This window comes from Shinella fusca (genome assembly GCF_014203155.1).
GTDB lineage: Bacteria > Pseudomonadota > Alphaproteobacteria > Rhizobiales > Rhizobiaceae > Shinella > Shinella fusca.
The window spans coordinates 334,216-387,467 of the sequence record NZ_JACHIK010000003.1; the positions used below are offsets into that span (position 1 = coordinate 334,216).

A 53,252-nucleotide genomic window follows, 5' to 3' on the forward strand; every position below is an offset into this window, starting at 1 on the left:
GATGACGGCGCCGCGCACCGGCCAGCGATACTTGCCGATGCCGGTCGATTCGGGAGCGTCCTCCGTCACGTCGGATTTCGCGGCCGCTTCCGTCACGGACACGGTCTTGACCGGGGCCTTGTAGGCTTCCGGCTTCTTCTCCGCCGTCTCGACCTTCTTGGCGACCGGCAGCGAGGCGGTCACGGTCTTGTCGGTCACGGCTTCCGCGCCGGCCGGGATCACCAGCGTCTGGCCGATGCGGATGGACGCCGTATCGAGACCGTTCGCCTTCTTCAGCGCCTCTACCGAAACGCCGTTTGTGCGCGCGATCTTGGCGAGCGAATCGCCCGGCTGAACCTGGTAGCCGCCCTTGCCCTTGCCTTCGCCGGCATCGGCGAGGTTGGAGCTCGTCTGCCCGCCTTCGGCCTTCACCTTCTCGCGGGTCGACGTGCCGGGCAGGATGGCGACGTTCTGCTCGCCCTTGCGCTCGGGCGCCGGCAGCTTGCCGTCGACCTTCAGCGTGTGGTCCGTCGAGGCCTTGGCGGCGCTCGCGGTGGTGCTGAAGGTGGGGATGACGATCTTCTGGCCGGGCTCGGCATCGGACGAGCGCTTTAGCCCGTTGGCGGCGAGGATTTCCTTCTCCGGCACGCCGTAGCGCTTGGAGAGCGTCTTCACGCTCTCGCCCTGGCGCAGCATGACGACCGGTGCGTTCTGCGTCGACCAGCCCGCCTTGCTGCGGACGGTGGCGGTGGTGAGCGAATCGGTATCGGCCGGAACGGTCTTCGCTTTGCGCGGAAGCTCCTGCTCGAGCGCGGCGGTGCGCTCGGCCGAACGGCTTGCGCCGGCGGTCGGGTCGGCAAGCTCGCCGCGCTGGACGCTCATCGGCGTCGTTGCGAAGCGCGTGCCGGAACCGGCGGTGGTCGAGGTGTCGATCGGGTCGTAGGATACCGAGCCCTGATCGGGGAACGGCTGGTTCATCGCCTGCTCGCGCGAGCCCATCATCTGGCCGGTGGCGGCGTATTGCCCGCCGTTGCCGACGGTGCTGCGCGGAACCGGCTCCCGCCCGAAGAGCGTGCGGCGCGGAACCGAACTGGTCGTGATGTTATCCTGATCGGAGCTGGAGAAGAGGCCGCCGAATCGGGAGACATCCGAGCTGCACCCCGTCGCGACGCTTGCCAGCAGGGCGGCCGCTACAAGGCGGGTCGCGGTCCTACCAAAACTCGGCGAAACACTCTTACGCATGAGACTCTACCCAATCGGTACGCTACTTGATGAGGACCGATTAAAGCGCGTTAGAGTTACTGCCCGGTTAAAACCGGACATTCGCCGTGGTTTTTTGATGAATTGATAACCATGGTGCGCCCGCACCGTGGCGAAAATCGGGGTGTCGCGGCTCAGAAGCTCGCCGTGTACATGCTGTCGGCGCGCGAGATGCGGCCGCTGACGCGGGCGGCATTTTCGAAGTCGCCCTGGCTCGGCCGGAAGATCGCCGAGATGGGCGTTGCGCGCCGCACCGTGGCCGCCGCACCGTCGGCGGCATTCTCCAGCGAGGCGTCGGGCGCCGTCATGTCGAGGGCGCTTTCGTTGTAGGCGATGGCGCGCAGGGCCGAGACCGCACGCTCGCGCGTGCCGGCATAGCGGGCGCTGCGCTGGTCCTGCGCCGGCATGCTGTCGTAATATTCGACATAGGCGCGCAGATAGGCTTTCCGGTCGCCCTCGTCGAGGAAATGGCCGTAGGCGGCGTATTCGCGCTTTTCGAGGTCGTCCGTGTCAAGATTGTTCCGCTCGGCTTCCGTCAGCGCCGGCTGACCGCTCGCCGTCTCTTCCCTGGCGACGCTGAGGACCAGAAGCGCATCGACCGACAGGCCGACATGGGCGGACGGATCGTAGCTGCCGCCGGCAAGCTGCGCGCCGGAAACGGCTTCGGTGCTCTCCTCGGCAGCCTTCCCCGCAGCCTTCGTCGCCAGGTAGGCGAGGCTGTCGCTGGTGGAACTGCTGGGGATGCGGTTCGAGACGTACATTTCCTTCTCCGTCGGAACGGCCGCATCCATTGGAAATGCGGCGTCCTCAGTGGAAATTCCTGCTTCGCTACCGGCCTACGCCCCGAAACTTGCGCGAAGCTTACGCTGGTTAACAAATGGTTAACGCGCTGTATTTGCATTGCTAATTCACGCGCCGCGTGCAGCGGGGCGCCTGGAGGCGCAGCATTTTCCGGACAAAACGCAAGAAAGACTCAGCCCGCGGATGCCCGCTTCGGCGCAAAGCAACCGGAAGAGGAAGGATCAGAGCGCCTGCGCGACCTGCGGGACGATGGGAAGGTAAGGCACCGCGAACAGGTCCTCGCGGTCGAAGCGGCTGCCGGTCTTCGTGAGCTTCAGCATGCGGCATTCCGTTTCGCCGACCATGACGGGAGCAATCAGCATACCGCCGGAAACGAGCTGTTCGGCGAAGAAGCGCGGCAGGGCGGGAAAGGCGGCGGTGACGAGGATGCGGTCGAAGGTCCCCTCGCCCGGCATGCCGTTGCTGCCATCGGCCTGCCGCACGATAACATTGCGGATGCCGGCCTTCTCGATCGACTGCTGCGCGTTGGAAACGAGCGTGCGGTAGCGGTCGACGGTCAAAACGCGCTCCGTCATGCGCCCCATCACGGCGGCGGTGAAGCCGCTGCCGGTGCCGACCTCCAGCACGCGCTGGCCGGTCTTGAGGTTCAGCATGTTGAGGAGCCGCACGGCAAGGTCGATGCCTTCGATGAAGGAGCCGCAATCGAGCGGCAGCAGGCGGCTGGAATAGGCGTCGCCCGCGAACTGCGGCGGCACGAAGAGCGTGCGCGGCGTCTGCTCCACGGCGGTGAGGAGGTCGAGATTGTTGATGCCTTCGCCGCGAAGGCGCAACGCCAGCGCGGCAAAGCCTTCCTTCTCGATCACCCGACCCGTGCTCAATCGCTGCCCTCGCCGGCAAGGGCGCGCTGCACGCGGTCGAGCACCGTATAGTCGGTGAGGTCGAGCTTCAGCGGCGTCACGGAGATCTTGTGGTTCTTCAGCGCATGGATATCCGTGCCGGCGCGGAAGTCGCCCTTCCGCTCGCCGAAGCGCAGCCAGTAATAGGGGAAGCCGCGGCCGTCGGTGCGCTCGTCGACCGTCAGGCCGAAATCGAGCTTGCCCTGCGCGGTCACCTCGACGCCCTTGAGGTCGGAAGGCGCGCAGTTGGGGAAATTGAGGTTGAAGAAGGTCCAGTCCGGCAGCTCGACATCCATCAACTGGCGGATGAGCTTCGGCGCGAAGGCCTCGGCCACCTCCCACGGCACGACGCGGCCGCCGGCATGGTTGTAGGCCTGGCTCAGCGCCATGGACTTGATGCCCTGCAGCGTGCCCTCGATGGCGCCGGCAATAGTTCCCGAATAGGTGACGTCGTCGGCCATGTTGGCACCGGCATTGACGCCGGAGAGGACGAGATCGGGCTTTTCGTCGAGCACTTCGCGCACGCCCATGATCACGCAGTCGGTCGGCGTGCCGCGCAGCGCATAGCGCTTGTCGTCGATCTTCCTGAGGCGCAGCGGCTCGGAAAGCGTCAGCGAATGGGCAAGGCCGCTCTGGTCCGTTTCCGGCGCCACGACCCAGACGTCGTCCGTCAGTTCGCGGGCGATGCGCTCGAGGGCCGCAAGGCCCTCGGCGTGGATGCCGTCGTCATTGGTGAGCAGGATGCGCATACCGTCGTCCTCCTCAGGCCGCTTTCTCGATCTTCTTCAGGCCGCCCATATAGGGCAGCAGCGCGTCCGGCACGGTGATCGAGCCGTCCTCGTTGAGGTAGTTCTCCATGACGGCGATCAGCGCGCGGCCGACGGCGGTGCCCGAGCCGTTCAGCGTGTGCACGAAGCGCGTCGCCTTGTCGTCCTTGCCGCGGTAGCGCGCGTTCATGCGGCGCCCCTGGAAATCGCCGCAGACCGAGCAGGAGGAGATCTCGCGATAAGTGTCCTGCCCCGGCAGCCAGACCTCGATATCATAAGTCTTGCGCGCGCCAAAACCCATGTCGCCGGTGCACAGCGTCATGACGCGGTAATGCAGGCCGAGGCGCTTCAGCACCTCTTCCGCGCAGGCCGTCATGCGCTCCAGCTCGTCGATGGAGCTGTCGGCATCGGTGATCGAGACGAGCTCGCATTTGAGGAACTGGTGCTGGCGCAGCATGCCGCGCGTGTCGCGACCGGCCGAGCCCGCTTCCGAGCGGAAGCACGGCGTCAGCGCGGTAAAGCGCAGCGGCAGCTTCTCCTGGTCGAGGATTTCCTCGCGCACGAGGTTGGTGAGCGAGACTTCCGCCGTCGGGATCAGCCAGCGGCCGTCCGTGGTGCGGAAGAGGTCTTCGGCGAATTTCGGCAATTGCCCGGTGCCGAACATGGCGTCGTCGCGCACGAGAAGCGGCGCATGGACTTCCGTATAGCCGTGGCTTTCCGTGTGCGTATCGATCATGAACTGGCCGATGGCGCGCTCAAGACGGGCAAGCTGGCCCTTGAGCACGGTGAAGCGCGAGCCGGCGATCTTGGCGGCGGCCTCGAAATCCATCCAGCCGAGCGCTTCGCCGATCTCGTAGTGCTCCAGCGCCTTGTGGTTCCAGCCGGGCTTCGTACCCCAGGCGTGCTTGACCACGTTGCCCGTCTCGTCGCTGCCGACCGGCACGTCGTCGAGCGGGATGTTCGGGATGCGCGAAAGGGCGTCGTTGAGCTCGGCCGTGACCTGGCGCTCCTCCTCCTCGGCGGCGGGGAGCTGGTCCTTGATGGCGGAGACTTCCGCCTTCAGTTTCTCGGCAAGCTCGGCGTTCCTGGCGGCCATCGCCGCGCCGATCTCCTTGGAGGCGGCGTTGCGGCGCGACTGCATGTCCTGCGCCGTCTGGATGACGGCGCGACGCTTCTCGTCGAGGTCGATCAGCGTTCTTGCAAGGGGGCTTGCGCCGCGTTTTGCCAGTGCGGCGTCAAGGGCGTCGGCGTTTTCGCGGATCCATTTGATATCAAGCATCGTCGTTCCAGGCGTTCCGTGGATGGAGCCCATCCCGCCCGGCAGCGACCCGCCGGCAAGGCCTCAATCGGCCTCGCCCTGCGTTGCAACCACCTCGTTTTCCACGTCCTGCGCGTCCGAGGGGTTCGCCCGCTGCCGTTCGATGAGTCGGGCCGTATAGATGGAAATCTCGTAGAGAAGGATGGCCGGCAGTGCAAGACCGATCTGGGAAACCGGATCGGGCGGCGTCAGAACGGCGGCCACCACGAAGGAGATGACGATCGCGTATTTGCGTTTTTTGGCCAGCGCCTTGGCATCGATGAAGCCGGCCCGCACGAGAAGCGAGGAGATGACCGGAAGCTGGAAGACGAGGCCGAAGGCGAAGATCAGCGACATGATGAGGCTGAGATATTCGGAGACCTTCGGCAGGAGCTGGATGGAGACCTGCCCCTCGCCGCCGCCCTGCTCCATGGCCAGGAAGAACCACATGACCATGGGCGTGAAGAAGAAATAGACGAGCGCCGCGCCGATCAGGAACAGGATGGGCGAGGCGATGAGGAACGGCAGGAAGGCCGCGCGCTCGTTCTTGTAAAGGCCGGGCGCGACGAACTTGTAGATCTGCTGGGCGATGACCGGAAAGGCGATGACCAGCGCGCCGAACATGGCGACCTTGATCTGCGTGAAGAAGAATTCCTGCGGCGCCGTGTAGATGAGCTCGACATTGCGGTGCGAAAGCCCCGCCCACTCGACGGCCCACTTGAACGGCAGGACGAGCAGGTTGAAGAGCTGCTTGGCGAAATAGAAGCAGACGAGGAAGGCGACGAAGAACGCGCCCACCGCCCACAGGAGCCGCTGGCGCAGCTCGATCAGGTGCTCGATGAGCGGCTGGGGCTTGTCTTCGATATCGCCGCTCATGCGTCGCCTTTCCTGGTCTTCGTCGTCGCGGCCTTGGTGGAGGCGGCCTTCCTGGCGGCCGGCTTGGCAGCGGCCTTCTTGCCCGTCTCCGCCTTCGTTGCCGCCGCCTTCGTCGCCTTGCCGGCCTTGGCGGCCGTTTCAGCGGGCTTCTTCGCCGCGGCCTTGCGGGTCGGGCCCTTCTTCAGCGGTGCGGCGGCGACCGGCTCGGTGGAGGCCGGCACCTGCGCTTCGGACGGAACGGCGGCGGGCGCCGCAGAAACGCTTTCCGGGGACGCGGATGCGGGCGTCGTCGTGGTCGAGCCCGGCTTGCGCTCCAGGTCGGCCTTGATCTCGTTGCCCATCTGGCGCAGCGGATTGACCGCGTCGCGGATCGAGTTCAGCGGATTGAGCTTCTGGGCCTCGCCGAGCGTCTTGCGCACGTCTTCGAGATCGGCCTCGCGCAGCGCCTCGTCGAACTGCTGGCGGAAATCGCTCGCCATGCCGCGCATCTTGGACACCATGCGGCCGAAGGTACGCAGCATCTGCGGCAGGTCCTTCGGACCCACCACGATGATCAATACGATGGCGATGACGAGTATTTCGGTCCAGCCGACATCAAGCATTGGGTATCGTCCTCATAGACCGTGAAGCGCCGCCGACGACGGCGCGTCCTTGCGCGTCACGGATGACGCGCGGCGCCGTGCTGCCGGTCACTTGACCTCGTCGGCCTTGTGGTCGACGGTCTTGGCCTGCTCGGCGGCAGCGTCCTCGTCGGACATGCCCTTCTTGAAATTCTTGATGCCCTTGGCGACATCGCCCATCAGTTCCGGAATCTTGCCGCGGCCGAACAGCAGCAGCACCACCACCAGAACGATCAGCCAATGCCAGATGCTGAAAGAACCCATTGTCTTGACTCCCTTTCGGACTAACCCCGATGTAAGACGTTCAGCCGTCTTTTTCAAACACTAGTATGCCGCGCTGGTTAGCCGAAAGCGTGACGTAGCGCAATCAGAAGGATGATTGTCGCGGCCGCCTCCGGCCCTATTCCTCGTCATGGCCGCCCGGCGCAAGAAGGCCGAGCTCCTCCAGGTCCATCTGCGTGATGGGATCCTCGTCCTCGGCAAGCTCGTCCTCGCCGAGCGGCAGCGGCACCTGGAAATTGGCCGGAATCCGGCCCGAAAGCAGGCCCGCGCCCTTCAATTCGTCCAATCCGGGCAGGTCGCGCAGCTCTTCCAGGCCGAAATGGTCGAGAAAATCGCGCGTGGTGCCGAACGTGACGGGCCGGCCCGGCGAACGCCGGCGGCCGCGAAACCGCACCCAGCCCGCCTCCATCAGCACGTCGAGCGTGCCCTTGGAGGTCTGCACGCCGCGGATATCCTCGATCTCGGCGCGGGTCACGGGTTGGTGATAGGCGATGATCGACAGCACCTCGAGCGCGGCACGCGACAATTTGCGCACCTCGGTCTCGTCCGTGCGGATGACGAAGGACATGTCCGGCGCCGTGCGGAAAGCCCAGGAATCATCCACCTGCACGAGGTTGACCCCGCGACCGGCATAAAACCCCTTGAGCGCGCGCATGACGTGCTGCACGTCCACCCCGCGCGGCAGACGCTCGGCGATATAGGCTTCTGAGACCGGGCCGGCGGAGGCGAAGACCAGCGCCTCGGCGATGCGTCCCGCCTCGTGCAGCCGGCGCGGATCGACGACGGTGCCCTCCTCCGCCAGGACCTCGGCCCGCTCCTCCTCTTCAGTCACGCGGAGCGCTCCCTTCCTCGCCGCCCTCGCCGGCCTTCGGGCCGCGGCGCAGGTAGATCGGCTGGAAAACGCCGTCCTGCCGCAGCTCCAGCCGCCCTTCGCGGACGAGTTCGAGCGTCGCCGCGAAGGCGCTGGCAATCGCCGTGGTGCGCTCCGTCGGGTCGCTGAGATAGCGCAGCATGAAATGGTCGAGCGCCGTCCAGTCGTCCTCCACGGTGCCGACGAGCAATTGCAGGAGTTCGCGCGCATCGGCGAGCGACCAGACATTGCGCTTCTCGATGGTGACCTGGGTGATGGCGTGGCGCTGGCGCAGGGAAGCGTAGGCGCTGAGAAGATCGTACAGCGAGGCCTCGAAGGCCGAGCGGCGCTCGGTGACGATGTGTTCCGGCATGCCGCGGGCGAAGACGTCGCGGCCGAGGCGGTTGCGGTTGATGAGGCGCGTCGCGGCATCGCGCATCGCCTCCAGCCGCTTGAGGCGGAAGGCGAGGCTCGCGGCCATCTCCTCGCCGGACGGGCCGTCGTCCTTCGCCTGCTTCGGGATGAGCAGGCGCGATTTCAGGTAGGCGAGCCAGGCCGCCATGACGAGGTAGTCGGCGGCAAGCTCGATGCGGATCTTTCGCGCACGGTCGATGAAGGCGAGATATTGCTCGGCAAGCGCCAGCACGGAGATGCGGGTGAGGTCCACCTTCTGCGTGCGGGCGAGATGGAGGAGAAGGTCGAGCGGGCCTTCGAAGCCGGCAAGGTCGACGACGAGGCTCTCCTCGGAAAGGCCCCGCCCCTCGGCGCCCTCCTGCCACAGGTCCTCCATCGGCGCATCCGCGCCGCGGGCCTTCTTCTGTGGCTTGCCTTCCGTCGCCTGCACGTTTCTCCCTCTGCCTGCCCGTCAGGCCACCGCGATCATCGCGTTGAACTCCTCGCGCAGCGCATGCTCGTCCGCCCCGTCCGGCGCGCGGAAGCCCGCGCGCACCGCATTGGCGCGCCTGAGGCTCTCGCCGGCAAGCGGCGGAACGTTTTCCGTCACCGCGATCATTTCGTCCATGATGCCATGGCAATGCAACACCATGTCGAGCCCCGCGGCAACGATTCCCCGGGTTCTTTCGGCAATATCGCCCTTGAGGGCGTTCATCGACACGTCGTCGGACATCAGGAGGCCGTCAAAGCCCATATGGCCGCGGATGATCTCGCGCACCACCGTCGGCGAGGTGGTCGCCGGATTGTCGGGGTCGATGGCGGTGTAGACGATATGGGCGGACATCGCCATCAGTTCGTCCTTCATGCGCCGGAAGGGCACGAAGTCGCAGGCCTCCAGCTCTTCCCGGCCGGCATGGACGACCGGCAGGTCATGGTGGGAATCGACCATGGTGCGGCCGTGGCCGGGCATGTGCTTCATGACGGGCAGCAGGCCGCCGGCCTTCAGCCCCTCCGCCGCAGCCTTGCCCATCGCCGAGACGATTTCCGGCTCCTGACCGTAAGCGCGGTTGCCGATGACGTCGTGCACGCCCGGCACGGCGACGTCGAGCACCGGCAGGCAATCGACGTTGATGCCGAGGCGGAGGAGATCGAAGGCGTGCAGGCGCGACATCAGCCAGGCGGCGCGCAGGCCCTTCTCCTCATCCGCACGATAGATGGCGCCGAGCGCGGCGGCATTCGGATATTGCTGGACATAGGGCGGCTTGATGCGCTGGACGCGGCCGCCCTCCTGGTCGATCAGCACCGGGATGTCGGCGCCGCCGCCGATGCACTCGCGCATCTCGGCGGTGAGGTCGGCGACCTGCGCCGGCTCGCCGATATTGCGGCCGAAGAGGATGAAGCCCCATGGCCGCTCGCTGCGGAAGAAGGCTTTTTCGTCGGCGGTGAGGCTCAGGCCCTTGCAGCCCGAAATGAAGGATTTCGATTCGCTCATGTCCGCAATCTTAGAGGTTCGGAGGAAAAAGATGAACGCTATGCCCGGAATCGAAGAGGCGCGGACCGGCCGCGCCTCTTTCCTGTTCCAGCCCGGTTCTCAGCGGGTGACGAGGCAGCTTCCGCCCGCGCCCCTGTAGCGCTCGCAAAGGGCGATGGCCTCTTCGCGCGAGCCCGCGGGAATGCGGACGCGGAAGTAGGTGCCCTTGTTGGCGATCTCCGCCTTCTGGATATCGACGCCATGGCCGCCCAGCACGGAGGAGAACTTCCTGGAAAGCGCGGCATAGGACTTCTGCGCTTCGGCTTCCGAGGGAAGCGAGGCGATCTGCATCACGTAGCCGCCCGGCGCGACGGCCGCGACCTGCGTCTGCCCGGCCTGCGTTTCCGTGGCCTTCTGGCGGCCCGTTTCCGTCACGGTGCCGACGACGTTGACCGGCTGATCGATCGGCCGGGTTTCCGGAACCGGCGCGCTGTCGTCCGTCCTGGTCGTGCCGTTGGCGCCGATGGTCGTCGTCTTGACGGTGCGCACGGGCGCGGTGTCTTCCACCTTGGCTTCGGCAGCCTCGGCGAGCGCCGAGCGCGGACGGGCCTCCGCCGATGCCTGCTCGGTGCGCAGCGACGCATCGGCATCGACCGTCGTGGCGGCTTCGCCCGAGGCCTGGCCGGTCGTCGCGGTGGCCTTGGCGTCGAGGCTGGCGGTTTCCGTTTCCGGCTCGGTGACGGTATCCTCGCGGGCGACGAGCGTGCCGTCCGGCTTGACGATCATCGTCTTGACCTTGCGCGGTGAGATGAGCGGCTTGTTGCCGGCCTCGGCATTTGCCGTCTCCGGCTCGTCGACGCCGGGAAGCAGGCGGCTGTCGTCGTCGGCAAGCCCGGTATCGGCGCTATCGTCGGGCAGCGCTTCCGGCGTCAGCGTGCGCTGCACGACGTCGACCGGCTCTTCCCGCGTGGTGACGAGCTGTTCCTGCTGGGGCCGCGTGACCTTGTCGCCGGCGACGCGGTCATAGACGGCCTTGTCCTGGTTGGGGACGGTCTTGCCGCCCTTTTCCTCGGGCACGACCTTGACCGGGTCCTTGTCGGCGAGGATGACGCGCGGTTCGCCTGAACCCTCCGCACCGCCCGTCAGCGCGGACCAGGCATAGACCGCACCGCCGCCGACGAGAAGGAGGCCGGCGACCGAGGCTGCGATCAGCATGCCGCGGCGCGGGCGTGCCTGCGCGTCGTCATAGCCGTCGCCGCCATAAAGGCCGTTCGCCTGGCCCGGATCGACCGGAATGGCCATGCGCTCCGGCTGGTTCAGCGAGCGGCGGAAATCCTCTTCCAGCGCGCGCTCGAAATCGTCGACGTCGTTGATCTGCGTGACCGGCTGGCTGGCGGCGGCAACGCCTGCCGAAGGGTCCTCGCCATGCACCGGCTTGGCGGCGGGCTCGTTGAAGAGCTGCGCCATTTCGGCGTCGATGTCGAAATCGTAGTCCTGCTGGTAGACCGGCGGCTTTTCCTTCTCGACGACGGGAAGCTGCGGCACGTCCAGTTCGGTGACGGGGGTCACGCCCTCGTCGGTCTCGGCGATCAGCGAGGGATCGAAGGGCAGCGCGCCGTCGGCATCGACGCCAGCCGGCTGCGGGGCCCTATAGGCCGCGACCGGCACGGCGACGGCCGGCTCCCGGCGGACGGGCGTCTCGACCTGGACCGGCTGGACGGGCCTTGCGATCTCGGGCGTTGCGATCTCGGCCTTCACCGGCGCGGGCTTTGCCTCTTCCTTCACCGGCTCGTCGTCCAGCGAGAAATCGGAAAGGTCGAGCTCGATGTCGGAAAGGTCGAATTCCATCGTGTCGAAATCGAGATCCGGCTCGCGAACGGCGGGCGTCGGAAGCACGAAGGGCTCGCTGCGCGTCTCGGCGACGGGCGGCTCCACCGCGCGAACCGTCTCCTCGACGGGCGCGACGACCGTCGCCGGCGCCGGCTCGCGGTGGACGACGGGCGTCGCACGGCCGAACAGGGCCGGGATATTGGCCGGCGTATGACGCGGGGTCACCGCGGCAGCGGCCGTAACGGTCTCGGAGAACGGCGAACGGCTTTCCGGCACGGGATAGCGCTCGACCTCGGCAAGCAGATCGTCGTGATCGTAGCTGCCGCCCTTCTCGACCGACTGGACCTGATAGTCCGGCGTGGCCTCGAAGATGGGATCGAGGGCTTCGGCCTGCCATTGCGTCTCGGCCTCGGCGACCGCATGGGCGCGCTCCTCGCGCGTCTCGAACGGCATTTCCGAAACGAATTTCGGCTCCTCGCCGGCATAGGCCGGCTCCACCGCGAAGGCGGCGGCATCCGGCTCAGGGGTCTCCGACCAGCTGCCGAATTCGGGCTCGGCACGGACGTCCGCGACGACGGGAAGCGGCTCGGCGAAGGTCGCCTCCGCGGCGGCCTCCTCGGCAAAGCCGTCGCCGATGGACAGTTCCAGCTCGCGCTCCAGGTCGAGGCTCATGTCCTCCTCGTAGAGCGGCTCTTCCGTCACCGGCTGGAGACCGAGGAAGGCCGGCTGCGGCGCATTCTCCTCGACGTGCTCCTCGGCGCGGAAATCGGCCGCCGGCTCCTGGCGCGGCGTCTCCTCGAAGCGCGGCTCGAAACGGTCGGCGAACTGCAGGCCGGCATGGGCGACCGGCTCGGCATCGACCGCCGGCACCTCATGGACGGAGGCCTCCAGCTCGTCCGCAAGGAACAGCGACGGATCCTCCGCTTCCACCGGCTCGGAAAGCTCGGTGAAGGACGGTTCTGCGAAAGCCGGCTCGGGGTGCTGGTAGGCGCTTGCGGGGATATCGCGCGTCGGCGTCTCGTCGATGAAGGCGGCCCGGTCTTCGGCGGCCGGCAGCGGCTCCTCGAAAACGGGCTCGACATGACGCGGCATGGCCTCGGCGACGACCGGCTCGGCAACGACGCGCGCCGGCGCATCGTACTGCTCGAAGGCGCGCATCAGCTCGTCTTCGAGGGCGAGAACGGGATTTTCCTGGCGGGACGGCGCCGGGCGTGCGGCAGAAAAGGCCGCATCCGCGCCCTGAACGGGGCGCGGGTCGAAGTTGACGAGACGGGCAAGCTCGCTCAACGGATCATCGTCTGCCAAGAGGTCCGTGTCAGCGGTTCCGCTTCGCGCGAAGTTCTTGTCTGCCATACTGCTTCCCACTCACAAGCTACAAAAACGCGTCTGCCAGCTTATTGTGGGCAAATGGTGACGTCAGCGCATTTCGTCCGGTGCTGCCGTGCCTGTAATGGACAGGCCCGACTTGAGAACAGATGCGACCGCGTGCACCAGCCCAAGTCTGGCGATGCTCAATTCTCTATTTTTATCGTTAACAAACCGTAATTCCGGCTGTTCCTTACCTTTGTTCCAGTGCGCGTGGAAGGCGCTGGCAAGATCATAGAGGTAAAACGCGATACGATGAGGCTCATGCGCCAGTGCAGCGCCTTCGACGACACGGGGATATTCTGCCAGTTTCGCAAGAAGGTGCAACTCGCTCGGATCGGCGATATTGCCGGCAATCGCGCCCGCAAGGTCGAGCGAGGCGATGTCGAGGCCCGGGAAGGCCTCGCCCGCCTGGCGGAACACCGACATGCAGCGCGCGTGGGCATACTGCACGTAGAAGACCGGGTTGTCCTTGGACTGCTCCGTCACCTTGGCGAAGTCGAAGTCGAGCGGCTCGCTGTTCTTGCGGTAGAGCATCATGAAGCGCACCGGGTCGCGGCCGACTTCCTCGACCACGTCGCGCAGCGTGACGAAGTCGCCGGAGCGCTTCGACATCTTGACCGGCTCGCCGTCGCGGTAGAGCTTGACGAGCTGGCAGAGCAGCACCGTCAGCTTGGCCTTGCCTTCCGAAACCGCGCGCGCAACGGCCTCCAGGCGCTTGACGTAGCCGCCGTGGTCGGCGCCGAGCACGTAGATCATCTCGTCGAAGCCGCGGTCGAACTTGTCCTTGAAGTAGGCGACGTCGGCGGCGAAATAGGTGTAGGAGCCGTCCGACTTGATCAGCGGGCGGTCGATGTCGTCGCCCACTTCCGTCGAGCGGAACAGCGTCTGCTCGCGGTCTTCCCAGTCTTCCGGGAGCTGTCCCTTCGGCGGCGGCAGCACGCCCTTGTAGACATGGCCCTTGAAGGTCAGGTCGTTGATGGCGGTGCGGATCGGCGCGCCGTTGCCGGCATGCAGCGAGCGTTCGGAATAGAACACCTCATGCGTGACGTTGAGCGCGGCCAGATCTTCGCGGATCATCGCCATCATCATCTCGATGGCCTTTTCCTTGACGATCGGCATCCACTGATGCTCGGGCATGGCGCGCAGCGTCGTGCCGTGCTCGGCCGCCAGCGCCTCGCCGACGGGAACGAGGTAGTCGCCCGGATAGAGGCCGGCCGGGATATCGCCGATGGTCTCGCCCAGCGCCTCGCGGTAGCGCAGGAAGGCGGAACGGGCGAGCACGTCGATCTGCGCGCCCGCATCGTTGATGTAGTATTCCTTGACGACGTCATAGCCGGCGAAGGCGAGCAGGTTGGCGAGCGCATCGCCCACCACCGCGCCGCGGCAATGGCCGACATGCATCGGCCCGGTCGGGTTGGCCGAGACATATTCGACGTTCACCTTGCGGCCGGCGCCGAGCGTGCCGCGGCCGTAATCCGTGCCGGCCTCGACAATCGCCGCCAGCAGCTTCTGCCAATAGGCGACGGAGAGGCGCACGTTGATGAAGCCCGGGCCGGCGACGCCGACCTCGGCCACTTCCGGGTCCTTCTTCAGTTCGGCGACGATCAGGTCGGCGAGCGCGCGCGGGTTGAGGCCGAGCGGCTTGGCGAGAACCATCGCCGCGTTGGTCGCGACGTCGCCGTGGCTCGCATCGCGCGGCGGCTCGACGCTGACGCGGGCGAAATCCACCTCGGATCGCTTCTCACGGACGATTTCAAGTCCTTCGAGTACGTTTTTGATTCTGTTGTCGAAGTCTGTAAAAAGGTTCATCTCATCCATCCGCGCGCAGTAGCCATCGGGGCCGTTCCTGCGAAGAAGTTCAGGTGGGCGGCTGACTATCGCAATTCCGGGGTATGGTCAAACAGCCGGCGGTGCGTGTCGATCGCGTAATTGTCGGTCATTCCGGCCAGATAGTCGGCGACATGGCGGGCGCGGGCCGATTCCGGCATGGTGGAAATGCGGTCCACCCAGTAGTGGCCGCGCATGAGCTGCGGATCGTCCATATAGGCGTGGTAGAGATCCGTCAGGATCGAGGCGGCGTTGGCGCGCACGCGCATGACCTCCGGATGCCGATAGATACGCGAGAAGAGCATCTTCTTGATCTGCCGGTCCGTCACGGCCATTTCCTCGGAGAAGGTGGCGAGGCACCGGCGCGCCTTGCGCACGTCGTCGGCGCTTTCCGGCCGCTCCTCGCGGATCGCCTGCTGGGCATAGCCGATCACGTCCTCCACCATGGCGGTGATCTGCCGGCGCATGATCTCGTGCGTGAAGCGCGGCTCTTCGAGGCCCGGATAGCGGTCGTGCACCTGCCGCATCAGCCCGGCGAGGAAGGGAACCTCCTCCAGCATCGCGAAATCGAGATAGCCCGAGCGCAGGCCGTCGTCGATGTCATGGGTGTTGTAGGCGATATCGTCGGCAATCGCCGCCACCTGCGCCTCCAGGCTCGCGAAGCTCGACAGCTCCAGGTCGTGCACGGCGCAATAGTCGAGGATCGGCCGCGGCACCTCGCCGTGCGTGCCCTCGCCCGTCGGGCCGATCAGCGGACCGTTGTGCTTGACGAGGCCTTCGAGGCTCTCCCAGGTGAGGTTCAGCCCGTCGAACTCGGCATAGCGCCGCTCCAGCTTGGTGACGATGCGCAGCGACTGGGCATTGTGGTCGAAGCCGCCGAAGGGCTCCAGCACCTCGTGCAGCGCATCCTCGCCGGTATGGCCGAAGGGCGTATGGCCGAAATCGTGCACCAGCGCCACGCCCTCGGCGAGGTCCTCGTCGAGCTTCAGGGCGCGGGCGAGCGCGCGGGCGATCTGCGCCACCTCGATCGTGTGGGTGAGGCGGGTGCGGTAATGGTCGCCGTCGGCGGCGATGAAGACCTGCGTCTTGTGTTTCAGGCGCCGGAAGGCGGTCGTGTGGACGATGCGGTCGCGGTCGCGCTGGAAATCCGAGCGCGTCGGGCTCTCCGGCTCCGGGAAGAGCCGCCCGCGGGTCGCCCAGGGATCGGAAGCGTAGATGGCGCGCTGCCCGGCGCCGAAACCCAGCGCATGTCTGTCGAATGTCATTCGTCACCTGCATTCACGCCGCCCGTATTGACGCGGCCGCGATGCCTTCATACCTATAGTGTGCATAGCGGCAAGGCCGGCCGCAAGGCGCACCTGAAAAACAAGCCTTCTCAAGGGCTTGATATAAACGGCGCGCAGGAGCCGGCTCGATGGAACACCGTTTTCCGGCCGCATGCGGCAAAGCGATTCTCTCCGGATCTTGACCCCGGCAGGAGGCAGACATGACCGACAAGTCCGTAACCATCTCCGACGCCGCCGCACGGCGCATCGCGTCGATCCTCGGCGCAGCGCCCGAAAAGCAGGCGCTGCGCGTCTCCGTCGAGGGCGGGGGCTGCTCCGGCTTTTCCTACAAGTTCGACCTCGTCGAGGACCAGCAGGACGACGACCTGGTGCTCGAGAAGGACAAGGCCCGCGTGCTGATCGACCAGCTTTCCCTCGTCTACATGGACGGATCGGAAATCGATTTCGTCGACAACCTGCTCGGCCAGTCCTTCCAGATCAACAACCCGAATGCGGTGGCAAGCTGCGGCTGCGGCACCAGCTTCTCGATCTGACCATCCTCAACCGAAAACGGAACCCGCATGCCGATCAAGATTGCCACCTGGAACATCAACGGCGTGCGGGCGCGCATCGACAATCTTCTCGCCTGGCTGAAGGAGTCCAACCCGGACATCGTGGCCCTGCAGGAAATCAAGACGGTCGACGAGGGCTTTCCGCGCGGCGAGATCGAGGCGCTCGGCTACCATGTCGAAACGCATGGCCAGAAGGGTTTCAACGGCGTCGCGCTCCTCTCCAGGATCCGACCCGACGAGGTGAACCGCGGCCTGCCGGGCGGCGACGGCGACGAGCAGGCCCGTTTCATCGAAGGCGTCTACTCCGTGGAAGGCGGCGCGATCCGTGTTTGCTCGCTCTACCTGCCCAACGGCAACCCGGCGGACGATCCCGTCAAGTACCCCTACAAGCTCGCCTGGATGGAGCGGCTTTCCGCCTTCGCCGAAAGCCGCCTCGCGCTCGAGGAGCCGCTGATCCTTGCCGGCGACTACAACGTCATCCCCGAGCCGCACGACTGCTGGGACCCGAAGGTCTGGGCACGGGACGCCCTCTTCCTGCCGGCGACACGGCAGGCTTTCCGCCGGCTCGAAAACCTCGGCCTCACCGATGCGGTGCGCGCGACGACGGACACGGTGCCGCTCTATACGTTCTGGGATTACCAGGGGGGCTGCTGGCCGAAGAACTTCGGCATCCGCATCGACCATCTGCTGCTGTCGGCGGAAGCGGCCGACCGCCTCCTCTCGACGGCGGTGGAAAAGCACGTCCGCGCGTGGGAGAAGCCATCGGACCACGTGCCTGTAACGGCGGTGCTGGATTACGCGGCACGGTAGCAGGGATTGCCCCTCACCTGTCTGCCGGCATCCTCTCCCCGTAAACGGGGCGAGGAACGATGGGCGCGCCGTCTTCCTCCTTCTCCCGGTTTACGGAGAGAAGGTCCTGGGGATGGGGGGCGGTTCTTCAACGCGGCATCAGGCTGCCGGCATCACTCGCCCGAATTGAAGCGGATGTTGTGCGCGAGCTCGACGCCCTTGCGGCGGTCTTCCTCGCTTGCGACGGAGAAGGCCTCCTCCTGCGTCGACTGCAGCCAGCCGCAGTCCTTCGGCTGACAATGCTCGAGCGCGGCGGTCATGAAGGCGAGGCCACGGGCCGTATCGCCTTCCTGGAAGAGGATATTGCCGAAGAGGCCCATGGCGCCGGCATGGCCGTTGTTGCGGGCGCGGTTCAGCCACTTCTTGGCTTGGTGGACGGAGACCGAGCCGCCCTCGCCCGTCAGCATCATGCGGCCGAGCTGGAATTGCGCCTCGGGAATGCCGAAGGCGGAGGCCGCCTGGAAATAGAGCTGGCGGGCCTGCGTGAGGTCGATCTTGACGGGGCTGTTGGGAATACCGCGGCGGTAGTAGCTGGCAAGCGCGATCAGCGCATTGGCGAAATAGCCGGTATCTTCCGAGCCCGGCTCGACGCCGGCCTGGGCGATCTCGCTGTACATCTTGAAGGCTTCGAGATCGTTTTCCGGCACGCCGTCGCCGTCGGCATACATGTTGGCAAGGGCCCAGCGCGAGCCGGTATGGCCCTTTTCCGCGGCGTAGCGATAGGCCTCGACGGCATCGCTCTTGCGCCCTTCCTTGTAGGAGAAGAAGCCGAACTTGAAGAGGTCGAAGGGCCCGCTCTCCTTGCTGACGCCTGCCTGGGGATCGAATGCGAGGGCCTCGGACGCCGCCCCGCAGGACAGGGAAAGGCATAGGCCCATTACCAGTACTTTCATCGGCAACAACTCGGACTTGGGCATCAGTTCTTCAGTTCCGCGCCTGGCTTTCGTCGCTGCACCGAACCGGAAACGCACGGGTCTCGTGCGGGCTTCCGGCAGTTCCGGCGGCAATGACATCGGCTGGCTCATCGTTTCCCTGGCGCGGTTCCACGCGTCTACATGTCCTCATCGCTGCGCTCCGTTTGTGGCGGGAAATGGACATTTGGACGCTTCCCGGCTGGTGTAGCAAACTCTGGAAAAAAATGTGTTGCGATTCCGTCACATTTTTTCAGACATCGCTGTGACTCCCGCAGCGGGAGCCGAATACAGCAAGAAAACGTTAACCAAACAAAAGGGCCCGACGATGACGCCGGGCCCTTTTAATTAACCAGATTGTCAATGATCAGAATTTGACGAGGTAGGAAACGTTGGCGCCATAGGCGAAGTCATTTCCGACTGTGGCATTGTAGTCGGCAAAGTCACCACTTGCGTCGTATTTCTGCGAACCGGAGGTCAAGTAGCTGACAGCACCACCCAAGCGCAACTCGCCCGGCCCAGTCTTAATTGCCGTGCCAACACCAACGGTCCAACTGTCCGTCATAATATCCGCCCCCGTGCCGACACCCCGATCCCAGGTCAGACTCACAGCGCCAGAAACATCATCGGTGAAACTGTGGCCAATGCCGCCCGTAATGGTCCATCCATCACGGAAGCGGAAATTCTTTTTCAGGTCGCCGATATTAGTTATGTTATAATTAAGTGACGGCAGAACACTCCAATCCGTCCATTTTACCGAACCAAACGCCAACCAGCCGGGCGCGATACCCGTCTGCAGGCTGAATTCAAGTGACTGCGGCAAGCTTCCAGCACCTGAGGCGTCAAACGGAGTACCTGCCGGCATAAGTCCACCGGTCAAGACAGTCGAACCGTCTTGCGAAAGCGTAAAGCTACCATCACCTTTGTGGTCAACCTGTGAGCGATACATAAGCTCTGCACGCAGGGCGATTTCAGGAATTTCGTATGCGGCACCCAGACGGTAACCTAGCTCGCTTTCATCCTCAAGCTGCAACGTGCCCAGCCGCGTCTTCTCGGTGTACTCGAAGCTCTGTAGAAATAAGCCTCCGATGAAATATGCGCGCCCCTTCTCAAGAGCGAAGTTGACCGCGCAGGTCAGGCCGTACTCATTCGTCTTGAATTCAGCTTCCGTCGTGTAGTTGCCAATCATCGACGTTGCGGCGTCTGCCGCTTGCGCGTCTGCCCCATATCTCGATGATGCGCCGAATGGCTGGGTATAAGTACCTGCGCACGAAAAACTATCCGAAAAGCGGACCTTCCCAGCCAAGCTAGGAACAAAGAAGTTGTCCGTATAATCGCCGTCCGACGTTGCGCTCCCTTCGATCGTGTCGTAGCCGCGCTGGGGAGCAACAAACGTCGTTTTGGCGCGGAAGGCAGTGGTTCCGTCTTCATAAAGGATGTCCGTGTCCGCCTCGCCGCGGCTGAAACCGCCGGCCTGTGCCGCGCCGGCAAGGGCCGCCAGAGCCGCCGCCGCCAGAAGTCCGTTCTTGAAGAGCGTATTGATCATTCCTATTCCCCCGAAGTCCTGAGGCGGCCTCTCCACCGCCCGATCCGACATGACTATCGGAGAGGAGAGTCGGCTTGGCAAACCCCACTTTTCGCGGATGATTTTCAACTACGCTTCAAAAAATTACGTAAGTTTTTAGTGAAGCCCCTCATCAATCGAAGCGCCTGAAATGGAATTCTCTCCGCCGCGAATTCTACCCGATACAGAGGAATTTTATTTCAGCGCCGGGAGGCCATGTCACATTTCAGACACAGCAGCGATTTTGCAATCGCCGCCCCGAATAGAAAGCCGCGCCGGGGTTGCCGGCGCGGCTTTTAAGGTTCCCGAAGGGGCCTTGGGCCTGAATCAACCCGCTTCGCTGACGCGGGCGAGTGCCACGGCAAGGCTGGCCAGTTGCTGCTCCAGTTCGGCGAAACGCTCGCGCTCGGCTTCGACGACCTCCGGCTTGGCGTTGGCGACGAACTTCTCGTTCGACAGCTTGCCCTGAATGCGGGCGGCCTCGGCCTTGGCCTTTTCGATCGCCTTTTCGAGGCGGGCCTTCTCGGCCGAAAGGTCGATCAGGCTGCCGAGCGGCAGGCAGGCGGTCGCCTCGCCGACGACGATCTGCGCGGCGCCCTTGGGTGCCGACGCTTCCAGGTGGATTTCCGAGACGCGGGCAAGGCGGCGGATGGCCTGGTCGTGCGTGGCAAGACGCGCGCGCGTCAACGGGCTTGCATCCACCATGACGAGCGGGGCCGTCGCGCCCGGCGGCACGTTCATTTCCGCGCGGACCGAGCGGATGCCGGAAACGAGATCGACCAGCCAGTTGATCTCGTCGGCGGCCGCGTCGTCCGCATAGGCCGGCGAGGGCCATTCGGCATGGCAGACGAGGCTGTCGCGGCTCTTGCCCTCGCCGGCCGTGTGCGCCCAGAGCTCTTCCGTCATGAAGGGCATGAACGGATGCAGGAGCTTGTAGGTCTCCTCCAGCACATAGGCGGCGCAGGCCTGGGACTCGGCCTTGGCGGCCTCGTCCTCGCCGCCGAAGACCGGCTTCAGCAGCTCCAGATACCAGTCGCAGAACTGGTTCCAGATGAAGCGGTAGAGCGTGCCGGCCGCATCGTTGAAGCGATAGGTCTCGATCGCCTCGGTGACGTCGCGAGCCGTGCGGGCAAGCTCCGTGAGGATCCAGCGGTTGATCGTCAGCGAGGCGGTTTCCGGCACGAATTTCGGATCGCTCTTCACGCCGTTCATCTCGGCAAAGCGCGTGGCGTTCCACAGCTTGGTGCCGAAGTTGCGGTAGCCGGCGATGCGGGCCGGATCGAGCTTCACGTCGCGCCCCTGCGCGGCCATGATGGCCAGCGTGAAGCGCAGCGCGTCCGCGCCGTATTCGTCGATCAGCTCGAGCGGGTCGATGACGTTGCCCTTCGACTTCGACATCTTCTGCCCGTTCTTGTCGCGCACCAGCGCGTGGACATAGACGGTCTCGAAGGGCTCGACCGGATTGCCGTCCTCGTCCTTCATGAAGTGCAGGCCCATCATCATCATGCGGGCGACCCAGAAAAAGATGATGTCGAAGCCGGTGACGAGAACGTTCGTCGGATAGTAGCGCGCAAGCTCCGGCGTCTCTTCCGGCCAGCCGAGTGTCGAGAACGGCCAGAGCGCGGAGGAAAACCAGGTGTCGAGCACGTCTTCGTCGCGCGTCAGGATCTCGCCCGGCGCGAAATTCTCCAGCTTCTCCTCGACCCAGGCCTTCCACGGGCCTTCATGGGCGATGTAGTGCTGGATGGCGGCGTGCAGCGCCTCTTCCTCGGTCTTTTCCACGAAGACCTGCCCGTCCGGCCCGTACCAGGCCGGAATCTGGTGGCCCCACCAGAGCTGGCGCGAGATGCACCACGGCTCGATGTTCTCCATCCATTCGAAATAGGTCTTTTCCCAGTTCTTCGGAACGAAGTTGGTGCGCCCCTCGCGGACCGAGCGGATCGCCGGCTCGGCCAGCGTCTTGGCGTCGGCGAACCACTGGTCGGTCAGCATCGGCTCGATGACGACGCCGGAGCGGTCGCCGAAGGGCTGCATGACCTTCTTGCTCTCGACATAGGGAATGGCGTTGCCCTCGTCATCCTTGACGGTGACCGCAAGGCCCTCGGCGTTGATCGCCTCGACGATGCGCTTGCGGGCCTCATAGCGGTCGAGGCCGCGATATTCGTCGGGAACGAGGTTGATGTCGTCGACCTCGGCCTCGCTCGGCACCTCGCCGGATTTGGCGATCTCCAGCGCCTGCGCCGCATAGACGGCGTAGGGCTCGCCGTCGGCGCGCATGGCGGCCTGCGTGTCCATCAGCCGGTAGAGCGGGATGTTGTTGCGGCGGGCAACCTGATAGTCGTTGAAGTCGTGCGCGCCGGTGATCTTGACCGCGCCCGAGCCGAAATCCTTCTCCGGATATTCATCCGTGATGATCGGGATGAGGCGGCGATGCTCCTTCGGGCCGACCGGGATCTCGCAGAGCTTGCCGACGATCGGCGCATAGCGCTCGTCGGTCGGATGGACGGCGACCGCGCCGTCGCCCAGCATCGTCTCGGGACGGGTGGTGGCGATCGAGATGTAGTCGCGCTCTTCCTGGAAGACGACGTTGCCGTCGGCGTCCTTCTCGACATAGGTATAGGTGGCCCCGTCGGCGAGCGGGTACTTGAAGTGCCACATATGGCCGTCGACTTCGCGGTTCTCGACCTCGAGGTCGGAAATCGCCGTCTCGAATTTCGGGTCCCAGTTGACGAGCCGCTTGCCGCGATAGATCAGGCCTTCCTTGTAGAGCGAGACGAAGACCTCGAGGACAGCCTCGGACAGGCCCTCGTCCATGGTGAAGCGCTCGCGCGACCAGTCGCAGGAAGCACCGAGGCGCTTCAACTGGTTGAAGATGAGGCCGCCCGATTCCGCCTTCCATTCCCAGACCTTCTCGACGAAGGCCTCGCGGCCCATCTCGCGCCGGCCGGGCTGCTTTTCGGCGGCGAGCTTGCGCTCGACGACCATCTGCGTGGCGATGCCGGCATGGTCCATGCCGGGCTGCCACAGCACGTCCTTGCCGCGCATGCGCTCGAAGCGGACCATGATGTCCTGCAGCGTGTTGTTGAGCGCATGGCCCATGTGCAGCGAGCCCGTCACGTTCGGCGGCGGGATGACGATGGTGAAGGTCTCGGCGCCGGGCTTTGCGCCCTCGCCCGCGCGGAACGCGTCTGCGTCTTCCCACGTCTTGGCGATGCGCGGCTCGACCGCTGCGGAATCATAGTTCTTTTCAAGCATTTTCGTGCGTGGCCTGCTGTTTGTCGGTTGGGTTTTGTAAACCGGATGGCCGGCATGGAGTCAACAATAACAGAAGAAAAGCCGCGCCGGGGGTCCGGCGCGGCTCAAACCATCTTTTCGTTAAAGAATGGCGGCGTCGGTCAGCGGCGCGGGCCGCGCGCCACCCGTTCGATTTCCTCGCGCACCAGGCGCTCAACCAGCGTCGGCAGGTTGTCGTCGAGCCATTCCTGCAGCATCGGGCGCAGCATGTCCTCGGCGATCTCGTCGAAGGAACGGCGCGGGCCGGCATCAATTGCCTCGGCCAGCGCGCCGAAGGACTGCGCCACCCGCTCGCCGACGGCGGGGGAGACGAGTGCGGCAAGATCGCGCGCGGGGCCCGTCTCGGGCTCCGCTTCGCGCACCGGCTCGACGGCAGGCGCTGCCGCCTCGATCTTCTCTTCCGCCGGCTCGGCCGCCACGCGGTTCGCCGTCGCCGTCATGCGGGCGGTCACCAGCGGGCTGTCCTCGCGCATGGCGGGCTGGACGGGTTCCGGCAGGTCGCGGTTCGCCGCGACATGGCGCTCGGAGGCGGCGCGCACGCGCGCGGCGACATCGGCCAGCGAGGTCGCGGGCTGGCCGCCCGGGGCCGGCTCGGCGCGGGCGAGCGGCTCGAGGGCGGAGGAACGGTATTCCTCGGCCTGGAACTGTTCCGCCATGACGGGATGGTCGAGAAGGTTGGCAGGGCTCTCGGTGGTGATGTCGAAGCCCCCTTCGTCATCGGCATCGGCGGCCAGGTCCGGCTGGGCTTCGTTGTTCTCGATGATCTTGCGGATCGACGCCAGGATCTCATCCATGGACGGTTCACGCGCGACATTTGGCTGAGCCATTTCTATCCCCGTTCTCTGCGGCGCCCGCAGCGTGCCGAGACGGCAGGCCGGACATCCCGAAAACCCTAGGCGACTTCGGCGGCGAACTAAATCGCCGCGAATCATGTGTTAACAGTGATGCACAGATTTGTTTGCCCTGCCAAGGCGGGCGTTCGGCCGCCGCCATGCGAAAGGCCCGCCGCGTTTGCGCAGCGGGCCTTCTAAAACGCGAACCGCGGGAACGGTCTCAGAAAACGAATTCCTTCGCCTTGCGGAAGCCCGGCAGCGGCTTGACGGCGGTGTTGAAGACGTAGCGCTCGGAAACGTAGCCGCCGTCCTTGAGGTAGAGGCGGGCCTGCGAGGCATTGCCGTAGCCTTCCACGACGACCAGCCGGCCACCGTCGCGAAGCTGCGCGAAAAGCGCTTCCGGCACGAATTCAACCGCGCCGCCGACGAAGATCACGTCATAGGGCGCCTCGTCGGCATAGCCGGCTTCGAGATCGCCGGTCACGACGGCGACGTTGTCGTAGCCGAGGCGGGCGAGCGTTTCCGTCGCGGTTGCGGCGAGCGTCGCGTCGCTTTCCAGCGCCACGACCGAACCGGCAAGGCGCGAGAGGATCGCGGCGGCATAGCCCGCGCCGCAGCCGACTTCCAGCACCACGTCGCTGCCCCCGATCTCGGCGAGCTGGACGAGCTTTGCGAGCGGCGACGGCTCCATGAGATAGCGGCCCGGCGCGACCTGGATGTCGTTGTCGATATAGGCGAGCGGCTTTACGGCCGCCGGCACGAATTCCTCGCGCGGAACGGTCAGGAAGGCGTCGAGCACCTCGTGCGACGTCACGTCCGTCGTACGGATCTGGTTGTCCACCATCTTCGTGCGCGCTGCTTTATAGTCAATCATCTCTAGCCCTTGGGTAAGACGGGAAGGCCCGGCGCAAACCCGGCCTTCGCCGGACTGCGCCGTCCTCCTCTTAGTGCGGTTTTACGCCGGGTGTCCAGTGGCGGCGGGCGATTGCGCGCAAAAACCGCCGCCGGAAGCGGCGCAGCATTATCATGAATAAATTACTCAACATATTATTGCCTGCCCTGCCCGAAATGTCGTATTGAACGGTCAGGTTTCAGGGCCGCCCGGCGGGCTGCCGATTATAAAGACATGCAAGAGGACTATGCCGTGCCGAAACGGTCTCGACTGCTACTCCCGCTTCTCCTCCTCACGCTTGCGGCCGCCGGTGCTGCGCCGGCCCAGACGCTGGAGACCCCCTCGGTCCAGACGCAGGCCACCCAGCCGGACGCCGGCGCCGCCACGGCACAGGCGCCGGCCGACGAGACCGTTGCGGAAGAAACGACGGATCTCGACGCACTGGACGACAGTACGCCCGAAGAGCGCCAGGCCGGCCTGCCGCACGATCTTTCCCCCTGGGGCATGTTCATGGCGGCCGACATCGTCGTCAAGGGCGTGATGATCGGCCTCGCCTTCGCCTCCGTCGTCACCTGGACGGTGCTGCTCGTCAAGCTCGCCGAGCTCGGCGCGGCGCAGCGCTCGGCCGCCGGCGCCGTGCGCCGGCTCGTCGCCGCCCGCGGCCTCGAGGACGGCGAGGAAGCGCTCGGCCGCAACCGCGGCGTGACGGGCCGCATGGTGCGCGCGGCCCGCGAGGAGATGGACGTCTCCGAACCCGTGCTCGACCACGTTTCCGACGGCGGCGTGAAGGAGCGCATCGCCTCCCGCCTCACCCGCATGGAAGCCCATGCCGGCCGCCGCATGGCCAAGGGCACCGGGCTTCTGGCGACGATCGGCTCGACGGCGCCCTTCGTCGGCCTCTTCGGCACCGTCTGGGGCATCATGAACTCGTTCATCGGCATCTCGAAGGCGCAGACCACCAACCTTGCCGTCGTCGCGCCGGGCATCGCCGAAGCGCTGCTCGCCACCGCCATCGGCCTCGTCGCGGCCATCCCGGCCGTGGTGATCTACAATTTCCTCGCCCGCGCCATCACCGGCTACCGCCACACGCTTGCCGACGCCTCGGCGGCCATCGAGCGGCTGGCGAGCCGCGACCTCGACATGCGCCGCGCGGTCCGCCGCCCGGCCCAGCGCGGCGCAGAACGCCCCGCCGGCTCCGTCGTGAAGATCGGATAAGGCCATGGCAAGCAGGATCAGGGAAGGCGGCGGCGACGACCTGGAGGAGAACAGCGAGATCAACGTGACGCCGTTCATCGACGTCATCCTCGTGCTACTCATCATCTTCATGGTGGCCGCGCCGCTCGCCACCGTCGACATCAATGTCGACCTGCCTTCCTCCGTCGCCCAGCCGACCAAGCGCGAGGACAAGCCGGTCTTCATGACGCTGAAGAAGGACCTGACGGTCTCGATCGGCAACGGCACGATCGCGCGGGACGCTTTCGGCCCGGAACTCGATGCCGTCACGGAAGGCAACAAGGACACGCGCATCCTGCTGCGCGCCGACAAGGCCGTCGACTACGGGTCGGTCATGGACGTCATGAACCTGCTGCGCTCGGCCGGCTACGCCAAGATCGCCCTCGTCGGCCTCGAAGGCGCCCCCGCCGCGCAATAAGCACAAGGCGCGCCCGCGGGCGCGCCGCCTGCCGCAGCGTCAAGCACCCGAGAAGAGCGCTGCAACTTTATGATATGCAAGGAAAAGGTGGAGGCCTCGCCGAGAATCGAACTCGGGTGCAAGGATTTGCAGGCTTTGACCGGCCGTTGTTTCCACAAAAGAAAATGGCTCTGTGTCGCGTTCATGTTGCAGTCAGTCGAGCAAACTGTTCGCGGCTTGTGCTAGTTCTGTCCCGTCATCCGACCGTGGGAAGAGGTGACCGTAGGTGTCCATGGTCATCACGATTGAGGCGTGCCCCATGCGCTCCTGAACCATTTTCACCGGCAGACCGAGTCCGCCGTCTTCCTTCCGGTTGATCAGCCAAGACGCGAAGAAATGCCGTAGGGCGTGGAGACCTGTATATTTCGCGGAGACGTTTTCACCGGCGCCGACGGTAACGCCGGCCCGGATCATCGCCGGCTTCAGCCCCTTATTGACGATGTTGGTATGGGAGCGAGGTTCGCCATCGGGATTGGCAAACACGAGATCGACACCATGAGCCTGTTTCAGCTTATGTTCCTTCAGGGCGCTGATGACGACTGGCGGAACGGGGATAGTTCGAACGCCAGCCTCTGATTTTGTCGGCCCGATCTCCCTGAACTGGTCGGCGCGCTGGTGGATGCTGATCTCGCCCTTCTTGAAATCCACGTCCTGCCACCGCAGCCCGCGCAGCTCGGACGATCTCATGCCGGTGAATACGGTTGTGAGGAGCATCGGCTTCCAATGACCGTCCAGGACGCTGACGAGCGCCTTGATCTCCTCACGGGTGGGAATATCCACCCCTACCTCCAGTTTGCCCTTTTGGCGCTTCTCCTGCCGCCTGTCGCGGCCCTTCCGGCTTCCCCTGATATCTCGGACTGGATTGCGGGTCGCAAGGCCACGCTCGCCAGCGTCGGATAGGATCGAGCCGAGGGAGGTCAGCACCTTTTTCACCATTGCCGGTGATCGCCCTTCCTTCCGCATCCGGTCCTCGAAATCGCGGACGGCCGGCACGTTGAGCTTTGATAGAAGCATCTGACCAATCATCGGCACGATATGGTGCTCTAGGTGGCTCTTGCGCTGATTTATCGTCGATCGTTCAAGGCCCGCGCTTTCGCCCGAGACAATCCATAGCTTTCCGGCTTTTTCCACGGTGACGCTGGCCGAGTCGGCGACGTGCGTTCCCTCGCGAACCTCGACCGAAGCCGTTGCGGCGAAGGCATCCGCCTCTTTCTTTAGCCGGAACGTCTTGAGGCGGCGCTGACCGGCCGTGTCGAAGTAATCGACCACCCAGGCGGATTTTGCCTCTCCTTTCGGAGTCTTCCATTCCCGCTTACGGACGGACATCAGAAGGGAATTCCGTCATCATCATCACCATACGGATTTTTGATCGGGCGCTCCGCAAATTTCTCTGTTGTTCCGTTCCGCTCAAGCGATTCGACTTCTTCGAGATCAAGGTCGTCCACAGCGCTTTTCGCGGCTTCATAAGCCTCCCAGTCCTCACGTTCTTTATAATCCTTCCACAGAGCGAGAAGGCGTTTTCGTGCATCCTCTTCGAGGCCGGTAACCCTACCGGATGCTATTCCATCCAGGGTTTCCTCTACGGCAGCGGTAAAATTGTTGATGTGCTCGTCCGAGGCCCCAGTTTTAATAATTCCGAGGAGATCAGCCAAGTATTCGAGCCGTTCCGAAGCAGGCCATTGAACGGGAAACTCACGATTTAGAAGCCGCAATATTTCTTCGTTCGCTGTCCGGTCATTGCGCTCCGCGTACATCTTAATGCGTTCGCGAAGCGCGGTCGGGAGGATCAGCGGCTCCCTGAAAGATTCTTCCAGCCGCTGCACGATTTCCGCAGTCATGCTGCGCGCGTTGCGCTCAGCCTGCTGTTCAATCTGGCGCTTCAAATCCTCGGGGATACGCAGCCGAAAATGTAAATCGTCTCTTGCCATGCCTCACCAATGCCACACGAAGGTATTGACAGCAATGCCGCACGTATGCCACACACTCTCATGCCGCACCAATGACACACGGCTATTAACAGAGGATTACCAATGGATACGGCATCGGAGAAAATCGATCTTGTCTGGGGCGCTGAAGAAATCGCGAAGGTTATCGGTCGATCCGCCCGGGTCACCTTCCATCTGCTCAGCACCGGCAAGCTTCCCGCCAAGAAGGTGGGAAGCCGATGGGTCGTTGAGCGCAGTAAGCTCGTCGCGTTCTTCACGGAGGACGCGGCATGATCATCGTGCCCGCAAAAGAAAATGGCCCGGCAAGCGTTGGCGCGCTTCCGGACCTTGGTTCCATCATCCCCACGAAGGATATGAAAATGAACGAGGTAACGAATACCACGGCCGGGCCGGTTGCACCAGACCCGCTCCTCCAAACCATAAGGCTCTATCAGCGTGGGCTTTTGGACTTCAACGCGCTTGCCGTGGGCGATGTCGACTGGAGCAAGATCGCAGACGAAACCTACGGTCCTCATCTGCAAACACTCTCGGAGTGGGACACGCCGGCGGCCACGTTTGAGGGCGCCGTCGAGGCCCTTCGGATATCACTCACTGAAGAGGATGGTGTGTACGGTTGCGATGCTGCTGATCGTATGGTCAGGGCCGCATACGCATTCCTGAAGGAGGCTGCAATATGAGCACCGCTTCCAAGCTTGGCGATATCATCGATTTGCTCGCCACCGTCAGATACCTGAACGAGGCAGTCTTCATGGCCGCCTCCCACCCTGGCCTTACCAAGGATGCCACTAACGCGATCCAAGCGGTGGTCGGCGAGATGGACAGCAAATTGCTGGCCGCCGAAGAACGCGTCGAAGAAGTCATGGAGGCGCTGAAATGATCACCGTCACCAAGGAACTCATTGAAAACACCTACGACGCCGTGACGATCATGCGGCTATTCAGCCAGCGCCTTTCCGAGGGCGAGGTCCACGATAACGAAGCCAGCGAAATGTCATGGCTGCTTGGCAGCGCGAAGAGGCGGCTGGAGCCCGTCCTCTACCTGCTGGAAAAGATCGAGCACGAGCAGGAGCAGCGGACACCGGCCGAACTCGAGATCATCGACGAGTTCAACGACCTGCAGAAACGCTGGGATGCCCTCAAGGCGAAGCTGGAGGGCAAGGCATGAACGAGCCCTACATCCTCGGCCCCGATCCAGAAGGCGACTTCGCTAACCGGACGCGGGTTTCGGACGCCGCCGCTGAAATCGTCGAAGGCCTTCGCAGCTTTCTTGAGCGAGGCAGCGAGACGCTACACGACCTGCTTAAGAACTGCGCCAGCTATGAGCGCGGCTTGACCGGCGGAGAAACCGTCCTCGCGATCCAGATGGCTCTCTCGATCTATCAAATCGAGATGATCCATGAGCTGGCGGGCATGCACTATGAGCCCGACGACGGTGAGGATGACGAATGAGCATCACCACCCCTCCCGAACATCAACACTCCGCCGCGGTCGAGCAGGCCGCCCACTGGCTCGCGGATCTTCGCGAGCCTCCCCACCCCATCGTGCCGGCGCTGAAAGAGCGGTTCGGTCTCTCAGCCGTCGAGGCTTGCGAGGCGATCGCCTGGGCCGAGCGTATGCGCGTTTACCGAAAGGCACATGGATGACGCACCTACCCTGGATGCCAGTTTATGTCGGCGATGAACTGGCTGAGACTTCCCATCTCAATGCGGAAGAGTATGGCGCCTATGCGCTGCTCAAGATGCATCTGTGGCAGCATGGCCGGCTTCCGTGCGATGACGAGCGTCTGGCTCGCATAGCGAAATGCGCTGCCGAGCGGTGGGATTTCGTCAAGGAAGCAATCTGGACGCTCTTCGCCGATGACTGGCGGCATCCCCGCCTTGAAGCTCTTCGCGCGCAGTCGGAAGCGACCCACAAGAAGCGTTCGGAAGCTGGCCGACGGGGTGGGCGCCCGCGGGTTTCAGAAAAGCCGGGCTTTAGCCGGGATAAAGCCGGGCCTAAGCATCCACAACCACAACCACAACCACAATCAGATTCATATTCAGATCCAGAAGCACAGGCACAACCACATGGCTCTGCTGCTGAGGAAGATAAAAGGGATACGAATACGCGCGAGAGCATGTTCGAAGCCTATCCGGTGCCGTCGTCGCCCGCAGAAGGCAGGGCATTCCTCACGCGGCTTGGCGTTTCCCGCGCGCATATGGACGCCGCCCTAAAGATGCTGCTCGGCGGTAATCTCTCCCCCTACGAGATAGAAGGTATGATCGAAAAGCGAGGTGCGGCATGAAACAGCTTGATCTTCTCGAATGGGCAGAGCGTCGTCCCACTGCCCAAATCATCGACATCATGCCGGTCATCATCAGCAAGATCGCGGCAGAGCCTTGGCCGCCGAAGCCGAAAGACGGCGAGTTGGTGAACCTTCGGAGAAGCGTAGCATGATCACCCCCGCGCCGACCACAATGGACCTGCATACAGGCGCCACCGCCACGACGGAAAGGTATGGGCGCGACGGCCACACCCTTGTCCGGTCCGCTGCACATATGGAGGCCCTTGGCTGGGCTTTCACCCATACCCCCACCCAGGAGGCCTACAGGCGGTCGACGGGAGAGGATGCGGCGCCGGTACTTGAGCGGTATCGGCAATGGGTGAAGGAAAACGTTATAGGGTCGGCTTAACGGCCGACGAGCCATCGCCTCGTGAGGCTACACCCGGGATGGCATATTCAAGCTGCAGATCGAGGCGCCCGAGCCTAACAATCTCGTCTCTAGCGCTGACGACCAGTTGCCACTCACCATCAATTTTATCGACGAAGGAAGCATGGTCTCCATCGTCATTGCGGGAAAGAGACTGCGCGAGCGTCTTAATACGTTCGGCGACGGTTGGAGGTAGCAGCAACATTGCGGTACTGTGGGCCTCCTCAAGCTTTTTTCGCGCACCCCAATATGCGCTCCGCAGTTCTTCCTGCGTTGTGCCGCGCGGTCCCCGATCCGTTATCTCCTGATCCTCCCACTCGCCCAGAACATTCAGGAGAGTTCCCAGCGCAGTGGTCAGATCGGAATAGGCCCCAAGCCTTCGCTCCCAATGTTTTTCATCTTTGTAGCGGCGCAGCGCCCACTTAACCGCCCGCCAAGTGATGAACAACGCGCCTGCAAACTGGAGAAGAAGCTTCAACGCTTCGAAAATTATGTTCGACCAGGTCAATTCCATGGCTCAAGTCCCCGCCGCTCCATTCGCCCTTTCAGGGGGTACACCCAGTTGCCGCTGGCGGCCTTCCCGAACAGATATTGAGCACATTGTGAGCCCGGCAGGCAATTCGAAATATCGCCTTTAGGTTGATTCCAATGTATACCCCGAAGAAACTTGATGGGGTGAAAATGCGCGTACCTGTAAACTTGGCACTGATTGTCATAGGCGCCTGGCTCCTCTGGACAATGCTCCACTTGGCACTCGCTCGATGGGGTTTCGAGGTGGACATGGCGGTGCTCGGGCAGTGGGGCGACTCGTTTGGCGCCCTTAATGCTGCTTTCTCCGCGGCTGCAGTGATCGGCGTCATTGCGACACTGCGATTGCAGTCAACCGAGATAGCCACACAGCAAAGAGAGATTGAGCGGCAGAATGAACGCCTTGTGCGAGCCGACAGAAACGGGCGGCTGCAGCAGTTCGAAGCCACGTTCTTCCAGCTTTTCGCTCTCTTCCGAGAACTCAGGGATAAAGTGAAATTCGGGGTGAACGACGATGGCGATCCTCTTTACGGGCGAGAGGCTTTCGAGGTCGCGTTCAACGAGATGAAATCGTTTCTCGCCAAACATGCGCTCTACTCGAATGAGCCTGAACCAGAGATGGGGGAAGTCATCGAGCGCTTCTATCGTGATGACATTCACAGGAGATCGGAAGGATCGCTTGGTCCTTATTTTCGGGTCTTGTACACTGTGCTCCGTCGTGTCTCAGAGAACGATGATCTCTCAGATGACGAGAAAGCACGGTACGGCAACTTGGTCCGCAGCCAAATGAGTAGTGCTGAAATTTCGTTGACCGCTGCCAATGCCTTAACAAAAGATTCAGGAAATTTTCGCGTGTTCGTCGAGGAGTTTCGACTTCTTAAGTACCTCCCTAAAGGAACCCTGTATCGCATTTGGCTCGAGGGGATCTATCCCGCCAAAACGTTCGAAGCGAGGGATTAGGTGTTGGGCGACGAAAACGATTGGGCGGTAATCAATTTTGTCCACGAAGCCGTCTTTTCAATGACTTGACTGTCACAATCAACGTTGACATTTGACACGGCCATGAGAATATCCAGTGGCAACCGCTGGAGAGCAGGCCATGGCCGACAAGCTGCGATATGTCATCTACACCCGCGTCTCGACCGAGGATCAGGGCAAGTCAGGGCTCGGCCTTGAGGCACAGGAGCGAGACATCGCCATCTTCCTCGAGAAGTTCTCCGCGGTCCCGTTCGAGATCATGGGCCGGTACCAGGACGTTCAGAGCGGTGGAGACGACAGCCGGCCCGAACTCGACAAGGCGCTGGCCATCGTCCGAAAGAGCGGTGCCGAGCTCCTGGTCGCAAAGCTCGATCGCCTCAGCCGAAAGGTCTCGTTCATCGCCACGCTCATGGACGACAAGCGGGTACGGCTCCGGGTGGCCTCAATGCCCTTTGCCGATAAGTTTCAACTGCATATCTATGCCGCCCTCGCCGAGCAGGAGCGTACGTTCATCAGCGAGCGGACAAAGGCGGCGCTGAGGATGGCCAAGGAGCGAGGTGTTAAGCTCGGAGGCATGAGGGACGCCACCGGTGCCCGAAACGCCGCTGTACAGGCCCGTGCGAGCCGAGAGGCCTCAAAGCTGATGAAGATTATCGGTCCGCTGCACGATGCCGGGACGTCCCTGCAGAAGATCGCCGCAACTCTCGACGAGCAGGGTATCGGAACGTCCCGGGGCGGCCGATGGACGGCAAAGCAGGTCTCTCGCGTGCTAGACCGGGCGAAATCCTCACTCGATGCATGAACAACGAAGCACAAGCATCTGACATATATTGAAAAACATCCCTGATACGGTGTATTTATAGACCGTGTCGTTTCGGTCGTATTTCGTTTCCCGGCGGCAACCCTTCCAGTCGGAGATGAAAAGCAAATGGGCGACATAGGGCCGTACTCGAATCCAGATGCCATCGCGAAGCTCGACAGACGCACCAAGGAAGCACGCCTGTTGCGAAAGGTGCGTGACGATCTTCACGATCACCTCGGCGGCAACCTCACCGTGACACAGAAAGCCATGGTGGAGCGCGCGGCGATGTTGACCCTGCACATCTCCCTGATGGACGCGAAGGCGCTGGAAGGAGACGGCCTGACGGAGCGTGACAGCCGGCAGTATCTGGCCTGGAACAACGCTCTGATGAAGGTGCTGAAGGCCATGGGCACCGAAAAGCCCAAGGCCAAGCCATCGGCCCCGAGCCTGAGGGACTTCATCGGCGGCGGAGTGGCCGCTTGATGAACATCCTGCAGGCCTGCAAGGAACCGCAGCTCTTCGGTCCTTGGTTCAAGAACCGTGAGAACTACGAGGCATGGTTCGCCTTTCTGGCCGCACTCTTCGGCCTGCCCATGACCGACGAGCAGCTGGCAATCTATCGAAGGCACACAGGCAGGCAGGAGCCGCCCACAGAGGCCTCCAGCGAGGCGTGGCTCATCATCGGCCGTCGAGGCGGGAAATCCTTCGTATCCTCCCTGGTGGCCGTTTATCTGGCCTGCTTCTTCGACTATGAGCAGTATCTGGCGCCGGGCGAGCGCGGCACGGTTATGATCGTGGCTGCTGACAAGAAGCAGGCCCGGGTGATCCTCCGCTATATCGGCGCGATGTTGACGAAGATCCCTATGCTGCAGGCGATGATGCTCAAGCCGGAGGTGACGGCGAACGGCATCGACCTCAGCAACTCGGTCTCGATCGAGGTCGGCACGGCATCGTTCCGATCGACCCGTGGTTACACCTACGTCGCCTTGCTGGCCGACGAGATTGCTTTCTGGCGAACCGACGATGCCGCCGAGCCGGACTTTGAGGTCCTGGACGCCATCCGTCCGGGCATGGCCACCATTCCGAACGCCATGATGCTCTGCATGTCCTCGCCATACGCCAAGAAGGGCGCGCTCTATGACGCGTTCCGGCGTTACTGGGGCAAGGATGGCGAGCCTTTGGTATGGAAGGCTGCCACGCGAGAGATGAACCCCACCGTGGCGCAGTCGGTTGTCGACCGGGCGATAGCGCGAGATCCTGCGAAAGCGTCGGCAGAGTACGGCGCCGACTTCCGAAACGACATTGAGAGCTTCGTATCGCGCGAGGCAGTTGAGGCGTGTGTTTCACTGAATGTCAGGGAGCGCGCGCCGGTCGCCGGCCAGAAGTATTTTGCGTTCGTGGATCCGTCGGGCGGATCGGCAGACAGCATGACCCTCGCCATCGCTCATGCGGAGAGGAGTTCCGCCATGCTGGATGTCATTCGAGAGGTCAAACCTCCGTTCAGCCCCGAGGCCACGGTGAAGGACTTCGCAGACCTGTTGAAGCAGTATCGGGTATCGAGCCTCCTGGGCGACCGATATGCCGGTGAATGGCCCGTGGAGCAGTTTCACAAGCACGGCATCCGCTATGAGCAGGCCGCAAAGCCGAAATCCGACCTCTACAAGGATCTCCTTCCCCTCATCAACTCGAGCGAAGTCGATCTGCTCGATCATCCTACCCTCACCAACCAGCTATGCGGACTGGAGAGGCGGACAGCACGTGGAGGACGTGATTCCATCGACCATGCGCCCGGTGCGCACGATGACGTTGCGAACGCCGTCGCCGGCGTGCTGACACAGGCTCGCACCCGCCGATCGACCTATACCTTGGAGCACATCAGATGAAGCAGATGGCCGAGGTGGCGTCCAACGCCCCGCTTCTCCTCGTAGACGACCTCGCGCGCGGCCGGGACGAGCATGGTCGTCCGGTGCCGGTGCCGATGCTGCCCTCGGAGGTGATCCGCATCGAGACGGCCATGTACCTAGCGGGGGTTTCGGACAAGACGATAAGGGATTGGGCGCACCGAGACGGGATCGGCCGGCAGGCCGGGAAGCATTCGCCCCTGCAGGTTTCGGCCCCGGCGTTGCTGATGAAGATCGACGGTCAGGCGGCAACGCTTGAGCGCTTCCGGGCAGGCGAGCGGGAGCATCCTGCCGTGGCCTTCTACCTCAAGAGGTCCATTGCCGTGCTCGGCGCGCTTGCCCGTGGAGAGGGGCGGTGAACGCGCTTTTGCGACGGCACGCTCTCGGATAAGGTTGCTGGATGGATTGTGGCACCTTCATCACTGAAAAGCTGGCCGGCGGGTTGTGGCATGCGACCAAGCCCGAGTATTTCAAGCGAATTGTCGCCGATGGTTTCATACAGGTGGAGCCGGACCTACCTGACAGCGAGCGGTGGGGCGCGAGCCAGGGGCCGGACCTGTATCCGTATGTTCGGCATATAGGCGGGTTCAGCCTATTTGACTTCCCGGCCCACTTCGACGTCGATGCCTACCGGCGGCGGTGCCCGATTTCTTCCATTGACGAATTGATACCGTTTCGCCGCGTGATCGGCGGCGCTGTCTGGATACAGATCGACCGTGAAGCTACACGAAGGTCCGTCATAGGTGGTGTGGAGACATGGAAGCGCCTGGAGGCGGAAGGCGCGTACCGGCATAGGCTGATGCCGTACATCGAGGCCGCGCACATCGGCGACATGCCATTGTCTTCTGCAGTCGCAGCTTACTTGGTCGGCGCTGGCGATGAGGATTGGCGGCAGGTGTACCCGAACATGCTGTAAAACCGGCACATAGTTCCACATACTTCCAAATTCCTCCAGTACCGGGGCGCGCTGCGCTGTGGTCTGATCGGTCTCAACAAAGGAGACCGACATGGCAAAGGAAGCCGGGAAAGTCATTTCCCTTCGTGAAGAGATCGGGCAGGCGCGTAGCCTCGATGACCGGATCGCCGACGCATTCGACAGTGAGATGACTGCGGCTGCCCTCGCCGAGCTTCTGCGAGAGGTAGAGGAGACCAGCGAGGCAGCGAAGGCAGAAAGCAAGGCCGCCGGTACGCTTGCACTCGATCCCCGCCTCCGTCCCGCTGACGTCGCCGATGCTCGACAGACGATGCAGGACGCCGATTTCCGAAGCACTCGCCTCGACGTAGCTGCGGAGCAACTGACGACGCTGCACGAGGCCGCCCAGCGTCGTGAGGCTGCAGCGGCTCGAGCCGCTGAATATGTCGCCGCCAAGGCTGAGCGCGATCAGCTCGTAAAGGATCTTGCTGCCTACGAAACCCACGCGGCGGCGATTGTTGATCTACTTGAACGTGTTTCTCGCAACCAATCTCGCCTGAAGAAGGCGAACGCCGCGCGCGATGCTGAAGAATGGATATTCAGCGCCGAGATGATTGCCAGAGGCGCGGAACGAGAGTTCGGCATCACCATCGACACCCGGCTCCCCGATCTTTGCAGGGCAGTGAAGCTACCGCGGTTCAAGAAGGATCCGGATAGCATTCACGGCTACGTGTGGCCGCCGAAGTCCGCTTTGTGATCAGGAGGATCAACATGTTTTTCAATCGCGATAAGTCCACCGAGCCGCGTACCGGGTTGACCGATGCGAAGAAGGCCCAGATCAACGCCGTGGTGAAGTCCTGGGGCCAAGTGAAGGTCGCGGGACGCACTCCGACCTATGACGGCACCGAGCCGCCCGTCCAACTCCTCTCCAAGGAAGAGCTGGATTACTTCCTCCAGGCCATGGAGCAGGAGGCGGCCCGCATCGATGCCGAAGCGACCGAGCTGAGCAAGCGCCGGCTGGCCGAAATCGCCGAGAAGGATGCACAGATTGCTTCCCTCAATCGGGAGATCGAGGCAACGCGCGAGCGTGTCAATGCACAGGGGCTTGAAGTCCAGCGCCGTGCAGATGCTCGCGCCAAGCTCCTCGCGGTGGTTCGGAAGATCGAGCCGAACCTTGATGCGTCCAAGATCACCAAGGACGCCGATATCCGCCGCGAGGTAGTGCGCCGCAGGTTCGGTGACGCCGCAGTCGATGGCCGGTCGGAGGCTTATGTCGACGAGCGCTTTGAATCGCTGGAGGCCCGCGTCAACGTCGATCCATTCGCCGCTGTGATGAAGGATCATGGCCGCACGCCAGCTCCCGGCACTCGGGAGGCAGCGGATAAGGCGTGGCAAAACATGGTCGATGACCTCACCAGCTATCACAGGAAACACTGATCCGGATCGGCCCCGGCCGGGCGGCGGCGAGGAATGGGCTCTTCTCCTCCCTCGGGTTCCTCGTCGCCGCTTCACTCACGAAAGGACGCCAGCATGCGCTTGCAGGACAAACTTACAATCGACGGCACCCGCCGCACCCGCGACGGATACATGACTGTGAATGCCCGTGTCGCTCGCGCCGACAATGTGCAGGTCTACGCCGGGTGGGAAGTCGGCAAGCCGGAGATGCAAACGGTGCGCGTGTTCCGGCCGGCCGACGAGGTGTTCAGCACCGATACCATGCAGAGCTTCGCGCATCGCCCTGTCACCCTCGATCATCCTGACGAAGCGGTCAGCGCTTCCAACTGGCGCGACGTCGCCAAGGGCTGGAGCGACGGCGAGGTGGCGCGGGACGGCGAGTTCATCCGCGTCTCGATGCTCCTGGCCGACGCAACTGCGATTGAGGCGGTGGAGAAAGGCCAGCGGGAGCTTTCCATGGGGTACGATTGCACCTTGGACTGGACCGCCGGCAAGTCGCCCTCCGGCGAGGCTTACGACGCCGTGCAGCGCGGCATCCGCTCCAATCATATCGCCATCGTCAAGCAGGCTCGCGGGGGTGCTGACCTTCGGATCGGCGATAGCGGCCATAAGAATCTTGCTACGGTGGAAGATGCCGAGCGCCGCGCCATGCGGGATAGCGTCAAGGGAATGCCGCTCACCGATGCCATGGCACTGCCGCTCTATGACGACATTCGGGGCGTGATCGTGTCGGGGATGCCGGCTGAGCGGTATTACGCGATCCTTGACGGTGCGAACGTGGGCGAACATCGGCGAAGCGCCGAGGAGATCGCCTGCGATCAGGCCTACACAAAGATGGTCGCCGATCTGAACAAAGCCTATCGCGGTGGAGGAACTGAATGAGGCTCTTTCCCGCAATCGATAGCGAGCCGGCACCAGCCTACACCGACCCGGCCGACCTCGCGTTCTTCGAGGCCCACCCGGAGCGCAGCTATCGAGCGCGGGCACCTTTCGCGCGGGAGATATTCCAAGCCCTCAGCCGGGGTCATTGTCTCGATCTGGAGCCCGGCCAATCCCTTGCGGTGATCGTCACCCGCGTGAGCAATACCTTCATCACTACGCTGGCCAAGGTCCGTCTCGATCAGCCCGGCGTCTACCCCGACAACGACGACGACATTCGCGGTGGTTTCAGGGGGCCGCGTCCCGTCGCACCAGCCGGCATCCCGGCATAAGGAAGGAGGAGGCCGATATGGGTACGGCGATAGATGAACTGTATGCGGTGCTCGGCTGGAAGCTGGAGGGCGAGCAGAACCTGACGCGGTTCCAGAAGGGGCTTGATAACGCTACGAAAAGCATTTCAGTCCTTGGGGTCGCAGCCGGCACTTTCATCGGCAACCTAGCGACCCAGGCATTCTCAAAGCTCGGCAGCGCCATCGGATCTCTACCGGGTGATGTCATTGGCATCTCCGCGAAGTTCGAGACGTTCCAGGCCACTCTTGAAACGGTGGAGGGCAGTTCCGACAAGGCCCGGGCCGCTCTCGACTGGATCAGCGACTTCGCCAAGCGGACACCCTACGAGGTCGAAGAACTGACTGCAGCGTTCGTGAAGCTCCGGGCCTACGGCCTCGATCCGACGAACGGTCTCATGGAAGACCTTGGCAATGCATCATCGGCTATGGGGAAGACGCTCAATGAGGCTGTGGAGATGATCGCTGATGCTGGCACCAACTCGTTCGAGCGCATGAAGGAGTTCGGCATCACGGCGAGCCAGGCCGGGGACAAAGTCACCTTCTCTTGGGATGAAAACGGCAAGACCGTGACGAAGACTGTCAAGAAAACGAGCGAAGAAATCCGAAAATTCGTACAGGAAACTTTGGGGAAACGCTTCTCCGGCGCGATGCTCAGGCAGTCGAAAACATGGGAAGGCATGATGAGCAATCTCGCCGACACATGGACGGATTTTCAAAGGAGGATTGGCGACGGCGGTTTCTTCGAGACGGTTAAAAACAAGCTGGCCGGCGTGCTCGACTACCTCGGAAGACTCGACGCGGACGGGACGCTTGACCGTTGGTCGAAAAGCCTTTCCTCGGCCTTCACCTGGGCCGCTGACACCATAGGCCGGCTCGCCGTCACGTTGGGCCGCGACCTCGGCTCCATCGGCGAACTGCTCAACAAGTACAAGGGCGCATGGGAGTGGTTGAAATGGGTTGTCGGTGCGATAGCCGTCCGGCTCTTCCCGATGACGACGCTGCTTGTCGGGGCATATTTGGCGCTCAATGAGCTGCTGACCTACATGCGCGGCGGCAAGTCCGTCATCGGTGACTTCCTGGAATCGCTGGAGGGGCTGACCGGCATAGACGCGGACAAGATCAGCGAGATTGTTGGCACCCTCGGCGGCATGGCTGGACTGGCGCTGGCGGCCGGCGGCGTGGCGTTGTTTGCCATGTCGCTGAGTCCGCTGACGAAAGCTCTGTTGCTCTTTGCTGGGGCCTACACCGCTGCGAAGGCAGGCCTGGAGTTTCTGTCCAGCCAAGACATCATGGGCGACAACAAGAAGGCGACCGACAATCCGCGCACCAAGCCCGGCTATATCGAGCAGACGGGCGAAGTCCTCTATATGGACGGGAACCGTATCGTTGACCGGCCAGCCGAAAATCCCACGGCCGGCTTCACCAAGGATGCGCTAGACTGGAAGTTCAAGATGCAAAACCTGGAGGGGAATCTGGCGAAGATGAACGGAGCGGCACAGACCGTCATCAACGACAACGCCGATAGGTCCATCAATGTGAAGGCCACAGCGTCGGTCTCCGTCACAGAAGTGAACCAGGCCGCATCTGCCGCCGGCCGCGAGACTGAAAACGCAGTTCGCAACGCTCTCACCAGCAAGCCTCGCCTTCTCAACAAGGGGATGTATTGATGACCGGCTATCTGGGTAAAGTCGCGTACACGGAAGCCGATGTGATCGGCACAAGCTCCCTGAACGAGGTTGGGAGCATCTGGGGGGAGATGCCCGGCCGTATCGTGTCATTCGACCCGGTTACTCAAACGGCGACGGTAAAAGCTCTCTACAGGCCGAACGTGAATGGCGTGGCCGTGGACATTCCCGAGTTGTTGGAGGTGCCGGTGCGCTTCCCGCGCGTTGGCGGGTTCGTCATGACCTATCCAGTGAAGCCGGGCGATAAGGTGAACCTCCGCCCCCAGATGCGAAGCACCGAGTCCTACGAAGGCGATGATGGGTTTGAAAGCAGCGATGCCAGAATGTTCCACATCTCGGACATGCAAGCCTTTCTCGACGGCGGCGAGCCAGTCGGGAACCCCATCCAGAATTTCAATTCCTCGAACATGGAAATACGGTCGGCGGACGGGCAATTCGCTATCGAGATGAGCGAGGACGGGAAGTTCAAGATCCGGGGCAGCGAGGGCAACGTTTACGACCTCCTCGCGCAACTCGCGGAATTGCTCGGGGCTGAGACAACGACGGTCTCAGGCGGTTCGTCATCCGGTATTTGGCCGCTCACTCATCAGGCACAGTTTGCCGAAATCGCCGGCAAGCTGCGGGCAATGGCACTTTAGGGGAGGCGAGATTGCTTACTGTCCGGGCGATCCGCAAGAAGCGCGGGAAGGGCGTTAAGGGTATATCCTCACTGCTTCCCGGCCCCAATTCGGTGAGAGTGGGTTTCTGGAAAGGCGAGACAAATCCCATCGATATCGAAAAAGCGATCTACCAAGAATTCGGAACGAGGGGCGGTGCTTCCGGCGGAGGTTGGGGCGGTCCTATCCCCGAGCGTCCCTTTATGCGGGATGCGTTGCGCGACGGGCGAGAGGCGAACCGTGCGCTGCTCAAGAGCGAAGCGCGGCGTATCGTTCTAGCTGCCGTTCGGGGGGCGAGCGCCGCCGACGCGAAGCGCATGGCCCTTCGAAGGCTCGGCATCAAGATTCAGGGTGATATACAGGCGAGTATCGCATCGCTGACCACACCACCGAATAGCCCTGTTACGATTGCGCTCAAGGGATCGAGCAATCCCCTAATCGACTCAGGCGAACTACTTCAATCAGTCTCATGGATTGTCGAGACGTAGATAACACTTTTTCGCTTAACTCGAATTGTGGGTATTCGTCACGCAGTATAATTAAAAGAGTGTCTTTTCGCGCTAGAGGAAGCGACGATGGTAACTAAGGCAACACTTCTGAAGATGGACCCTGACATTCGCGCCTTTACGCTTGTGGGCGCGTTCATGGGATACTTTGCGGTTCTTGAGCTTGGTGTTAACGAAGCACTTTCAAAGGTGCTTGGTCTTGAAGTTGCAGCTTCAGTGGTAGTCTCCAGGAATATGTCATTCGATGACAAACTAAAAACGCTGCGCGCTTTGGTTTCACGCTTCACCATTAGCGAGTCCAAAGCCAAGGAGTTTGACGAATTAGTCAAGAGAGCGCGAAAGTGCGGAGAAATTCGAAATACTATTGCCCACAGCCCATTTCGTCGCAGTGAAAAAACTGATGGCGTTGAAGTTTTTGTCGTATCTGCCAATTCATCCCTGAAGTTTATCGAAATGGATTGGTCTGTCGACCGTTTCCTGGGGCAGATTGATGAGATAAACACGATAGATAACGAGCTTCGTGCGATAGAGAAGACAGTGGCTATGCACCGAATTGGGGAGGCTCTTCTGAATCTCGGAGAAAGGGAGAGTGCAGACGGCGAGCAAGTCGGCGGGCTTCTGACGCTTGGGAAGCTCATCATGGAAGGTGAAATTTAGGGCCAATCTCGGAGGCTTAGGAATGATCACGGAAATTGATGTCGATGGCGTTGGCATCATGCGCCACCTCAACAACTGGCAGGTAATGGCAATCCGAAAGATGGCGAACTCGAAGCGACGGTCCATTGCCGAACTGGCCTTCGGTCTCGGCATGACGGTGCGCCAGTTCCAAGACCTGTCCGTTTCCCACCAGAACGCCGCCAGGGAGGCACACAAGCGCCTTTACAGCCCGGAGGCATTCAGCCCGCCCAAACCAGAGAACGCGCCTATGCGGCTCCCACGGCCCTATGAGCGGGTGCCGGAAAACAAGATGGCCGCTTTGGGTGCCGAACTCCTACAGGTCAAGCGCAAACTGCCCCACGGCCATTTCCGTTTGTGGGTGGAGGAGAAGAGCGGGATTTCCTACAGCCAGGCGCAGCGGTTCATGCGGATGGCGAAGGAAGCGAAGGCCGCATAATGTGGGAAGTTGCCACAATAAACGGCCCTCGTATTCCGGCTTTGCAGTTAAGAGGGGGCGGCGTATCGCTTTGCTGTTTCCCTTAGACGCTCTGCATGATCGTAGATGTGATCGAGCGAGTCGATAATGACGCGATCCTCGTTATCACCGTCGAAGAGACCAATGTATTTGACGGCCCTGTTGAACCACAAGCGCGCCAACGGACGACGGTTATTGTTGTCGATCAATACGGCGCAGTAAGATTTCGCGTCTCTCATTGCCACTCGCTTGGGGCTGATCGTATCGCGGACGATAGCCTTAACAATCATGTAGCCTTCACGCTCTTCATCGGTGGTAACCACATCCGGTTCGTCGTCGGCAGGATCATCGATTTTTTCAATGACCTCCTGCGTATCAGCAAGTGCGCTTGAAAGGCGGCTTTTCACGGAATCCATAATTACTTCTCGAAACGCGGCTCTGACGATGCCCGTGAACATCTCTTTCACCTGGGCTCGCATCTGCCCCTCATAGACATTGCGAGATACGATCCGCACGAACTCCTCGGTCGGTTCTTCGATTAGCTTGGCGATTTCCTGCTTTACGCCTGAGGTATATTTCAGCCGTTCCGCCGTGGCCAAAATCGCAGAAACGTCGAACGAACCCTTCTCGAACTTCCGAAGTTCTGCGAGAATTCCTGCATTGAAGTCTGTCACATCGAAGACGAAGAAGGGCCTGGTATCGAGCTTATTGGCTGCTTCCAAGTCAGTGTAGAAATTGAAGGTCCGACCGTTTGTCAGAATCGCAAACTTCGCGTTCGTGACGGTAAAGTACCGGAAAAGCTGATCCAAATGCTTCTTTTCAAGTTGCACGGAAATCGGCTTGCACTCGATTAGTATGCGAATATCGCCGTCGATCTTGATGGCGTAATCAACCTTCTCGCCCTTCTTGCCTACCGCATCAGCGGTGAATTCCGGCACTACTTCAGTCGGATCGAAGACGTCATAGCCGAGGGATCGTAGAAATGGCAGGACAACTGCGGTCTTGACGGCTTCTTCGGTTGCCATGGTGCTTGAATGCGATTTGACGCGTTCGGCAATCGCGCGAAGGCTCTCTTCGATGGTGCTCATATCCCCTCCAGAACATTCCCCTTGAAGGTGAGTACACTGGCAGGGCGCACGCCAGAGTCAAGCGGGGCGTAATGAACGTAGGCCCCCGAGAAGTGCTTGGACTTCAGAGAAATGCATGGCTTCGCCTGACCATGCATCGGGAGCGGGTTCGTGTTCATAGTCCAGTTCTTGGTGCGTACGGCCACGCACGATCTTCACCGGGAATGGGATCCTCAACTCCTCGCCGTCAACTTCATCATAGATGAAATCTTCAATCTGATAATCTGGATACCGTGGGCTAGAAGTTAGTAGCAGACGGACTTGGCAATCCCTCTTTAGCCCTGTCATGTTGCCAAGGACCATGCGCACGAACTCTGCCGGCGCTTTCAATTGATCGGCAATGCTTCGGAGGGTGGCACCATTTGGCAACATGGAATGCACGCTGCCAGAGCGTGTCGCGTGTTGCAATCCATGTCGCACGGATTTGCCGAGCGTGGAAGGAAACCATTGAAAATCAAGGGAAGTGAGTTGCAACACAATGCAACACGAAACCGGCAAGTTTGCCGGTTGTCTTGTCGTCTATCGCATTGATATTATTTTGGTATTTGAGTGGAGGCCTCGCCCGGAATCGAACCGGGGTGCAAGGATTTGCAGTCCTCTGCGTAACCACTCCGCCACGAGGCCATCCGTTTGCTTTAAAAGCGAGTGGTGCCGGGCGTTTAGAACGAATTGAGAGAGGGCGCAAGGGGCATGTGAACCGAATGCGGTCCTTTTTTCGAAAGACCACACTTTCCCGGGCATCCGGCGGCGGAAAGCCGGGGTTTCCACTGCGGCCGGGGCGCTGCGATTTGCCGGCGTCGCTTCCGCCTTGGAACTAAACGGCTGTTTTCCTTACCAAAATGTAATGTTGTATTCATTTCCGGTTCATGGGGCCGGCCCTAGGTTCCTCTCATCAACAACGAGGAAGCCTCCCATGAAACTCTTCACCCGCACTCTTCTCGCCGCCGTCGCCCTTTCGTTTGCCGCCGCGCCGATGGCGCAGGCCCAGCAGTACGGCCATGACCGCAAGCCCGGCTATTCCTCGTCCTGGCACAAGAAGGAAGTCCGCAAGCAGCGCCACTGGCGCAAGGGCGAGCGCTATTCCGACTGGAAGCGCCGGCCGGCCGTGCGCGACTACAAGCGCCATGGCCTGCGCACGCCCTCCCGCGGCCAGCAGTGGGTGAAGGTCGACAACAACTACCTGCTGCTGAGCATCGCCACCGGCGTCATTCTCGGCGTCGCCGCCGCTCATTGATCCTTCGGGCAAGACGCCGCAGCGATGCGGCGTCTTGCCTTCACTCAGGAAAGAACGAGCGCCGTTCCGTAAAGCCCTGCCGCAAAGACGGTGTGCGCCACGAGATTGAGGGCGCGGACCGTGCCGGCATCCGGCAGTTTCGACGCCGCAACGCCGATGCCAAGGCCCGGCTGCAAGAGAAACCAGCCGGCGCCCACCGTGACGATGCCGAGGATGAAGGCCGGCAGGAAGGTGGGAGCGGCAAACCAGCCCGGGCCGACGATGACGGCAAGGATTATCCCGTAGAGGATGCCGACCGCATAATGGCCGATCCAGCCGAGCGCCCGTTCATGCGCATAGGGCTCGGCCTTGCCGATATCGTCGTGGAAGACCGTTCCGTTCTTCAGGTGCCAGAACCAGCGGCCGACGGGCGCCCAGTTCGGCTTCGGCCGGCCGAAGACGGCCGTCAGGACGATCGCCCACAGATCCATGAGGATCGTCGCCCCTACGCCGATCGCGATCGCCTTTACCAGCACGTCCATGCTCATCCCCTGCCCGAAGCCCTTTTCGCGTTTAGAGCAGGTCCGTTCGCCTTGCGCAACGTGGCGGCGTTATCGGTCCGCCTTGCGGCGCCCGGCCCACCAGACGGCAAGCCGCCGGCGCTGGCGGCGGACGAAATGGGAATCGTGCGAGAGGACGAGAAGGCCGAGCGGCACCATCCAGAAGCCGAGCACGGGCAGGAAGCCGAGCAGGCCGCCGCAGACGAGAAGGACGCCGATGGTCCTGCGCAGCCAGCGCGATTGCGGCAACTTCAGGCGGAATTTGCCGAGGACGATCTCCTCCGTGCGAGGATCGATCCCGAAATGCATGTTGGATTTCCGTTCCGCCATTTACCGCTCATTCCGCTGCAAAGCCCGGTTTTCCGGGGTTTAGTCCCCTGCAATTGGAGGCTTCTCCACAATCAATCAAGGCCGGTGCATTTTTTTGTCAAAAAGCGCTTGGCAAATCGATCCAGCATTTGTATTACCCGCTCACTCCGCGGCGAGCGGATGATCCCTGGTAGCTCAGCGGTAGAGCATTCGACTGTTAATCGACAGGTCGCCGGTTCGAATCCGGCCCGGGGAGCCAGTTTAAAAAGTAAGAGCCCGTTATCGTTGAGAAATCCGATAGCGGGCTTTTCTTTCCCCACAAATCTTCCCCGCTTTTGAAAGCCGTTTGGTTTAAAGGTGGAGTCGAACCTCAGCGACTTGGATTCGTGGTGGCTGCAAGAAATACCGAATCCGCCGCCACCGACTCGTCGGCCTACTCATCAATTTCTTTCTCGGCTCGCAGCCAGTGATCGAGACTGCGGCCATAAGGCAACCCTCTTTCTGCCAAAGCTCGAATGCCATCGGTTTGATCTTTATGACGTTACGATGGTCGCCCGGGCCCAGGTAGAAAGATTTTCTTTTGCGTTTCGGCGTGCCATCCTACCGTGATAAAATTGTTACGTGTCGACCGAGGCTTGAGCAGGATGAATGCACAAAGACTTTTGAAGCTTCTGGTCGAAATGGATAACCGCATAGCTAGAATTGTTAAAGAGCTAAGGGTCGGCGGCGCAGGGTTCCCCATCTCCAATGAGTTGCTGTCCCGGCTAGCTGATATGCGAGCGGATCTTCGCCGGTTACACGGAAAGATCGACACCCTATCCATGGGAGATGTAGAAAGTTTGGAACGCGGTATCACGCGCATTTCCGAGCTGTCTGACCAAACGATGCGGACTACGATCGCGCGAGTATCACCGGGTGATGCACTTAGAGTGACTGAAACACTGAGGGCGCTCAGCGAGGGAAGCGTGCTGGCCAACTACACTGGCGGGCTCAGGATTGGCCTAATTCAGATTGAGCCAGATGAATTCATTGAGCGCGTTCCTGGTCAAAAGCTGGCAGCCTTTCAGTTTGGGTTTGAAGACAACACTCTTGTGGTCGTCGACCAGCCCATTTTGGCAGCAGAGCGAGAACACGGCATCGCGGAGGCAGCACTGGAGGCGGCGATCGAACAAGGTGATTACGTCGTCGCCGATTTGCAGACCAGCAATGCGTCACCACGCCTTAAGGACGCTTACTCCCGTCTCCAGATGATGATGAGCTCGCACAAGAACATCGTTCAGATTGGCGCGCGAGCGCAGATATGCAGCCGAATTGTGCAAGCAGAGGTAGACGAGCTTTCGCCCGCTCTTTTTGGCCTGCTCCTAGGTCATGTCGAAACTGTTTTCGCTGCCTTGTCCCAGTTCAGCGATTGGCGGGAGTATTGCGAGAATGCGTCGACTGTAACGCTTGATCGAAACGCGATAGATGACCTGACACGTGTTACAGCACAAATAATCGCCGATATTCGGCAGTCGGGTGTGACCCACCCGAATGTAGTCGACGCTCTTGAAACCGCAACTGATTGGGTCGCTCAACCGGCTACTGTCGATAAGCGGGACGTCTTCTCCTTAACGCGAACACTTGAAAATCTGTGGTCCATAGTCGTGAAAGCTACGCTCTCAGTAGGTGGAGAGACCCTGTCCGAGACGCGCAAGCTGGCGGCGAAAACCGTGCTGATATCCCTCCTGGTGGTTGGTGCTGGGGCGGTACCCATTATCAGTAAAGTTCCAGGTGGGGAGTGGGTGCAAACCGTGTACAACTATCTGCAGTCGATGGGCTTTAAACCCGGGGCTAATTAGGTGTCGAAGCTTTTGCAAAAACCGCCCGCTCCTGCGGTGGTGAGAGCGAGCGGCGTTGGGCTGGACTGACCCGGGCGCATCTGCATCTTACAGCGTTCGCATACCGACAGGCTTCCGCCCGGGTCAGTTGAACCGCGCCACGGCTGCCATGCGCCGTCGCCTCGCGGTTCATAGTCGCCGAGCGCGCCGGACGTGTAGGGCCGGTGGTGATCGCGCTTCAAGGCTCTGGTAAAGGGTGGTGGACCGCCCCGGACTCGAACCGGGAACCTCCAGGATAGAAAGCCGGTGCGCTATCCAGTTGCGCCAGCGGGCCGAAAGGTCAGACGTGAGGATATTTGATGCCGGTAACCACCTGCGGCACGAAGTCCGGCGCAATGGTCATGGCGCGATCGCCCGTCTTCAGGCAGTAGAGGTCCAAGCCAAGCCCGTGTTCATTATAGGTGGCGATATAGCGCTCGCGGCCGATGAAGACGATCGAGCCCTCGGGGTAAAAGTCGCGCCAGGTCATGCGGATTCCCCCTCAATGTCCAGACCGACCAGACGGCGGTACATATCGACCCCCTCACACCCGAATTCATCGATCTTGATGACGCGCAGCGCATCGAGGTCAGACCGCGTCAGGCGGACCAGATGCGGGTTGCCGTCGTAGCAAATCACGTCGAAATCGTTGCCGCGGATATCGAGGATAAGCAGCGGCCAGTTCTGACCGTCCATCTTCGCGAAGGTCACGCAGTCGCCGACGCGGAAGCGCGCCGGATTCGGGCCGCGAACGTGCGCCAGATAGCGGGCGATGGTCTTCGGGTTGTTTCCGTTCTTTAACGGACTGTTAGGTACGTTTTGCTTCGGCATGGGCCACCTCGTTGCGTCTGTTCTGAAATCGGTATACCGTACTGATATCCGAACATTATCGGTACGTCAACAGGAAATCGGTACGGTGTCACGATGAATGCAGTTCAGTGCAAAATGGCGCGCGCCGCGCTGGGTCTCGGCGTGAGAGAATTAGCAAAACTCGCTGAAGTGTCCGTCGATACCGTATCCCGCCTCGAGCGCGGCGAGGAGCTCATGCCCCGCACCATCACCACCATCCGCCAAGCCCTGCAATCTGCCGGCGTCGAATTCATCAATGATGATCGTGGCGAGGGCGTCGTAAAGCTGCGCGATCGGCAGGATTGAGCCTCGACTACACCATAAGGCTCTATGAGCTGTTGCCCGATGGGAAACTGGAGGCCCTGGGCGGCGGGCCAATCAGTCGCTTCGTTGGGGCATGCCCCAACGTGGGAGACACGATCGCCCGCCGCGAGATCCTCAGCGAGACCTTTCAGTTTTACAGTGTTCAGCGTCGGATATTCGTCGACAGTGCCGACGGAGACGAAGGGTGGGCCGTGGTGATACGTGCCACTGATGCGTCGCCGTTCCTAACCAAAGTCGCAGAAGAATGGATAGACGAAACGAAATTCTGGCGCGAAGTCGACGAGCAAGAAAGGCGCGAGGAATATGAGAAGGCCGCTGCGACAAAAGGCACGATAGAGTGGTCACGAAGGAATACCGCGGAGCGAGCCAAATATCGGCCGCAATATGGTCTCGACGGCCGAGAAATGGGCGTCCTGCGCTTTATGTCCAAGAACCGAAAACGCAATACCATTGACCGCATCCCGCAGGCTGGCGAAAAGACTATGCGGAAACTTTCTGAGATCGGCGTTGTACGAGCTGGCGAAAACGACCCTCGTGGGGAGCAACAATGGTATCTAACGAAGGAGGGGCGCGCAGAGTTAAAGCGGTGGGATACATGGACGAACTGGAAGTATGAGTGACCGATCCCCTCTCGAAGCTCCCGCTCTTCGCCACCGACCGTGAGATCGCCACTGCCGTCGTCGGAAAGGAGCGCGCTGCGATGTATGTGAAGGTGGTCATCCCCATGCTTGAGCGGCAGGGCTTCCCTAGAATCGACCCGCTCCACGATGGCAGACCAACACTGTTAGTTCGCCGGTTCTACGACGGCTATCTCGGGATCACGGCAGGGTTCCAGGTGGCCGCTCCGGACGGCGAGGAGAATTTGGGTGTGTGGAAAGGCCGGCGACAAGCGCGGAACGAGCGCAAACCACAGCTCGACCTCAACACCAGATGCGTGAACGCCCTTCGCTACATGGTCGAACATCCCGACGTGACGACGAGCGCGGAAATCCCCGGAGCTACTGATTTCACGATGCGGGAACTGGTCGATAAAGGCGCGCTCAGAGAAGGAAAGAAAGACACGCAAGGCGATCGCACCTGGATCGTTCTGGATGCCGGTCGCGAGGAGATTGCGCGTTACAACGACTGGCATGGCGGAAAGCGGCGGCGATAGAGCAAGTACCCGACTCGGAACAATACAAGAACGAAACTCTGCAATTGATCTGTGGATTAGGCCGTTCTGCATAAGGCGACACAAAGCGGGTTGCGTCATAATACACGGGTAGTTCGGAGGAAGCGGGTGCGTTGACACCGCAGCATTTCCCGCCCCCCCCCGACTACTGGCGACACCCGCCGAAGATGAGGACGTTTGCCGCGTCCTCATCTCTCGGGCGTCTTCAGCATTGTGCGACACGTTTGCCGGCAAGGCAAAAGCGAAAGTGGATTTTCCAACTTTTTGTTCAGGCCAGAACGCTATTGGTCGGCCATTCGCACTATTGCCACCCCTCGACAACCCCAGATCGATCTGCTTTGATCAGCGCGCAATTCTGGGGGACACAATGAAATTCAAATACCTTGCCGTCGCGCTCGCCGCGGCTACTGCCACATCGTGTGCAAAGCGCCCGGACGCAATCGTGCCGGCAGACATTCCGATGGCAGCCTATACGCCGCAAAGCTGTTCTTCGCTTCAAACCGAACTCGCCAAGGAGCGGGCCGCTCTCACCGCGGTGTCCGCCGAACAGCAGAACGCGGCAAACGGCGACGCCTTTGGCGTCTTCCTGATCGGCGTGCCTATGTCGAGCACGTTCGGCGGCGACAAGGAAGGAAACGTTGCGGTTGCGAAGGGGAAGGTGCAGGCAATCGAGAATGCTATGAAGAGCAAGGGGTGTTGAAGTGCCGGTGAGTAGGCGTGTGATCGGTTGCGTCGCCGCCTTCGCGGTTCTCTCCCAGGTGCCTGCCGGTGCCCAAGAGAACATAACGCCGGCCGAAATGATGGCAAGGCTGAACAGTATGCAGACCGCGAGAGAAGCAGGACAGATCATCGCGACTGCCGACGCCTGCGGCTACACGCTCAATCCAGAAAAGGTGTCCACCTTCATGAGGGACACGTTGGCGGAAATGGATCAATCCGCGCGAATGGTGTTTCAGTCTGCCGCTGGCGCTCAAAAGATCCGCATGGGAGAAATGTCCGAGATCGAGCGAACCGGAGCTTGCGCACTGCAAGCGAAACTAGCGAAGAAAATGGGCTTGATGAACTGATATGCAGCCAGCCCTCACCGGCGGGCCTTTTCGTGCATGCGCCGACAACTTTATGTAATGTAGAAACCGGCAGGAAACACCCAACGGTTATCCTTCCGGGAATGAGCAACTTCACCTTCCTCGTCATTGGCGCGTCGGTCGCCAGCTTCCTAGCTATCGGCGGGTACTCCCTCGTCCCGCGCGAGATCTACGACCCGAGCTGCAATATCAAGGGCAACGTCTCCTACAACGGCGGCCAGCGGATATATCATGTCCCGGGTCAGCACTATTATGACGAGACCCGGATTACCTACACGAGGGGCGAGCGGTGGTTTTGTTCCGAAGCTGATGCCAAGGCTGCCGGCTGGTGCCGGGCCGGGTACTGATCTAGCACAGCGGTCATTGTGACCGCAGGTCTCGAACGCCCGGGATTCTTTACACACTCCAGTTGACTCATTCCGGAATGAGAACATACTAGGAACACGTCGGTGATGCCGCCGCCCACCATACACCTAGAAGCAGAGCCCTACTGTGATACCGACGCAGGAGAACGACGACGTGTACCCACTCGAAAGAGGACGAGAGGCTGATGAAGTTGATGCAGCGCTTGCCTGGCACGATGGCGATGTACGCGCCACCGTCGCCACCCTGCTTGCTGACTGCGCGTATTTGCGCTGGCAACTGGAGCTTGCGAGAAGAGCGATGGGCCGAGGATTTGTTCGCGGATGGGAGCCCCATGCGGCGCGCGGCCTAACCGAAGGCGACCGATAGCTGGCGCGATGCCATGGAGAAGAAAATACCGCTGGGTGCGCACTGTGCCCGATCAAGCGAAGGAAGACTGGTCAGCATTCCATGACGGCCTTTACATCGGTCGGATATCACTCGACCAGACGAGCTTGAAACGGGGTACGTATATGTGGAGCGGCGGCTGCTCTGAATGGCCGGGTTTCAAAAGGCCCCTGCCCCACTCGGGGCGCATGCCAGAAGCGTGGCGGGCCGCGAAGGCGGTTGAAGACTGGTATGATGAGGGATTGGAGCGCACGGGGCCGCGGCCGGCGATTGTCGCACAAAACATCGGAGCGCTGGATGAGGAAGGTCTGCCACTCTGGTTGAGGTAACCGACTCGGCGTAGAGGATAGACATGGCTGTAGACGACCGTACCCCGACACACCCCGCCGCCCCTGTTCATGCCGAACACTATTGCGAGCACCCCGGTTGCAACGATTGGGGCGGCCTGGGTTATGCCCGGATGAAAGGCGAGCCGGGAAGCTGGTGGTGCGCGCGACACTACCCACATTGGCGCGATGACGTGAAGGCCAAGTATGCGGTGGAACCCGAAGCGTTGAAATGAAGGGAACAATGTAGTCCGGGCCACGCTTTCTCCAACGCCCCCGGGACGGTGTTCGTGAGTACGTAGATGCGCCAACGCTTCAACATTATCGGCATGTGCCTGCTGGCGATATTCATCGTCCTATTCGGGTCGATTATCGCTATGCCGCTGCTGTCGGATACTCCTAGCGGTCCACTTGAAATCAACGTGGACGCCGTGGCGGCGACAGGGGACGGTGGAGACACACAATGAACCGCAGCTACTGGTCTCGCCCCGTCACCTTCGAAACGACGACACTGGGTGTCTACCGCACAATCTCAAGCACGGCAGAGGCGGCTCGCGTTCTGCTCGACGACTGGCCGGTGGACGAAGGGGCGGCATGGTCCGTGGCGCAGCAGAAGTGCCTCGTGGCGCTGGAAGGCGGGATTGACCACGAAGAAGCCAGGCAGGCGTTCCTAAAGGCTGCGGAAGAGGCAGGGGTATTTGTCAGGGATTCGTGAGGGAGCCCCTACCCTGAACGCCCCGCCGGCCTCGCCTCATAGAGGCGGTCCAGCCGCTCGCCAAGGCTGTCGATCCTGTTGCCGACGCCCTCGATTGCTCGCATGATCTGGGCCGTCTGTTCCTGCATCCCCGCCTTGGTGACGTAGGTCTCTGCGGTAT

The 53,252-nt window shown here is 62.0% G+C and carries 67 protein-coding genes and 3 tRNA genes (2 of these 70 only partly in view); 39 read left to right on the forward strand and 31 right to left on the reverse strand.

Annotated features, from left to right (window positions below; genetic code table 11):
* From HNQ66_RS06145 to HNQ66_RS06210, 14 genes are all read right to left on the reverse strand, one after another.
* Positions 1-1,221, reverse strand: the 5' portion of a protein-coding gene (locus HNQ66_RS06145; protein WP_184141904.1) for a peptidoglycan DD-metalloendopeptidase family protein. It extends 336 nt beyond the left edge of the window; only the first 1,221 of its 1,557 coding nucleotides appear in the window; it begins with the start codon at positions 1,219-1,221; its stop codon lies beyond the left edge, outside the window.
* 152 nt (positions 1,222-1,373) lie between these two features.
* Positions 1,374-2,000 (reverse strand): biotin biosynthesis protein BioC, encoded by a 627-nt coding sequence (locus HNQ66_RS06150; RefSeq protein WP_184141905.1) that lies wholly within the window; start codon positions 1,998-2,000, stop codon positions 1,374-1,376.
* Between the two features lie 261 nt (positions 2,001-2,261).
* Entirely contained in the window at positions 2,262-2,918 is a 657-nt protein-coding gene (locus HNQ66_RS06155; protein WP_184141907.1) for a protein-L-isoaspartate(D-aspartate) O-methyltransferase, read from the reverse strand.
* Positions 2,915-3,685 carry a 5'/3'-nucleotidase SurE gene (surE, locus tag HNQ66_RS06160; protein WP_184141909.1) on the reverse strand — a complete coding sequence of 257 codons (771 nt, stop codon included), beginning with the start codon at positions 3,683-3,685 and terminating at the stop codon, positions 2,915-2,917. Before surE ends, HNQ66_RS06155 begins: the two co-directional genes overlap by 4 nt.
* Before the next feature lie 13 nt (positions 3,686-3,698).
* On the reverse strand, positions 3,699-4,982 hold the full coding sequence (gene serS / locus HNQ66_RS06165) for a serine--tRNA ligase (RefSeq protein ID WP_184141911.1): 1,284 nt from the start codon (positions 4,980-4,982) through the stop codon (positions 3,699-3,701).
* 63 nt (positions 4,983-5,045) lie between these two features.
* Positions 5,046-5,876, reverse strand: a complete 831-nt coding sequence (gene tatC / locus HNQ66_RS06170; protein WP_184141913.1) for a twin-arginine translocase subunit TatC — start codon at positions 5,874-5,876, stop codon at positions 5,046-5,048.
* Complete coding sequence (tatB, locus tag HNQ66_RS06175) at positions 5,873-6,478, reverse strand: Sec-independent protein translocase protein TatB (RefSeq protein WP_184141915.1); 606 nt, start codon at positions 6,476-6,478, stop codon at positions 5,873-5,875. Before tatB ends, tatC begins: the two co-directional genes overlap by 4 nt.
* Positions 6,479-6,565: 87 nt before the next feature.
* Complete coding sequence (locus HNQ66_RS06180; protein WP_184141917.1) at positions 6,566-6,760, reverse strand: twin-arginine translocase TatA/TatE family subunit; 195 nt, start codon at positions 6,758-6,760, stop codon at positions 6,566-6,568.
* A gap of 136 nt (positions 6,761-6,896) precedes the next feature.
* On the reverse strand, positions 6,897-7,610 hold the full coding sequence (scpB, locus tag HNQ66_RS06185) for an SMC-Scp complex subunit ScpB (RefSeq protein WP_184141919.1): 714 nt from the start codon (positions 7,608-7,610) through the stop codon (positions 6,897-6,899).
* Positions 7,603-8,418, reverse strand: coding sequence for a segregation and condensation protein A (locus HNQ66_RS06190; protein WP_184142249.1), 816 nt, complete (start codon positions 8,416-8,418; stop codon positions 7,603-7,605). The genes scpB and HNQ66_RS06190 overlap by 8 nt, the downstream gene beginning before the upstream one ends.
* Positions 8,419-8,493: 75 nt before the next feature.
* Positions 8,494-9,513 (reverse strand): beta-N-acetylhexosaminidase, encoded by a 1,020-nt coding sequence (gene nagZ, locus HNQ66_RS06195; protein WP_184141921.1) that lies wholly within the window; start codon positions 9,511-9,513, stop codon positions 8,494-8,496.
* A gap of 99 nt (positions 9,514-9,612) precedes the next feature.
* Positions 9,613-12,609, reverse strand: a complete 2,997-nt coding sequence (locus tag HNQ66_RS06200) for an SPOR domain-containing protein (RefSeq protein ID WP_184141923.1) — start codon at positions 12,607-12,609, stop codon at positions 9,613-9,615.
* 129 nt (positions 12,610-12,738) lie between these two features.
* A complete protein-coding gene (gene argS, locus HNQ66_RS06205) occupies positions 12,739-14,499 on the reverse strand; it encodes an arginine--tRNA ligase (RefSeq protein ID WP_184141925.1) in 1,761 nt (586 codons plus the stop codon).
* A 65-nt stretch (positions 14,500-14,564) separates the two neighbouring features.
* On the reverse strand, positions 14,565-15,782 hold the full coding sequence (locus HNQ66_RS06210; RefSeq protein WP_184141927.1) for a deoxyguanosinetriphosphate triphosphohydrolase: 1,218 nt from the start codon (positions 15,780-15,782) through the stop codon (positions 14,565-14,567).
* Between the two features lie 221 nt (positions 15,783-16,003).
* On the opposite strand from HNQ66_RS06210, the gene erpA reads away from it, so the two are divergent.
* On the forward strand, positions 16,004-16,336 hold the full coding sequence (erpA, locus tag HNQ66_RS06215; protein ID WP_184141929.1) for an iron-sulfur cluster insertion protein ErpA: 333 nt from the start codon (positions 16,004-16,006) through the stop codon (positions 16,334-16,336).
* 33 nt (positions 16,337-16,369) lie between these two features.
* On the forward strand, positions 16,370-17,164 hold the full coding sequence (gene xth / locus HNQ66_RS06220) for an exodeoxyribonuclease III (protein WP_184142251.1): 795 nt from the start codon (positions 16,370-16,372) through the stop codon (positions 17,162-17,164).
* Between the two features lie 152 nt (positions 17,165-17,316).
* Here xth and exoR read toward each other — a convergent pair whose 3' ends face one another.
* From exoR to HNQ66_RS06245, 5 genes are all read right to left on the reverse strand, one after another.
* Positions 17,317-18,120 (reverse strand): exopolysaccharide production regulator ExoR, encoded by an 804-nt coding sequence (exoR, locus tag HNQ66_RS06225; RefSeq protein ID WP_184141931.1) that lies wholly within the window; start codon positions 18,118-18,120, stop codon positions 17,317-17,319.
* Between the two features lie 361 nt (positions 18,121-18,481).
* The gene (locus HNQ66_RS06230) at positions 18,482-19,660 is read right to left on the reverse strand and encodes an outer membrane protein transport protein (protein WP_184141933.1); all 1,179 of its coding nucleotides are present in this window, start codon (positions 19,658-19,660) and stop codon (positions 18,482-18,484) included.
* 345 nt (positions 19,661-20,005) lie between these two features.
* Positions 20,006-22,933 (reverse strand): valine--tRNA ligase, encoded by a 2,928-nt coding sequence (locus tag HNQ66_RS06235; RefSeq protein ID WP_184141941.1) that lies wholly within the window; start codon positions 22,931-22,933, stop codon positions 20,006-20,008.
* A 140-nt stretch (positions 22,934-23,073) separates the two neighbouring features.
* Positions 23,074-23,799, reverse strand: coding sequence for a PopZ family protein (locus HNQ66_RS06240; RefSeq protein WP_184141943.1), 726 nt, complete (start codon positions 23,797-23,799; stop codon positions 23,074-23,076).
* Between the two features lie 226 nt (positions 23,800-24,025).
* A complete protein-coding gene (locus tag HNQ66_RS06245; RefSeq protein ID WP_184142253.1) occupies positions 24,026-24,676 on the reverse strand; it encodes a methyltransferase domain-containing protein in 651 nt (216 codons plus the stop codon).
* Between the two features lie 273 nt (positions 24,677-24,949).
* Here HNQ66_RS06245 and exbB point away from each other — a divergent pair, with 273 nt between their 5' ends.
* The gene (gene exbB, locus HNQ66_RS06250; RefSeq protein WP_343059442.1) at positions 24,950-25,912 is read left to right on the forward strand and encodes a tonB-system energizer ExbB; all 963 of its coding nucleotides are present in this window, start codon (positions 24,950-24,952) and stop codon (positions 25,910-25,912) included.
* Between the two features lie 4 nt (positions 25,913-25,916).
* Positions 25,917-26,348 (forward strand): TonB system transport protein ExbD, encoded by a 432-nt coding sequence (gene exbD / locus HNQ66_RS06255; RefSeq protein WP_184141947.1) that lies wholly within the window; start codon positions 25,917-25,919, stop codon positions 26,346-26,348.
* 192 nt (positions 26,349-26,540) lie between these two features.
* Here exbD and HNQ66_RS06260 read toward each other — a convergent pair whose 3' ends face one another.
* Positions 26,541-27,713, reverse strand: a complete 1,173-nt coding sequence (locus HNQ66_RS06260; protein ID WP_184141949.1) for a tyrosine-type recombinase/integrase — start codon at positions 27,711-27,713, stop codon at positions 26,541-26,543.
* On the reverse strand, positions 27,713-28,315 hold the full coding sequence (locus HNQ66_RS06265) for an Arc family DNA-binding protein (protein ID WP_184141950.1): 603 nt from the start codon (positions 28,313-28,315) through the stop codon (positions 27,713-27,715). The genes HNQ66_RS06260 and HNQ66_RS06265 overlap by 1 nt, the downstream gene beginning before the upstream one ends.
* A 102-nt stretch (positions 28,316-28,417) precedes the next feature.
* Between HNQ66_RS06265 and HNQ66_RS06270 the strand changes: the two genes are divergently transcribed.
* From HNQ66_RS06270 to HNQ66_RS06305, 8 genes are read left to right on the forward strand one after another with little or no spacing between them, the layout of a single operon-like run.
* A complete protein-coding gene (locus tag HNQ66_RS06270; protein WP_184141952.1) occupies positions 28,418-28,606 on the forward strand; it encodes a MerR family transcriptional regulator in 189 nt (62 codons plus the stop codon).
* Complete coding sequence (locus tag HNQ66_RS06275; RefSeq protein ID WP_184141954.1) at positions 28,603-29,010, forward strand: hypothetical protein; 408 nt, start codon at positions 28,603-28,605, stop codon at positions 29,008-29,010. Before HNQ66_RS06270 ends, HNQ66_RS06275 begins: the two co-directional genes overlap by 4 nt.
* A complete protein-coding gene (locus HNQ66_RS06280; RefSeq protein ID WP_184141956.1) occupies positions 29,007-29,210 on the forward strand; it encodes a hypothetical protein in 204 nt (67 codons plus the stop codon). The genes HNQ66_RS06275 and HNQ66_RS06280 overlap by 4 nt, the downstream gene beginning before the upstream one ends.
* Positions 29,207-29,497, forward strand: a complete 291-nt coding sequence (locus HNQ66_RS06285) for a hypothetical protein (protein ID WP_184141958.1) — start codon at positions 29,207-29,209, stop codon at positions 29,495-29,497. The genes HNQ66_RS06280 and HNQ66_RS06285 overlap by 4 nt, the downstream gene beginning before the upstream one ends.
* Complete coding sequence (locus HNQ66_RS06290) at positions 29,494-29,781, forward strand: hypothetical protein (RefSeq protein WP_184141960.1); 288 nt, start codon at positions 29,494-29,496, stop codon at positions 29,779-29,781. The genes HNQ66_RS06285 and HNQ66_RS06290 overlap by 4 nt, the downstream gene beginning before the upstream one ends.
* Positions 29,778-29,975, forward strand: a complete 198-nt coding sequence (locus HNQ66_RS06295; RefSeq protein WP_184141962.1) for a hypothetical protein — start codon at positions 29,778-29,780, stop codon at positions 29,973-29,975. Before HNQ66_RS06290 ends, HNQ66_RS06295 begins: the two co-directional genes overlap by 4 nt.
* The gene (locus tag HNQ66_RS06300; RefSeq protein WP_184141964.1) at positions 29,972-30,616 is read left to right on the forward strand and encodes a YdaU family protein; all 645 of its coding nucleotides are present in this window, start codon (positions 29,972-29,974) and stop codon (positions 30,614-30,616) included. The genes HNQ66_RS06295 and HNQ66_RS06300 overlap by 4 nt, the downstream gene beginning before the upstream one ends.
* Positions 30,613-30,768 carry a hypothetical protein gene (locus tag HNQ66_RS06305; RefSeq protein ID WP_184141966.1) on the forward strand — a complete coding sequence of 52 codons (156 nt, stop codon included), beginning with the start codon at positions 30,613-30,615 and terminating at the stop codon, positions 30,766-30,768. The genes HNQ66_RS06300 and HNQ66_RS06305 overlap by 4 nt, the downstream gene beginning before the upstream one ends.
* A gap of 219 nt (positions 30,769-30,987) precedes the next feature.
* On the opposite strand, the gene HNQ66_RS06310 is transcribed toward HNQ66_RS06305, so the two are convergent.
* The gene (locus HNQ66_RS06310) at positions 30,988-31,536 is read right to left on the reverse strand and encodes a hypothetical protein (RefSeq protein ID WP_184141968.1); all 549 of its coding nucleotides are present in this window, start codon (positions 31,534-31,536) and stop codon (positions 30,988-30,990) included.
* Between the two features lie 134 nt (positions 31,537-31,670).
* Here HNQ66_RS06310 and HNQ66_RS06315 point away from each other — a divergent pair, with 134 nt between their 5' ends.
* The 15 genes from HNQ66_RS06315 (at position 31,671) to HNQ66_RS06385 (ending at position 42,789) form a co-directional block, all read left to right on the forward strand.
* On the forward strand, positions 31,671-32,510 hold the full coding sequence (locus HNQ66_RS06315; protein ID WP_184141970.1) for a putative phage abortive infection protein: 840 nt from the start codon (positions 31,671-31,673) through the stop codon (positions 32,508-32,510).
* 139 nt (positions 32,511-32,649) lie between these two features.
* The gene (locus HNQ66_RS06320) at positions 32,650-33,330 is read left to right on the forward strand and encodes a recombinase family protein (protein WP_184141972.1); all 681 of its coding nucleotides are present in this window, start codon (positions 32,650-32,652) and stop codon (positions 33,328-33,330) included.
* 126 nt (positions 33,331-33,456) lie between these two features.
* On the forward strand, positions 33,457-33,813 hold the full coding sequence (locus HNQ66_RS06325; RefSeq protein WP_184141974.1) for a hypothetical protein: 357 nt from the start codon (positions 33,457-33,459) through the stop codon (positions 33,811-33,813).
* The gene (locus HNQ66_RS06330; RefSeq protein ID WP_184141976.1) at positions 33,813-35,213 is read left to right on the forward strand and encodes a hypothetical protein; all 1,401 of its coding nucleotides are present in this window, start codon (positions 33,813-33,815) and stop codon (positions 35,211-35,213) included. The genes HNQ66_RS06325 and HNQ66_RS06330 overlap by 1 nt, the downstream gene beginning before the upstream one ends.
* Positions 35,210-35,590: a hypothetical protein gene (locus HNQ66_RS06335; protein ID WP_184141978.1), complete on the forward strand. Its 381-nt coding sequence runs from the start codon at positions 35,210-35,212 to the stop codon at positions 35,588-35,590. Before HNQ66_RS06330 ends, HNQ66_RS06335 begins: the two co-directional genes overlap by 4 nt.
* A gap of 41 nt (positions 35,591-35,631) precedes the next feature.
* Positions 35,632-36,147 carry a hypothetical protein gene (locus HNQ66_RS06340; protein WP_184141980.1) on the forward strand — a complete coding sequence of 172 codons (516 nt, stop codon included), beginning with the start codon at positions 35,632-35,634 and terminating at the stop codon, positions 36,145-36,147.
* A 91-nt stretch (positions 36,148-36,238) separates the two neighbouring features.
* Positions 36,239-36,901: a hypothetical protein gene (locus HNQ66_RS06345; protein WP_184141982.1), complete on the forward strand. Its 663-nt coding sequence runs from the start codon at positions 36,239-36,241 to the stop codon at positions 36,899-36,901.
* A gap of 14 nt (positions 36,902-36,915) precedes the next feature.
* Positions 36,916-37,581: a hypothetical protein gene (locus HNQ66_RS06350; protein ID WP_184141984.1), complete on the forward strand. Its 666-nt coding sequence runs from the start codon at positions 36,916-36,918 to the stop codon at positions 37,579-37,581.
* Positions 37,582-37,674: 93 nt separating this feature from the next.
* Positions 37,675-38,481, forward strand: coding sequence for a DUF2213 domain-containing protein (locus HNQ66_RS06355; RefSeq protein ID WP_184141986.1), 807 nt, complete (start codon positions 37,675-37,677; stop codon positions 38,479-38,481).
* On the forward strand, positions 38,478-38,810 hold the full coding sequence (locus tag HNQ66_RS06360; RefSeq protein WP_184141987.1) for a hypothetical protein: 333 nt from the start codon (positions 38,478-38,480) through the stop codon (positions 38,808-38,810). Before HNQ66_RS06355 ends, HNQ66_RS06360 begins: the two co-directional genes overlap by 4 nt.
* A gap of 17 nt (positions 38,811-38,827) precedes the next feature.
* Positions 38,828-40,495 carry a tape measure protein gene (locus HNQ66_RS06365; RefSeq protein ID WP_184141989.1) on the forward strand — a complete coding sequence of 556 codons (1,668 nt, stop codon included), beginning with the start codon at positions 38,828-38,830 and terminating at the stop codon, positions 40,493-40,495.
* On the forward strand, positions 40,495-41,151 hold the full coding sequence (locus tag HNQ66_RS06370; protein ID WP_184141991.1) for a Gp138 family membrane-puncturing spike protein: 657 nt from the start codon (positions 40,495-40,497) through the stop codon (positions 41,149-41,151). The genes HNQ66_RS06365 and HNQ66_RS06370 overlap by 1 nt, the downstream gene beginning before the upstream one ends.
* A gap of 11 nt (positions 41,152-41,162) precedes the next feature.
* Positions 41,163-41,657, forward strand: coding sequence for a hypothetical protein (locus HNQ66_RS06375; RefSeq protein WP_184141993.1), 495 nt, complete (start codon positions 41,163-41,165; stop codon positions 41,655-41,657).
* Between the two features lie 87 nt (positions 41,658-41,744).
* Positions 41,745-42,332, forward strand: a complete 588-nt coding sequence (locus HNQ66_RS06380; protein ID WP_184141995.1) for a hypothetical protein — start codon at positions 41,745-41,747, stop codon at positions 42,330-42,332.
* A 22-nt stretch (positions 42,333-42,354) separates the two neighbouring features.
* Entirely contained in the window at positions 42,355-42,789 is a 435-nt protein-coding gene (locus tag HNQ66_RS06385; protein ID WP_210308690.1) for a DUF3102 domain-containing protein, read from the forward strand.
* A gap of 47 nt (positions 42,790-42,836) precedes the next feature.
* On the opposite strand, the gene HNQ66_RS06390 is transcribed toward HNQ66_RS06385, so the two are convergent.
* Positions 42,837-43,895: a type I restriction endonuclease gene (locus tag HNQ66_RS06390; protein ID WP_184141997.1), complete on the reverse strand. Its 1,059-nt coding sequence runs from the start codon at positions 43,893-43,895 to the stop codon at positions 42,837-42,839.
* Positions 43,896-44,484: 589 nt separating this feature from the next.
* Positions 44,485-44,558, reverse strand: a tRNA-Cys gene (locus HNQ66_RS06395).
* A 289-nt stretch (positions 44,559-44,847) separates the two neighbouring features.
* Between HNQ66_RS06395 and HNQ66_RS06400 the strand changes: the two genes are divergently transcribed.
* Positions 44,848-45,168: an RcnB family protein gene (locus tag HNQ66_RS06400; protein WP_184141999.1), complete on the forward strand. Its 321-nt coding sequence runs from the start codon at positions 44,848-44,850 to the stop codon at positions 45,166-45,168.
* Positions 45,169-45,212: 44 nt separating this feature from the next.
* Here the strand turns inward: HNQ66_RS06400 and HNQ66_RS06405 are convergent, their stop codons facing one another.
* Together HNQ66_RS06405 and HNQ66_RS06410 are read right to left on the reverse strand one after the other, a co-directional pair.
* Positions 45,213-45,689, reverse strand: a complete 477-nt coding sequence (locus tag HNQ66_RS06405) for a DUF2938 domain-containing protein (protein WP_184142001.1) — start codon at positions 45,687-45,689, stop codon at positions 45,213-45,215.
* Between the two features lie 69 nt (positions 45,690-45,758).
* A complete protein-coding gene (locus HNQ66_RS06410; RefSeq protein ID WP_184142003.1) occupies positions 45,759-46,037 on the reverse strand; it encodes a hypothetical protein in 279 nt (92 codons plus the stop codon).
* A gap of 163 nt (positions 46,038-46,200) precedes the next feature.
* Here HNQ66_RS06410 and HNQ66_RS06415 point away from each other — a divergent pair.
* A tRNA-Asn gene (locus HNQ66_RS06415) sits at positions 46,201-46,275 on the forward strand.
* Between the two features lie 174 nt (positions 46,276-46,449).
* On the opposite strand, the gene HNQ66_RS23815 is transcribed toward HNQ66_RS06415, so the two are convergent.
* Positions 46,450-46,524 (reverse strand): DUF2934 domain-containing protein, encoded by a 75-nt coding sequence (locus tag HNQ66_RS23815; protein ID WP_210308699.1) that lies wholly within the window; start codon positions 46,522-46,524, stop codon positions 46,450-46,452.
* Positions 46,525-46,678: 154 nt separating this feature from the next.
* Between HNQ66_RS23815 and HNQ66_RS06425 the strand changes: the two genes are divergently transcribed.
* Entirely contained in the window at positions 46,679-47,854 is a 1,176-nt protein-coding gene (locus HNQ66_RS06425; RefSeq protein ID WP_184142005.1) for a hypothetical protein, read from the forward strand.
* 236 nt (positions 47,855-48,090) lie between these two features.
* On the opposite strand, the gene HNQ66_RS06430 is transcribed toward HNQ66_RS06425, so the two are convergent.
* From HNQ66_RS06430 to HNQ66_RS06440, 3 genes are all read right to left on the reverse strand, one after another.
* Positions 48,091-48,167 (reverse strand) — tRNA-Arg (locus HNQ66_RS06430).
* A gap of 6 nt (positions 48,168-48,173) precedes the next feature.
* On the reverse strand, positions 48,174-48,362 hold the full coding sequence (locus tag HNQ66_RS06435; protein ID WP_184142007.1) for a hypothetical protein: 189 nt from the start codon (positions 48,360-48,362) through the stop codon (positions 48,174-48,176).
* Complete coding sequence (locus tag HNQ66_RS06440) at positions 48,359-48,703, reverse strand: hypothetical protein (protein WP_184142009.1); 345 nt, start codon at positions 48,701-48,703, stop codon at positions 48,359-48,361. The genes HNQ66_RS06435 and HNQ66_RS06440 overlap by 4 nt, the downstream gene beginning before the upstream one ends.
* A 93-nt stretch (positions 48,704-48,796) precedes the next feature.
* Between HNQ66_RS06440 and HNQ66_RS06445 the strand changes: the two genes are divergently transcribed.
* The 9 genes from HNQ66_RS06445 (at position 48,797) to HNQ66_RS06485 (ending at position 53,092) form a co-directional block, all read left to right on the forward strand.
* The gene (locus tag HNQ66_RS06445) at positions 48,797-49,027 is read left to right on the forward strand and encodes a helix-turn-helix domain-containing protein (RefSeq protein ID WP_184142011.1); all 231 of its coding nucleotides are present in this window, start codon (positions 48,797-48,799) and stop codon (positions 49,025-49,027) included.
* The gene (locus tag HNQ66_RS06450) at positions 49,024-49,665 is read left to right on the forward strand and encodes a hypothetical protein (protein WP_184142013.1); all 642 of its coding nucleotides are present in this window, start codon (positions 49,024-49,026) and stop codon (positions 49,663-49,665) included. The genes HNQ66_RS06445 and HNQ66_RS06450 overlap by 4 nt, the downstream gene beginning before the upstream one ends.
* Positions 49,662-50,198, forward strand: a complete 537-nt coding sequence (locus HNQ66_RS23420) for a hypothetical protein (RefSeq protein WP_210308702.1) — start codon at positions 49,662-49,664, stop codon at positions 50,196-50,198. The genes HNQ66_RS06450 and HNQ66_RS23420 overlap by 4 nt, the downstream gene beginning before the upstream one ends.
* A 385-nt stretch (positions 50,199-50,583) precedes the next feature.
* Positions 50,584-50,916 carry a hypothetical protein gene (locus HNQ66_RS06460; RefSeq protein WP_184142015.1) on the forward strand — a complete coding sequence of 111 codons (333 nt, stop codon included), beginning with the start codon at positions 50,584-50,586 and terminating at the stop codon, positions 50,914-50,916.
* A gap of 7 nt (positions 50,917-50,923) precedes the next feature.
* Positions 50,924-51,283 (forward strand): hypothetical protein, encoded by a 360-nt coding sequence (locus tag HNQ66_RS06465; protein WP_184142017.1) that lies wholly within the window; start codon positions 50,924-50,926, stop codon positions 51,281-51,283.
* Between the two features lie 101 nt (positions 51,284-51,384).
* Complete coding sequence (locus HNQ66_RS06470) at positions 51,385-51,648, forward strand: sunset domain-containing protein (RefSeq protein ID WP_184142019.1); 264 nt, start codon at positions 51,385-51,387, stop codon at positions 51,646-51,648.
* A gap of 755 nt (positions 51,649-52,403) precedes the next feature.
* On the forward strand, positions 52,404-52,613 hold the full coding sequence (locus tag HNQ66_RS06475) for a hypothetical protein (RefSeq protein ID WP_184142021.1): 210 nt from the start codon (positions 52,404-52,406) through the stop codon (positions 52,611-52,613).
* Positions 52,614-52,679: 66 nt separating this feature from the next.
* The gene (locus tag HNQ66_RS06480) at positions 52,680-52,844 is read left to right on the forward strand and encodes a hypothetical protein (protein WP_184142023.1); all 165 of its coding nucleotides are present in this window, start codon (positions 52,680-52,682) and stop codon (positions 52,842-52,844) included.
* Entirely contained in the window at positions 52,841-53,092 is a 252-nt protein-coding gene (locus tag HNQ66_RS06485) for a DUF982 domain-containing protein (RefSeq protein WP_184142025.1), read from the forward strand. Before HNQ66_RS06480 ends, HNQ66_RS06485 begins: the two co-directional genes overlap by 4 nt.
* 8 nt (positions 53,093-53,100) lie before the next feature.
* Here HNQ66_RS06485 and HNQ66_RS06490 read toward each other — a convergent pair whose 3' ends face one another.
* Positions 53,101-53,252, reverse strand: the 3' portion of a protein-coding gene (locus HNQ66_RS06490) for a hypothetical protein (protein WP_184142027.1). 193 nt of this gene lie beyond the right edge of the window; 152 of the gene's 345 nt are visible here — the last part of the coding sequence; the start codon falls outside the window, past its right edge; its stop codon occupies positions 53,101-53,103.

Bases quoted from the DNA above. Each gene is read 5' to 3' on its own strand.
- HNQ66_RS06190 (WP_184142249.1), bottom strand. From the start codon at position 8,418: ATGGAGGACCTGTGGCAGGAGGGCGCCGAGGGGCGGGGCCTTTCCGAG.
- HNQ66_RS06360 (WP_184141987.1), top strand. From the start codon at position 38,478: ATGAGGCTCTTTCCCGCAATCGATAGCGAGCCGGCACCAGCCTACACC.
- HNQ66_RS06445 (WP_184142011.1), top strand. From the start codon at position 48,797: ATGAATGCAGTTCAGTGCAAAATGGCGCGCGCCGCGCTGGGTCTCGGC.
- HNQ66_RS06240 (WP_184141943.1), bottom strand. From the start codon at position 23,799: ATGGCTCAGCCAAATGTCGCGCGTGAACCGTCCATGGATGAGATCCTG.
- HNQ66_RS06270 (WP_184141952.1), top strand. From the start codon at position 28,418: ATGGATACGGCATCGGAGAAAATCGATCTTGTCTGGGGCGCTGAAGAA.
- HNQ66_RS06210 (WP_184141927.1), bottom strand. From the start codon at position 15,782: ATGACATTCGACAGACATGCGCTGGGTTTCGGCGCCGGGCAGCGCGCC.
- HNQ66_RS06150 (WP_184141905.1), bottom strand. From the start codon at position 2,000: ATGTACGTCTCGAACCGCATCCCCAGCAGTTCCACCAGCGACAGCCTC.
- HNQ66_RS06280 (WP_184141956.1), top strand. From the start codon at position 29,007: ATGAGCACCGCTTCCAAGCTTGGCGATATCATCGATTTGCTCGCCACC.
- HNQ66_RS06355 (WP_184141986.1), top strand. From the start codon at position 37,675: ATGCGCTTGCAGGACAAACTTACAATCGACGGCACCCGCCGCACCCGC.
- HNQ66_RS06330 (WP_184141976.1), top strand. From the start codon at position 33,813: ATGAACATCCTGCAGGCCTGCAAGGAACCGCAGCTCTTCGGTCCTTGG.
- HNQ66_RS06485 (WP_184142025.1), top strand. From the start codon at position 52,841: ATGAACCGCAGCTACTGGTCTCGCCCCGTCACCTTCGAAACGACGACA.
- tatC (WP_184141913.1), bottom strand. From the start codon at position 5,876: ATGAGCGGCGATATCGAAGACAAGCCCCAGCCGCTCATCGAGCACCTG.
- HNQ66_RS06385 (WP_210308690.1), top strand. From the start codon at position 42,355: ATGATCACGGAAATTGATGTCGATGGCGTTGGCATCATGCGCCACCTC.
- HNQ66_RS06440 (WP_184142009.1), bottom strand. From the start codon at position 48,703: ATGCCGAAGCAAAACGTACCTAACAGTCCGTTAAAGAACGGAAACAAC.
- surE (WP_184141909.1), bottom strand. From the start codon at position 3,685: ATGCGCATCCTGCTCACCAATGACGACGGCATCCACGCCGAGGGCCTT.
- exoR (WP_184141931.1), bottom strand. From the start codon at position 18,120: ATGCCCAAGTCCGAGTTGTTGCCGATGAAAGTACTGGTAATGGGCCTA.
- HNQ66_RS06470 (WP_184142019.1), top strand. From the start codon at position 51,385: ATGAGCAACTTCACCTTCCTCGTCATTGGCGCGTCGGTCGCCAGCTTC.
- exbD (WP_184141947.1), top strand. From the start codon at position 25,917: ATGGCAAGCAGGATCAGGGAAGGCGGCGGCGACGACCTGGAGGAGAAC.
- HNQ66_RS06345 (WP_184141982.1), top strand. From the start codon at position 36,239: ATGGCAAAGGAAGCCGGGAAAGTCATTTCCCTTCGTGAAGAGATCGGG.
- argS (WP_184141925.1), bottom strand. From the start codon at position 14,499: ATGAACCTTTTTACAGACTTCGACAACAGAATCAAAAACGTACTCGAA.
- HNQ66_RS06305 (WP_184141966.1), top strand. From the start codon at position 30,613: ATGAAACAGCTTGATCTTCTCGAATGGGCAGAGCGTCGTCCCACTGCC.
- HNQ66_RS06405 (WP_184142001.1), bottom strand. From the start codon at position 45,689: ATGGACGTGCTGGTAAAGGCGATCGCGATCGGCGTAGGGGCGACGATC.
- HNQ66_RS06180 (WP_184141917.1), bottom strand. From the start codon at position 6,760: ATGGGTTCTTTCAGCATCTGGCATTGGCTGATCGTTCTGGTGGTGGTG.
- HNQ66_RS06235 (WP_184141941.1), bottom strand. From the start codon at position 22,933: ATGCTTGAAAAGAACTATGATTCCGCAGCGGTCGAGCCGCGCATCGCC.
- HNQ66_RS06460 (WP_184142015.1), top strand. From the start codon at position 50,584: ATGAAATTCAAATACCTTGCCGTCGCGCTCGCCGCGGCTACTGCCACA.
- HNQ66_RS06295 (WP_184141962.1), top strand. From the start codon at position 29,778: ATGAGCATCACCACCCCTCCCGAACATCAACACTCCGCCGCGGTCGAG.
- HNQ66_RS06475 (WP_184142021.1), top strand. From the start codon at position 52,404: ATGGCTGTAGACGACCGTACCCCGACACACCCCGCCGCCCCTGTTCAT.
- HNQ66_RS06310 (WP_184141968.1), bottom strand. From the start codon at position 31,536: ATGGAATTGACCTGGTCGAACATAATTTTCGAAGCGTTGAAGCTTCTT.
- HNQ66_RS06315 (WP_184141970.1), top strand. From the start codon at position 31,671: ATGTATACCCCGAAGAAACTTGATGGGGTGAAAATGCGCGTACCTGTA.
- HNQ66_RS06365 (WP_184141989.1), top strand. From the start codon at position 38,828: ATGGGTACGGCGATAGATGAACTGTATGCGGTGCTCGGCTGGAAGCTG.
- HNQ66_RS06435 (WP_184142007.1), bottom strand. From the start codon at position 48,362: ATGACCTGGCGCGACTTTTACCCCGAGGGCTCGATCGTCTTCATCGGC.
- erpA (WP_184141929.1), top strand. From the start codon at position 16,004: ATGACCGACAAGTCCGTAACCATCTCCGACGCCGCCGCACGGCGCATC.
- HNQ66_RS06335 (WP_184141978.1), top strand. From the start codon at position 35,210: ATGAAGCAGATGGCCGAGGTGGCGTCCAACGCCCCGCTTCTCCTCGTA.
- HNQ66_RS06320 (WP_184141972.1), top strand. From the start codon at position 32,650: ATGGCCGACAAGCTGCGATATGTCATCTACACCCGCGTCTCGACCGAG.
- tatB (WP_184141915.1), bottom strand. From the start codon at position 6,478: ATGCTTGATGTCGGCTGGACCGAAATACTCGTCATCGCCATCGTATTG.
- HNQ66_RS06290 (WP_184141960.1), top strand. From the start codon at position 29,494: ATGAACGAGCCCTACATCCTCGGCCCCGATCCAGAAGGCGACTTCGCT.
- HNQ66_RS06410 (WP_184142003.1), bottom strand. From the start codon at position 46,037: ATGGCGGAACGGAAATCCAACATGCATTTCGGGATCGATCCTCGCACG.
- HNQ66_RS06260 (WP_184141949.1), bottom strand. From the start codon at position 27,713: ATGTCCGTCCGTAAGCGGGAATGGAAGACTCCGAAAGGAGAGGCAAAA.
- serS (WP_184141911.1), bottom strand. From the start codon at position 4,982: ATGCTTGATATCAAATGGATCCGCGAAAACGCCGACGCCCTTGACGCC.
- HNQ66_RS06400 (WP_184141999.1), top strand. From the start codon at position 44,848: ATGAAACTCTTCACCCGCACTCTTCTCGCCGCCGTCGCCCTTTCGTTT.
- HNQ66_RS06390 (WP_184141997.1), bottom strand. From the start codon at position 43,895: ATGAGCACCATCGAAGAGAGCCTTCGCGCGATTGCCGAACGCGTCAAA.
- HNQ66_RS06340 (WP_184141980.1), top strand. From the start codon at position 35,632: ATGGATTGTGGCACCTTCATCACTGAAAAGCTGGCCGGCGGGTTGTGG.
- HNQ66_RS06370 (WP_184141991.1), top strand. From the start codon at position 40,495: ATGACCGGCTATCTGGGTAAAGTCGCGTACACGGAAGCCGATGTGATC.
- HNQ66_RS06275 (WP_184141954.1), top strand. From the start codon at position 28,603: ATGATCATCGTGCCCGCAAAAGAAAATGGCCCGGCAAGCGTTGGCGCG.
- HNQ66_RS06265 (WP_184141950.1), bottom strand. From the start codon at position 28,315: ATGGCAAGAGACGATTTACATTTTCGGCTGCGTATCCCCGAGGATTTG.
- HNQ66_RS06285 (WP_184141958.1), top strand. From the start codon at position 29,207: ATGATCACCGTCACCAAGGAACTCATTGAAAACACCTACGACGCCGTG.
- nagZ (WP_184141921.1), bottom strand. From the start codon at position 9,513: ATGAGCGAATCGAAATCCTTCATTTCGGGCTGCAAGGGCCTGAGCCTC.
- HNQ66_RS06380 (WP_184141995.1), top strand. From the start codon at position 41,745: ATGGTAACTAAGGCAACACTTCTGAAGATGGACCCTGACATTCGCGCC.
- HNQ66_RS06300 (WP_184141964.1), top strand. From the start codon at position 29,972: ATGACGCACCTACCCTGGATGCCAGTTTATGTCGGCGATGAACTGGCT.
- HNQ66_RS06230 (WP_184141933.1), bottom strand. From the start codon at position 19,660: ATGATCAATACGCTCTTCAAGAACGGACTTCTGGCGGCGGCGGCTCTG.
- HNQ66_RS06480 (WP_184142023.1), top strand. From the start codon at position 52,680: ATGCGCCAACGCTTCAACATTATCGGCATGTGCCTGCTGGCGATATTC.
- HNQ66_RS06350 (WP_184141984.1), top strand. From the start codon at position 36,916: ATGTTTTTCAATCGCGATAAGTCCACCGAGCCGCGTACCGGGTTGACC.
- HNQ66_RS06325 (WP_184141974.1), top strand. From the start codon at position 33,457: ATGGGCGACATAGGGCCGTACTCGAATCCAGATGCCATCGCGAAGCTC.